This is a genomic window from candidate division WOR-3 bacterium, assembly GCA_039804025.1.
In the GTDB taxonomy this organism is placed as follows: Bacteria; Hydrothermota; Hydrothermia; order Hydrothermales; family JAJRUZ01; genus JBCNVI01.
In genome coordinates this window covers 1-45,223 of the sequence record JBDRZP010000018.1, presented here as the reverse complement: position 1 = coordinate 45,223, position 45,223 = coordinate 1, and the positions used below count along the sequence as shown (strand labels likewise).

Below are 45,223 nucleotides of genomic sequence, written 5' to 3'. Positions count from 1 at the left end.
AACAAGGTCAATATCAACATCGTGGGTTTTGAGCCTACCTATGAGGGATTGAAAATAACTAAAAGAAGGAATTTTTTCTAATGGGCTCCTTACAGCCTATAAAAGGCAAGACAATATGGAGACGATGAGATTGCAGGGGATCCCTTTAAATAGATAAATGTATGAATCTTTTATAGGCACAAGAAAACCCTTCAGAAATTCAATCAATTCTTTTTGATAGGAACATATGGACTTTAAAAGAGGCGAGGAGATGGTTTAAAGAGCATGATTTTCAATATAGAACTTATGAAAGGACAAAAAATTATTATAGATTTCCACAACTCCCGGCAGAAAATTTTGAAAGATTTAGAATAAAAGATTTTGGAAAAGGAATAAAAGCAGTTATAGGATTTGTAGAGGATTTGCAAGAAAATATTGAAGAGGATTATAATATAAGTATGGAAAATTTAAAAATAAATCCAGAAGAAATTGAGAAAATAAAAGAAGAGGCGATAAAGTTGTATAAAAATGCAGAAGAGACATTAAAAAAATCTCCTTTGGATGATGAAGGAGAATATTATGAAGAAATAAAATATGTTCAAGAAGCTTATGGGGCTTTATGGCTTTCTATTTTAAAGGCTCTTGATTATGCATTATTAAAGACAGGGAAAATAGACGAAGAAAAACTTCCTCAAAGTGCTGATGGATATAGAGATTGTATAAATAAGTATTTATTACATAAAGATGGGGATTTAAGAAGAAGATTTGAGAATTTATATAAAAAAATCCATATCGCGGGCTATTATAGAGGGTTAGAAGCATCAAAAGAAGGAATAAAAGTAGATTTTGAAAAAGCAAAAAAATTTCTTCAAAAATTAGGAATAGAAGTTGAAGATTAGACACTTAAACCCAGAAAGCAATTTTTTATTTAAATGAAGTTTACAATGTTCCTTATGATGTTCTTTCATATGCTTTCAAGGTTTCAAGGGCAACAATTAAAAGAATAAAAAAGAAAATTTAAAGAAGAGGACCAAAAATTAATATAAAAAAAATAAAATATATTATTTCAATTTTGAATTTTAATATCCTTTAAGGCAGTAAACATTAAAAATGAATAAATCCGAAGAAAATCTTTTGACAAATATAGAAAGAAAATTAAGTGAAAAATTAAAGAAAATTTTAGAAAAACAAAAGGAAGGTTTTGAAACTATCTATATAAGAAATGGGATGCGAGAAGAGGAATATAGATACGGTTTGGAAATATAAGAAAATAAAAAATCTCAGGAATAAAAAAGCATGAGTATTCACAGAGAGTTTTTACTGATTTTTATCAAAATTGAATTATATAATAGTAAAATAATATATGTAATTATAAAAAATGTGATTGATCTATACATGGTTTGTGTTTCACAAGAAAAAAGAAAGAATCCAGACTGGTAGAGAGGAATATAATAAAAGAATGTGGACTATGAAAAATTTTAAAGAGATATTATATAAAATTGTTTGAAAAATATGATGCTTATTCCCCTGATAAAGTATATCTGCATGCTGGCACAAAAGAAGGAGCCAAAAATTTAGGTCTTAATACAAAAGGGAAAAAAGCATTACAAATTAATGAATTACCAAAAGAACTTAAGGACCTTAGCCCAATAGAAATTGAAGATATTCTTTGTATTTATAGAGATAAATTTTAAAAATCTAAAAAAAGAAAAAAATGTGGAAAACAATTTAAAGAATGCTATGGCGATGTTACTTTAATAAAGAGACCAAAATCCTTTAAAATACAAAAAATGGGAAAAGGGAAGTGCGGGTTAAAAAAAGTATAAAGTTATATTAATTTCCTATTATCTCTCAAATAAGCAAAAACGATAAAAATGGCAAAAATTATTGATAATATAAGTTCTGTTATCCCTATTCTTTTTAAAGAAAGGGGCCTATCAAATTTTCTCAAAACAAAAAAATATGATTTAAAAAAAGTCGGTAGCACTGAAATAAAACTTAAATAAGGAAGAAAACCTCTATATGAAAAATAAAGGGAAAATAAAAGAAATAAAGTATGATATAAAAGAGAAACTTTCCCTACCCTTAATCTTACAGAAAATTTCTCTGATAATATGTTTTTATTCCTAACAAGATACCTGACATGAAAAACACTCCCGGAAAAAAATAGAAAGGTAAATATAAAAAGAAATATTCCATCTCTATCAATAACTCCCTTTGAAATGTAATAAAAAGAAGGTAAAAGAAGACTAAGCCCCAATATTCCAAAAATCTCAGAAGGCACTGACAATTCCTGACGATTAATTGAAAAATAAAAACTGATAAGGGTAATGAGTAGGGCAAGTAGAGCTATAAAAATTAATAAGTAATATTTATAGATAATTAAAAGAAACGAAAAGGTTAAAAGAATTATTATTAAATAGATAAAAGAAATCTCAAAAATTTCCTTTCTTCTTTCATCCCCTTTTCTTAATTTTAAAAATAAGCTTATGTTTTCCCGCATTAGAAAGGCAAAAAAACTTGAAAGAAAAAGTAAAAGAAAAGGTAAAAGTTTAAAATTCTTTGAACATAAGGTTCCTGTAAATATTGAGATAAAAAATATTGACCAGGCTCCGTGCTTTTTAGGAAAGGTCCTATTTATAATTTTTTTCCATTTCATGGATGAGTTCATGATATTTTTCATGAACCCCTTCTCCAATAACTTCCTTTTCAAATTTTTCAAATTTTTCTAAAAGTTCTTCCTGAGTTTTTTTATCAATATGAATATCTGCCATATTAAAGAGTATATTATCCTCTTTAAAAATATGATTCCTTAAAAGCCCTATATAAGAAATTGCATCTTCCTTAAATTTTTGAAAGTTATTTTCTTTTATTGCAGAATCCATTCCCTTTATGAAGTTTCTCCCCTCTATGTGTTCAAAAAGCATAACACCAATAGGACCTCCTTCCCTCGGAATACCAGCTCTTTCCATTTCAGGAAATAACATATCCTCTTCCTTACCATGATGACATTTATCAGCAAAGTTTTTAAAGAAATCAATCATTTTTTCAGCATCACCCTTATTAAATTCGTTTTCTTTTGCTTTCTCACAAAACTTTTCAAGAACATTAAGCATTCTTTCAATTAATCTGTGTTCATTTTTTAAAATATCTGTTGGTTTCATTTTTTACCTCCTTTAAGTTAGGATTCCTTATTATACTTTATGCTATTAAAAAATTCAAGTATATAATAAAAGAAATTATTCCTTTGAAATTCAATATTTTTTTGTATTAAATTTATACTTTTATATTTTTTAATGAATATAAAAAGAAATTTAAATATTTCCCTTTTTGAAGGAATTGTTTCAGGTATTCATGCAGGCATATCCAATGGAGTTTATATAACTGCCTTTGCTGTTAAGATAGGAGCTTATGCCCATGATGTTGCCTTTATGAGTTCCCTTTTTAATATCTCATTTGTTTTTTCCTTTATTTCTGTATTTTTTCTTTTTCTTTTGAGAAGACCGATGACAATAGCAGGATTAACAGGATTTATTTCAAGGGGAATATGGATTTTATTCTTTTTTGAGATTTTCTGGAAGGTTAAAATTCTTTTTTTAATAATTCTTTTATCAGGAATATTTTTAAACATATCTTCCACTGCCTGGAGTTTCTGGTTCTCAAATATTTTAAAGGGTCTTGATTCAGGAAGAGGGGAATACCTCGGGATGAGGCTGGGAGTTATAACCCTTGCCCAATCCTTTTCTTTTTTTGTAGTGGGTATACTCTTTGAAAGAATAGGTTTCAAAGTTCTTTTTGTTATTTTATTTTTCCTGTCTGTTGTTTCTCTTATTCTTTATTTCTTTCAGGAGGAGATAAAAATAGAAGAAAAATTCAGTGTAGGTGAATATTTAAATGAAATTATTAGGGATAGAGAATTTGTTAAATTTATTACTTATATTTTTATTTTTAATCTTCTCATAAACATAACAGCCCCAATGTTTGGATACTATGCTGTAAAGTATATGAAACTTACAAATTTAGAGATAGCACTATGGACTGTATCAATGGGTTTAGGTAGTGCTATCTTTCAACCATTTTGGGGAAAATTTGTTGATAAGATTTCACCGAGAACAACTTTAAAGATAAATCTTTTTTTTATAACAATAATTCCTATAATCTGGATTATAAGACCCCCTTGGATGTGGTATTTTATTTATTTAGATGGTTTTTTAAGCACCTTTGGATGGGCAGGAATAAACCTTGCCCATTCATATATAAATTTAATGTTAATAAAAAATCCCCTATACCAGGTAGTTTTTTTAACAATAGGAGGTATAGGAAGTTTTATAGGAAACAATCTCGGTGGAATTTTTGTTAAAAGCTTTAAAATTGAAGAAATAGGAATTAAGGTCTCCTTTTTTCTTTCTTCAATTTTCAGATTTTTTCTTGCCCTTTATCTTCCCAAATTTTTTATAGGAAAAATTATGCCAACAAAAAGAGCAATTTTTTACATAATAAAATATCTTTTAACAAAGTTTTTGACAAGGTAAATAAGAGTATTAAAATATGTCAATATTCGGAGGTGAAACTATGTGTATTATGATAGCGGATTTGTTTTTTGATCTGTTTTCAAAAAAATGAATTTTATCAGGATAAAAAAAATAACTTTCACCCCTTTCCACTTTAATTTTCTTTTTTCCAAACTGAAAATAAACAGCTCCCTTTAGAACAAAACCACCCTCTTCTCCTTGATGCGGTGATTCTACCCTTGTTGATGTAAAGGGAGGAATCTCAACTTTTAAAATGTCAAAGGATTTGTTACCCCCGAAAGGCGTTAAAAGGGTAAGATTTATATTTTCCTTCTCAATAAATTTATAATCAAACTTTCCAAATTTAAAAAATACTCCCTTTTCCTCTTTTTCAAAAAATTCAGAGAAGGAAAGACCAAGGGCATCAAGAATTGATTTAAAAGTTGAAATTGAGGGAGTTATTTTACCCCTCTCAATCTGGGAAAGGGCTGACTTTGTTACACCTGATCTCAGGGAAAGTTCCTTTAAAGTTAAACCCTCACTTTTTCTTATTTTTCTTATTTTTTCACCTATTTCCCTTTCAAAGGACATATTGAATTTTAATTTATTTTTGAAAAAGTTTTCCACAAACTCTTGACAAATTGTTTTTTTTAATTTATTATTATTAACTGAAAATTTTGTTAAGTAAAATAAAACTTTAAAGGGATAAAAAATGGAAATAATAAAAGAAGATAAAAACAAGGATACCTTAAGGGGGGATGAACCTCCCCCCTCGCCTGTCCTTCTCAAAAAGGAAGAAAAATACTTCTGGCAAAAATTGCCCCTCTATCAAGATGTTCCACCTGAAATTTTCTATGACTATAAATGGCAAATAAGAAATTTAATTAGGACTCCTGAACAATTATTTGAAGCTTTTCCTTTTTTAACTGAAAAAGAAAAGAGAGATATAAGACTTGTTGCGAGAAAATTTCCAATATTAATTTCTCCCTATTATCTTTCACTTATTGATCCTGAAAATCCTGATGACCCTATAAGGAAACAGGCAATTCCAAGTATTGATGAATTACATGATTATAAAGGGGTAAGAGACCCTCTTGAAGAGGAGGAGGATGAAGCTGCCCCTGGTTTAATTCACAGATATCCTGATAGAGCTTTACTTATTACAACAAATTTCTGCACAACTTACTGCAGGCACTGCACAAGAAAAAGATTGCTCGGTAAAGGCGGAACTGTTAAAGTTTATCAGGAATTTGATAAGGTTTTGAACTATTTAAGAGAACACCCTGAAATAAATGATATAATTCTTTCAGGTGGAGATCCTCTAACCCTGCCAATTCTGAAACTTAAATTTATACTTGACGGACTAAAAACTATTCCTTCTATCCAGGTAGTAAGACTTGGTTCAAGAGTTCCTGTGACTCTTCCTATGAGACTGTTTGATCAAGAGCTATTAAATCTTTTATCCCAGTATGATTTTCTATGGTTGAATACCCACTTTAACCATCCAAAGGAAATAACCGAACTTTCTAAAAAGGCAGTTTTAAATTTATTAAAGTGTGGAATACCTGTTAATAACCAGTCTGTTTTATTAAAGGGAATAAATGATAATGTGGAGACAATGAGAGAACTTTTAAAAGCTCTTTTAAGGATAAAGGTAAGACCCTATTATTTATTCCACTGTGACCCTACAAAAGGAGTTTCCCACTTCAGAACATCTGTTTATAAGGGAATAGAGATAATTGAAGGTTTAAGGGGGCATATTTCAGGACTTGCTATTCCCACTTATGTTGTTGATGCGCCCCATGGAGGTGGTAAAATTCCTGTTATGCCAAACTATGTTATCTCAATGTCAGAGGATAGGATTGTTCTCAGAAACTATGAAGGAATGATAATATCCTATACCTGGAATGGTTCTGAAAGAGAAGGAAGGCAAAAAGGTATAAATAAAGAAGGTATCTTTGGTCTTTTAAAGGGTGAAAAGGAATACTTAATTCCTGAAAAAACTTATCGAATGGAAAGAAGAAGAATCAGAAAATAGTTTAATTAAAAATTAATTTATTTAAAAATTAAATTAAAATTTTTCTATGAAAATTGGAATAACCTATGATTTAAAACCTAAAGAAGTGCCTCCTCATTTGCCCGAGGATATATTTGAGGAGTTTGATTCAGAAATAACTGTTAATTCTCTAAAAAAAACGATAGAAAGTTTTGGTTTTGAAACTATACTTTTGGGTAGTGGAAAAGATTTTATAGAGAAAATTTTAAAGGAAAAGGTTGATTTTATCTTTAATATTGCTGAGGGGTTTGGAACAAGATCAAGGGAAGGACATGTTCCATCAGTATGTGAAATGCTCAATATCCCTTATTCAGGTTCTGACCCCCTTGCTTTAAGTATTACCTTAGATAAAGAGTTATGTAAGAGATTTGCTAAATCCATTGGTGTGAGAACACCGAGTTTTAAGGTTATTAAAAGTTTAAAGGAACTTAAAAATTTTAAATTTAAAGATTTTCCCTGTGTTTTGAAATTAAAAAATGAGGGTTCAAGCATAGGATTAAGACTTTCCTCAAAGGTAAATAGTCTCGATGAATTAAAAGAAAAAGCAAAAGAACTTCTTGAAAAATACAGAGAGCCTGTGCTTGTTGAAAAATTTGTGCCCGGAAAAGAAGTAACCGTAGGTATAATTGGAAATGAAAAAATTAAATTCTTTGGATTGATGGAGATAAGACCAAAAAGATTAAAGGAAGAAGATTTTCTCTATTCCCTTGAAGTTAAGAGAAATTATAAGGAGGAGGTTGAATATATTGTTCCACCTGAAATACCTGAAGAAAAGAAAAGGGAAATAAAAAGGTATGTTTTAAAACTTTTTAAAGCCCTTGATTTAAAAGATTTTTCAAGATTTGATTTCAGGTTTGACGAAAATTTTAACCCTTATTTTCTTGAAATAAATCCACTTCCTGGTCTTAACCCTGAAACAAGTGATTTTCCGATTATGGCTTATAAAATGGGTTTAAGTTATAGAGAAATCATAGAAAAGATTTTAGAGAGTGCCTTTGAAAGATATGGAATTAAAAAATAAAAAAATCTGCATTCTTTACAACGAACCCAAGGAATCAGATTTACCTGATAGAGCTTCTGTTATGGATGAGGTTAATCTTGTTAAAGATACACTTTTAAACCTTTCCTGCGAAGTTTTTTTATTACCTGTTGATAGAAAACTTGAGTGGATAGATATTTTAAAAAAGAAAGGTTTTGATGTTGTTATTAATTTGTGTGAAGATTTTGAAGGAAAACCCGAAGGTGAAAGCTGGGTAGCAGGTATTCTTGAAACCCTTGAAATTCCTTATACCGGTTCCCCTCCTGAATCCTTTTCTTTATGTCTTGATAAGGTTAAAGCAAAAATTTTAGTAAGCCATTATGGAATTAAAACTCCTAAATTTTTTGTAATAGGTGAGGAGGATAAAATTTTTTTCCCTCTTATTTTAAAACCAAGAAAAAGTGATTCAAGCCTCTTTATTGAAAAGAAAAATGTAATTTTTAATGAAAAAGATTATAAAAGAAGGATTAGAGAACTCGAAAAATACAATGTTCCTTTTTTTGCTGAAGAATATATTGATGGAAGAGAATTTAATGTTTCAATTTTTGATGATAGGGTAATAGGAATAGGTGAAGTAATCTTTAAAACAGAACCAAGAATTTTAACCTATAGTTCAAAATGGGATAAAAATAGCGAAGATTATGTTTTAACACCTGTTATTTACCCAGCTGAACTTGATAAAAAAAAGGAAAAGGAGATTGAAAATATATCCTTAAAAATTTTTAATATACTTGAAATGAGGGATTACGGTAGGATAGACTTAAGAATGGATTTTAAAGGCGAAATTTTTTTTATTGAAGCAAATCCCAATCCTGATATTTCAAGGGATTCTGGCTTTTATAAAGCCCTTGAATTTAGAGGAATTTCATATTCTCATTTTATAGAGAGATTGATAGAAAGAGCTTGTGAGAGAAGAAAATTATGAAAACTCTTGAATTAAAAGTAACAAAACTCTCAAAGGAGGTAAGGTCTTCTTTTATTGATATATTAAATAGAACTCCTGATTTTAATGAAAAGGACAAAAAGACCTGTTTATATGTTTTTGATGGAATTGAAAGGGGAGAATACGAGGGGATAGGTATTTTTGAAAATGGTAATTTACTTGGATTTATTCTTTTTTCAGAGAATTTTCTTGCTGATTCTGTAATGGAGCTTTTATGGATTGTGGTTGACCCTAATTTTTACGGTCAGGGGATAGCAGAGATTTTATTTCAAGAATTTTTAAATGAAGTTAATAGAAGAAAAATAAGAATGATAGTTCTTGAAACACAGGAAAAGCATAAGAGGGCAAGAAGGTTTTATGAGAAAATGGGTTTTAAAAAAGAGGCAGAGATTAAGGATTTTTATAGAGTAGGTGAGTCAAAAGAAATCTGGGTTAAAAGACTTTAAGAATTTTTTTTAATAAAACAGTATAATCTGTAAATACCGTTATCCCATCTCCATACATTGATAAAAATTAATCCATAAAACATTATATAAGGATTTTTGAAAATTTCTGTTAAAATTGAAAAGATAAAGATAATAAAAACAATTAAATCCCTTGTGTCTCTTATAATATGCCTTCTAAAACCTTTTGTATTTTTTACAATAAACTGAGTTAAAAGTCTTGTCATTATTGTAAAGGATGTAATAAATAAAATTAAAAAATTATTAAAATTGTATTTTGAAAGAGAATACCCAAGTGAAAAAGCTGCAATTGAATCAACTATGTAGTCACTTACAGTATCAAGAAGTGCTCCACCTTCAGAAGTAAGATTTTTCTTTCTTGCAATTTCTCCATCAATTCCATCACAAATTGAAGCTAATTGATAGAAAAAACCTGTTAAAAGAATACTTCTTAAAATTCCTGATAAAATAAGAAAAAAAGAAAAGAGTATTAAAAATATAAGAGTTATCTTATTTGGATGTATATTTTTTTTAATAATTATTTTTGTAAAAAGTGAAGAGAAGTATCTGTTTATGTGTTTTGATACAATTCCATCCTTTGGTTTTGAATCGGGGTGAGCCTTAAATAAGATCATTTTTTTTAAGGTCTTCCATTAAAATATTTAAAGTTTCATCCTCTTTCAATTTCCCAGTATCTAAAACAAGGGAGTAGGGTTCAAAGTTTTTCATCAATCTATTATAAAATTTAAGTAGCTTTTCTTTCCCTTTTGGTTCTAAAAAATTTTTATCCCTTTCAAGTATAATTTCAAAGGGTGGGTTTAAAAGATAAATCCTGAAAATTATTTTTCTCCTTTTAAGAAATTTAATTACTTTTGATATTTCCTTTTTTGAGGTAAAAGAGTAGTCAAGAATTAAGGAATATCCTTCTTTTATAAGTTCCTTTGTAATGTTATAAAATATTGAAAATCTCATTTTTTTCTTTTCAAATACTTTTTTTATTTTAAAAATTTCGTCATATTGAAGTAATATAAATCCCTTTTCTTTTAAATTTTCAAAAAGTTTTTTTGCTAAACTTGTTTTTCCTGATCTTGGTATTCCTCTGAATATAATCACAGATTGTTTATTCATTAAAATTTAGACTTAAATATTAAAAGAATTTTAAGATTTTTCTCAAGTTCTGGTATAATTATTTTTTAAAAAGGAGAAAAAATGAAAGTGGTTATAATTATGGGTTCAAAGCAGGACCTTGAACATTCAAAAAAGATCGCTGAAAAATTAAAAGAGTTTGAAGTGGAATGTGTTTTAAGGATTGCCTCTGCCCATAAAACACCTTTAAAAGTCCTTGAAATTTTGAAAGAATATGAAAATGAGGATGCTGTATTTATAACCGTTGCTGGGAGAAGTAATGCTTTAAGTGGTTTCGTTGATGCAAATACAACAAAACCCTGTATAGCCTGTCCACCTTACAGTGATAAATTCAGCGGCTTTGACATTTTTTCCACTTTGAGAATGCCTTCAGGTGTTGCACCCCTTACAGTATTAGAGCCTGAAGGAGCTGCACTTTCTGCTTTAAAGATACTTGCTTTAAAGGATAAAAATCTTGAAAAAAAAATCAAAGAATACCAGGAAAAAATTAAAAATGAAATTGAGAATTCTGACAAGGAGTTAAAAATTGGGTAGTGTAAAAGACCTTTATGTTATAAAAACCCCATATGAAAGAGAACCAGGATTAGGTAGATTTATATTTTCAGATAGGTATTCTGTTTTTGACTGGGGGGAAATGCCTGACCATATAGAGGATAAAGGTAAGGCTTTATGTATTGTATCAAGTTATTTTTTTGAAAAACTTGAAAATCTTGGTATAAAGACCCATTATCTCGGGCTTTTAGAAGATGGGAAAGTAAAAAAACTGAAAGATTTAAAAAAACCCTCAAATGTAATGGAAATAAAACTTTTAAGGGTTTTAAAACCTGAAATAAAAGAAGGAAAATATGATTATTCTATTTATAAAAAGGAGAGATTTAACTTTTTGATTCCCCTTGAGGTTATTTACAGAAATTCACTTCCAGAGGGTTCATCAGTTTTTAAAAGATTAAAAGAGGGGAAATTAAAACCTTTAGATATTGGTTTAAATAGAATGCCAGAGCCAGGAGAAAGGTTAGAAAAGCCTTTTATTGATTTTTCAACAAAACTTGAGGAAACTGACAGATATATAGGTTTTGAGGAAGCAAAGGAAATAGCAGGTTTAAGTGACAGGGAAATGGAGGAAATAAAGGAGAAAACACTTTTTATAAACAACCTAATTTCAGAAGAAGTTAAAAAAATAAATCTTTTTAATGAAGATGGGAAATTCGAGTTTGGTTTTAATGAAGAAAGAAAAATTATAGTGGTAGATGCAATAGGAACACTTGATGAATGTAGATTTACTTATGAGGGAATTCATGTGAGTAAAGAGATTGCAAGGATCTATTATAGAAAAACGGAATGGTTTGAAGAAGTGGAGAAGGCGAAAAAAATTGATAGTATAAAATGGAAAAATTTTGTAAAAGTTTTTCCTCCAAGTTTACCTAAGGAATTAAAAAAAGTAATAGAAGATATTTATAGAGCTTTTGCAAATGAAATAACAGGAAGGGAATGGTTTAAAGCCCCGAGTTTAAATGAGATTTTGAGAAGTCTTAAAAATTTATTCCAAAATTAATGTTTGAGGTCATTAAATTTTTTGAAAAATAGGTAGCAAGGCAAAAAAGGATGCTTTTGGAGTTAAGAAGGGCTAAGGTATATTTATGGAAAAAAATCAGGAACTTTTTATAGTAGACACTCCTTGTAATCTTACAGATATTGAAAAATTTTAAAGAGATATTAGATAATGGGGAAAGGTAAAAATTCGCAGGCTAAAGCCTGCGCCTACCAATTTTATAAAATCTTCAGATGGAAAGCTACACCTTTTAAGGTATAAAGTAACAAGTTTTTTAGAATATTGTTTCTATTATCCCTCATATTATCTTCACCCTTAATTTTCAAAAAACAAAGGTTCTATAATTTTATGGTAATATCCCGCAGGCTAAAGCCTGCGCCTACCAATTTTTTAACATTTATTACCATAATTTTATTGTAGCCGCAACCTTTAGGTTTCGTTATATTCTTTTATAAAATCTTCATATGGGGAGCCGCACCTTTAAGGTATAAAGTAACAAGTTTTTTAGAATATTGTTTCTATTATCCTTCATATTATCTTCACCCTTAATTTTTCAAAAAAAACAAAGGTTCTATAATTTTATGGTAGCCGCACCCTTTAGGGTGCGCAAAAATTCACTTTAAGATTAAAATATGAAAAAGAAAAAAAGTTTAAAAAATAAATGATAGAGAAGAAAAATTAAGGGAGATTACTATCAAATTTTTTGAAAAATAGGCAGCAAAAGAAGCTTTTGAAGTTAAAAAGATTGCGGTATATTTACGGAAAAAGCAAAATCAAGAACATTTTGTAGCAGGCACGCTTTTAATCTTATTGAGCCAAAAAAATTTAATATAAACCTCATAAATCTTTAAATAACTTTTCTCCCCTTGATTATTTTTTAAAAACATATATTAATAATCCTTATCAGTCTAAAATGTTATGGTTTTCTACATCTACTTGAGTTTTTTTTTCCATTACCCTGTATAATTAAAAAACAATAGGAGCTAAAATTATGAAATTAATAATAATTTTAGTTTTTTGTGAAAGTAATATATTAGTGGGGCTGGAACATAATACAGAATCTGGATTTTTATTTGAATCCTCCAAAAGTTCATTTATTTTTCTGAAACAAAATTATGTTTCTTTATATTCAAAATATTCAAATATTTATTATTCAAATATTTATTCAAATTCTGAAAAAAGTGCCTCTTCCAGTTTTTTATTTAATGTAATTAATGTAATAGTTTATACAACAGAATTTTTATTTTCACTTGTTTGGCCTACTTTGTTTAATGGAGCTCTAGCTATGGCTTCTCTTTATAATCCAGGTCAATCTTTTGATATTTTTCCTGAAGGATTGTTACTTTATATTGGGGTGAATTCTATATTGGTTCCGCTTACAATTCATGGAATAGGAGTATTGTGTGAGAAAAAAGGAAATCTTAAAAATTCTATAATTGCTACAGCAATTTCATCCATACCTGGTGCAATAAGTTACTATTTGCTGTGGAAATATCCTGAATTAAGTTTAGCTGAGGGATTTTTTCTGGGATGTTTATCGGAATTTTCACCTTCCTTAGGTGGGGTTATTGGTTATAATGTGAAAATTAGCATAGGGGGTAAATAATGGCAATGATATTATTTATTTTTTTAAATTATACAGCAAAGATTTTTATGAAATATCCTTTTAAATATGAAAGGATTGTAGGTGGTGATACAACTTCTTGCTGGTATGGGGAGGATAGTGTGGTAACACAAGCAAGAATTATTGTGAGGATTTATAAAAAATTTGATAGAAAATTTTTGGAAAAAGAGGGGATACTGAATGATTCAGGATTCTGTGCAATCAATTTTGATTATTGGGATAATGGTGAAGAAGTTAAAACATTAAATATTGAAAAGATGGAAATATTTTTGCCTGATGCTAATATAGTAAAAAGCAAGGTAGACGCAAATTTCATCTGCAAAATTAACCCACAATAAATTTTCTTATATTGGCAAAAAATTCAATATTGCATGAAAAATTTTAAAGAGATATTAGATAATGGGAAAAGGTAAAAATTCGCAGGCTAAAGCCTGCGCCTACCATTTTTTTGAAAATCTTTTGCTGGGGAGTCACACCTTTTAAGGTATAAAGTAACAACATTTTTAGAATATTGTTTCTATTATGCCTCATATTATCTTCACCCTTAATTTTCCAAAAAAACAAAGGTTCTATAATTTTATGGTAGCCGCACCCTTTAGGGTGCGCAAAAATTCACTTTAAGATTAAAATATGAAAAAGAAAAAAGTTTAAAAAATAATAATAGAGAGGAAAAATTGAGGGAAATTAATTATCAAATTTTTTGAAAAATGTGGCGACAAGGCAACAAAGAATGCTTTTTAAAGTTGAAAGATTTAAAGAGGACTATACAAGAACATTTTGTATGAGGCACTCCTTTTAATCTTATTGAGCCAGAAAAATTCAATATTGTTATGGTATTCTACATCTTAAAAATTTATTCCATAATTAAGATTTTCTTAGTATATTTCTTTGTAGAGGTTGTAAATTTCAAAAAGTAAAAACCTCTCTTTAAAAGATTTTTATCTTTTGAGAGATTGAAATTAAGTATATATTCCCCTGGTTTAATTTCCTTTCTTGATAAAAGATCAATCATTTTTCTTCCAGTTATGTTATATAGACTCAATTCAATTTTATCCTTAGTATCTTCTTCTGAAACATAGAACCTAATTTTTAAATCTCCTCCCAAATTATTGTAAATTGCAAAGTAAGATTTTTCAGTATCAATTTTTTCTGATATCTCAGTTCCTATGGGGAAATATTCAAATTTATCAACCCAGGCGCAGTCCGAACCATTTGAGTTTGCACCATCTTTTGAGTAAACCCATTTAATACTGTGATTCCCTGATGCATTGATTATGAATCTTTTTAATACCCAGCCTCCAGTTGTTCCTGAAATAAAATCTTTTAAAGTATCATCTTTTAGAAAGTAAAGTCTGTCATAGTTTGCTTCTGAGGAAACTCTCCAGTAGAATTTTAAGCTACAGGGTCCTACTACATTTGTATATAAACGGGAGAAACCGTTATGGGGTATTCTTCCACTTATCGCAGCATCCTGACCGTCATAGCTGAAACATGTCTCTCCTATCCAGGGAGCACTACCATCACTGTAAAAGGTTAAGTTTGTGTTATCGAGTGCTTCCTGAAGTGTTACTAAGTTGTTGTTTATTGGAAAATATCTCACATAATCAACCCATCCAGCATCCTGTCCTGAAGAACCCGAACCATCTTTGGAATATGTCCATACCATTGTGTCTGTTCCAGGGCTTAATATCACTATTTTTTTCTGTATCCAGCCCCCGGTTGTTCCTGAAATTCTATCATATAGTTGGGAGGCTGCATATTTTCTAACAAAACTTAAAAAATCATAGTTTGCTTCTGAGGAAACTCTCCAGTAGAATTTTAAGCTACAGGGTGATTGGATGGTTGTTTTTAGAAAGGTTAACTGATTATGGGTAATGGTACCACTCTGTGCAGCATCATTATCGTAATAATAATAGTTTGTTTGATAGAACCAGTTTGCATTACCTCCTGTTATGAAATTGAGATCATAATTATCAAGAGCATCCTGTAAAGTCTGGGAATAAAGATAAGATGTTAACCCTATTGATATTAAAAATCTTAAAAATTTCATTTTTTACCTCTTTTTTTAAAAAGGAATTGAACCCGAATTTTTTATGTAATACTTACAAAATCAGAACAGTTTATCTTTAAATCTCTTATTTTTAGTTCCCTATTAAGAAATTTGCAGTAAAATCTATTATTTTTAATTTTAAAATAGATACATTTTGAACACATTTTCTGTAAACTTATAATACCCATATCAATGGAGTAATCTATAAAATCAAAAATAAACTTTAAAATAATTTCTTTTTCTTTTTCAGAGAAATTTTTTAATACTTTTTTGAATAGATTTATGCTTAATGAGAAATTCTTTATGCTCTCTTTTTTATTCTCTTTAATCTTAAGGATTTTTTCTCTTCTGTCTAATTCTGATTGAGTTTTTTCAATAAAGTTTTTTTTCTGTAAATTTTTTATTGACTTAGAAAGGGTGGTTTTATCAAGGGAAGTAATTTTCTCCAGGTTTTTTATTTTTAAATTCCCTTCAGAAAGGAGGGAAAGCAGGATTTGAACCTGAGTCGGACTTAATTTAAATTTAGAACTTTCCCTCCTTAAAAAAACTTTCATAATTTCAGATACTCTTTCAAGACCGGAAAGGATTTTAAAATCTAAATTTTCCAAAGAGAAATTATAGGAAAGGATTTTTTATTTTCTCCAATCACTGAAAATATAATCTTTTTCCTTCTGAGAGGCGTGACAACTGAAACATTCCCTTTTAGCATCCTTAACAATCTGTTTTGAAGGGTCTCCTTCTGCAAAGGCAGCAAATTCCCAGTTGCCGGTTTCTGTAAATAATTTTTTACCATGCTTTTTCATATAGGCAAGAACCTTCCTTTTTCCCTCTGCCACTGAATTATTTTCCTTGACCACTTCAAGAAGGTCAAAAACAAATACAGAACCCTCAGGGAAAACTTTTTCATTATTTAAGAGAGCTTTGTAAGCCTTTTCATTTGCATATACATGGTGAATACCTCCAAAGGCTTCAAATAGTGGATGACCTTCTTCAAGAATTAGAGTTTTAACATGGAACCAGTTTCTGTAATTTTCAGGATAGTAAGTTTTTGTTGAGGAGATGAGGATAAAACAGGATGCGCTCATCATAGCCTTTAAAATTAAATCCTTCATTATAACCTCCTCTTTTAATATTAGGGGATTGAACCCTAAAATAGTTGGTAATACCAACTAAATTATACAATATTAATTTGAAAATTTCAAGTTTTTAGTATAAAAATTTTTTATGTATTTTTCAGAAATTATTCATATTTATGAAAAAGTTAAGGAAAAAAGTTCTTTAAAGGATAAAATATTTATTTTATCTGATTTTTTTAAAAAATTAAGTTTAGAGGAAATTAAAATTTCTTTTTCCCTTCTCTCAGGAATCCCCCTTTATGGGAAATTGAATGTAGGTTACTCCCTCTTAAGGGAAGTTTTAGCTTCAATAAAGGATTTTTCTGTAAGGGAAATAGAACTAAAGGAAATAGAGGAATTTATCAAAAAATTGAGTTTTATTAAAGGGGAAGGTTCTTTAAGTCAAAGGTTTTATCTTTTGAAAGATTTTTTCAAAAACTTAAATGAAAAAGAAAGAGCATTTTTTGTTGATTATTTGATTGGAGAAGTAAGGCAGGGTGCAAAGGAAAAAATTATTTTTAAAGCTCTTTTAAAAGCAAAGGGAATTGATATTAAAGAAGGAGAAAAATTACTTAAAAGAGGAAATATCCTAGAACTTGTTTATGAAATTTTTGAAAAGGGTAATTTAATTTTTAAAGAATTTAAACCCAAAATTTTTGAGCCCCTTTCACCTATGCTCGCAGAAATTGAAGAAGATCCTTTAAGACTTTTCAAAAAGGGAAAAAATTTTTTACTTGAATTCAAACTTGATGGAGCAAGGCTCCAGATTCATAAGGAAAAGGATAAAATAAAGATATTTTCAAGAAATTTAAAGGATATAACATTTAAATTAAAAAATCTAACAGAATTTTTTAAGAACTTTAAAAGAGATTTTATTTTGGATGCTGAAGGAGTTATTTTAAATGAGGAAGGAATCCCTATCCCTTTTCAGGATTTTATGAAGGAGTTCGGTAAAAAATATGTTGAAAGTGAAAATATTTCTCCCTTTGTTTTTGATATTCTTTATGTGGATGGAGAGTTTTTACTTGATTACCCCCTTAAGGAAAGAAAGAAAATTCTTGAGGAGATAATTCCTGAAAAAATCAAAATGCCCTATATCATAACTGATAAAAAGGATGAAGCAGAAAATTTTTTCTTAAAGTCAATTGAAAAAGGGAATGAGGGTTTAATTATCAAGGATCCAGTGAGCCCCTATACCTATGGAAAAAGAGGAAAATACTGGTTTAAATGGAAAAAATTTTATACTCTTGACCTTGTTATAACAGGTGCCGAATGGGGTCATGGTAAAAGAAAGGGATTTTTATCAAATCTTCATCTTTCCTGTCTTGATGAGGAAAGAAAAAATTTTCTTGATCTTGGTAAAACTTTTAAAGGTCTAAAAGAAGAAGATTTGATTTTCCTTACTAAAAATCTTCCTCCTTTAACAGAAAAAAATTTTGGATGGATGATTAAGGTTAAACCCTTTTATGTAGTTGAAGTTGCCTTTGATGAGGTAATTGAAAGTAAGGTTTATAATTCAGGATTTTCCTTAAGGTTTGCAAGGGTTAAAAGGTTCAGATTTGATAAAAGTGCCCATGATATTGCAGATATAAAAGAGATAAGAAGAATTTTTTTAATGGAGAGAAATATCTAAAAAATCTATAATTTTTTTTAGTTTTTTTTCTGAAAAATATAAAGAAGGGACAAAAGTTAAAACATTGTGTTTTTCACCTTCAAGAAGGGTTAAAAATCCTTTTTTTATTAATTTTTTCCATAAATTTAAAGATAGTTTTTCGTCCTTAAATTCTATGCCCCATAAAATTCCTTTTCCCCTTATTTCCTTAATTTCCCTTTTATTTTCTAATTTTTTAAGTAGTTCTTTAAAAATTTTCTCCTTTTCCTTTACTATTTTTAAAGGATTTTCTTTTTTATAAAGTTCTAAAAAGGCAAGGGATGATATTATTGATAAAGGATGGGTTAAAAAGGTTGTTGCATAAAGGGGATCTCCTTTTATTTCCCAAACTTTCATAATTTCTTTTTTCCCCACACAGGCAGAAATTGGGAATCCGCCTCCGAGTGCTTTCCCGAGGCACAAAATATCAGGGAAATCTATTTCATATTGAAAGCAGAAATCTTTACCTGTTCTTGCAAAACCTGTAAAAACCTCATCAATTATTAATATAATATCATTATCTTTAGCATATTCATAGAGAATTTTAATAAAATTTTTGGGGGGAAGTTTTATTCCACCTCTTCCCTGTATCGGTTCTAAAATAATTCCAGCTATTTCTTTTGGGTTTAGACTTTTTAAATTCCTTTCAAGATCTTCAAGATCCTCTTCTCTTTCAGGATATTTAATTTCTATTGAGTAATTTTTTAAAAATTTTTCAAAGGGTTTTTTAAAATGATAAATATTTGTAATAGAGAGGTTGAACATTGAAAGACCGTGGTATGAATTTTTGAAGGAAATTATTTTTTCTCTTTTAGTATATAAAAAGGCAGTTTTAATTGCTATTTCAATAGCATCAGTTCCTGATATTCCAAAGGTGCAGAGCAAATCTTTGTTTTTAAAAAATTTAACAATTTCTTCTGATAATTTTTCTCTTTTTTCATAAGGAAAGAGATCCGCCATTGAGTGAGGTTTAATTTTAAAGTATTCTTTAACTTTTTTAATTATAAAGGGATTGAAGTGTCCGAAGAGGGAAACGCCAAAAAAGGATGTAAAGTCATAATATTTTTTATTATTTTTATCCCATACAAGGTCCCCTTTTGCTTTTTTGAGAATTAAATTTATTCCGCCAGTTTTAAGGGATAAAGAGGTAGCTGATTCGAATTTGAACAATTTTAAGGAAAAGTGGCGGCGGGCGGATTCGAACCGCCGACACAGGGCTTATGAAACCCCTGCTCTGCCACTGAGCTACGCCGCCTTAAATTTTTATTATAAAGAATATAAACCTTTCCCTTCAAACTTTTTATTTCACACCTAAACTTACACCTATTCCTCCCCCTTTTCTTAACATATTGGCTCTTAAATAAAGGGATAAAAAAATGTGTTCAAAATTAATTTGATAAACAAAATAGGGGTCAAATTCAAGATTGTAAGTAGGAATTAGAAATCCTATATGAAAATCATTCTTTGAAAATTTAATTGATATTCCTGTTTTTACTGCTCCCATTGTAGCACTCAGAGGCAATATCCCATCAGAAACTAAACTCAAATAAACAGAAATATTTTCTCCTCCCTTTCTAACCCATATAGAAGGAAGTGCAACAGGACCCTCCTTTTTATCAGGAATAAGCACTCCTTTTTCATTTTTTAAATCTTCATCCCTGAACCAGCCGAAAGTTCCACCTATTCCATAACATACTGATCTCCATGCCTTTGAAGTTTGAGCCATTGAAATATTTAAATGAAAACCTCTTACTCTGTTCCATATTACCTTATCTTCAGGATATCCATTTACACTTATTATTTCGTCTCTATATTCATGAAAACCAAGAGTTACTTTGTAATCAAAGGGTGAACCCTCAAAACTGTAACTTAATAATAAATCCTTAGCATTGAATCTGTAAGGATAGGAAATTCCTCCAATTACATAATCCTCAAAGTCTCCTCCTGAAGTTAGAAAATAAACAGTAAAACTTTTCCCCTTTGTATAAATTGTTTGAGATGAATTTAATGTTATAACTATCAAAAAATAAATTAAATATTTTTGCATTTTTATTATTTTAAATTTATAATAATAAGATGGTTCAAATCCTTAAAGCAAAGGAGGAATTATTTAAAAATATGAAGAAGTTAATTTATTTCTTGCTCTTTATTAGTCTATATTATTTCTGTGCACCTCAAGCTGCTCAGCCAGCAAAACCTGCAGAGACAGAAAGTGAGATTGTAATTATTGGAGAAGAGGAAGAAAAGAAACCTGCTCCAGAAGAAAAGAAAGGAGAAGAAACAGTGGTTATCACAGAAGAAGAAACACCTGCTCCATCCCCTGCACCTGAAACTGTTGAAGAAGGTGAGGTTGTGATTGCTCCTACACCAAAAAAGGAAACTCCTCTGCCTCAGCCTTCACCTTCAAAAGTTTTTGGTTACAGGGTTCAGATTCTTGCTGTTGATGCTTCAAAACCAGGAAATAAAGAAAAAGCTGAAAAATTCGCAAAAGAGGCAGAGGCAAGACTTAAAGGAGAATATAAGGTTTATGTTGAATATATTCCACCTTATTATAAAGTAAGAGTGGGTGATTTTATCTCAAGAGAAGAGGCTGAAAGAATGAAAATGAGGTTAAGAAGTCTTGGTTATTATGATGCCTGGATCGCAGAAACAGAGGTGGCGCCCAAGAGATAAATTTTTTGAAAATACTCCTTTCTACTTCAAATCAGGGTAAAAGAAGAGAATATTTAGAATTTTTAAAAGAATTAAATATAGAAATATTAACATTAAGGGATTTTGGGATAGAAAAGGGATTTAAGGAAAAGGGGAGAAGTTTTGATGAAAACGCCTTTATTAAAGCAAAATACGGAAATTTAATCTCAGGAATGCCAGCAATTGGTGAAGATTCAGGCCTCATTGTTTATTATCTTGATAACCTTCCAGGAATTTATTCAAAAAGATTTTCAGACTCAGGTACAGATGAAGAAAATAGAAAATTACTTTTAAAAATACTTGAAGGTGTTCCTTTTGAAAAAAGAAAAGCTAAATTTATATGTGTAATTTATTTTTTTCTTGATAAGGAAAAATTTTTCAAATTCAGAGGAGAAGTGGAAGGTTTTATTACCTATGAAGAAAGGGGTGCTTCGGGTTTTGGTTATGACCCTTTATTTCTTTATCCACCCCTTGGTAGAACTTTTGCTGAATTAAGTTTAGAAAAAAAGAATGAAATTTCTCACAGGGGAAAAGCTCTTAAAGAGTTAAAAGAATTTCTTTTAAAAATTTTGTGAAAAGAAACTTGCTTTTTCTTGATAGAGACGGGGTTTTAATAGAAGATAGGGACTATGGAACTCTTGGTGATCCCTTTAAGTTAAAATTAAATGATTATGTTATAGAAGGTCTTCATAAATTAAAAAAATTAAATTTTCACTTTTTTGTTTTTTCAAATCAGTCTGGAATAAATAAAGGTTACTATAAAGTAATAGATGTTAAAAGAAATAATGAAAGACTTGATCAGTTTTTATATTTAAAAAGGGTTAAAATTTTAAAATATTACTTCTGCCCCCATTTACCTATAGAAATGTGTTCTTGCAGGAAACCGGGTTTATATTTTTATAGATTATGGAAAAAGGAATTTCCTTTTGAGTATGAAAAAAAATTTATGATAGGTGATAAGGATAGTGATATTGAATTTGGATATAAACTGGGAATGATAACAATTTATATAAAAACAAGGTATCCATTGACTTTGAAACCGAGCTTTATAGCAAAAAATTTTAAGGATGCAGTAGAATATATATGTTCCTTTTTCTAATTTTATTTTCAATACTTGAACTCCAGATCGTAAGGCTTAAATATGAAGGGGGAGGAGACTGGTATAATGACCCAGAAATTATTCCTAATCTTTCAAAGGAAATTGAAAAAAGAACTGGAATAAATATGATAGAGCAAGAAGTAGTTCTTGATGTTGGTGATAGAAGAATAAGGAATTATCCTCTCCTTTTTATGACAGGTCATGGAAAAGTAGAACTTTCAGAAACTGATGCTAAAAATTTAAGGGAATACCTTGAATCAGGTGGATTTCTTTATATTGATGATGATTATGGAATGGATAAATATATAAGAGGAGAAATTAAAAAAATTTTCCCTGAAAAAGAACTTAAAGAGGTTCCCTTTGACCATCCTATTTATAACATTTTTTATAAATTTGAAAAAGGTCTTCCAAAAATTCACGAGCATTATGAAGGTCCACCAAAGGGTTATGGAATTTTTATAGGTGATAGATTATGTCTCTTTTATACTTATAACTCAAACATATCAGACGGATGGACAGATGTTTATGGAGATCCACCTGAAATAAGGGAAGAGGCAATCAAAATGGGTATTAACATTTTTCTTTATGCAATAACTTACTGATATGGATGAATCTCTCATTGAGCATCTTGAAGAATTAAGAATAAGAATCATAAGAGTTATAATTTATTTATTTATCTTTACCTTAATATCCTTTACTTTCTCTTTGAAAATTATAGATTTTATAAAAAAACCAATCGGAGAAATTTACTTTTTTTCTCCACAGGAAGCCTTTATTGTAAGATTGAAGGTTTCTCTTTTATCGGGAATATTCTTTACTATACCATTTTTGATTTATGAATTATGGGCATTTATTAAACCAGGTCTTTATGAAAATGAAATTAAAAACATTAAACCCTTTATAATTTTATCTCCCTTCCTTTTCTATGCGGGTTTCTTCTTTTCAATATTTGTTATTTATCCTCTTGGTATCAAAGTTCTTCTTTCCTTTGCAGGAAATGTAATGTTACCACTTATGCATATTTCAGATATTGTGAATTTCCTTTTATATGTTACAATTTTCACAGGTCTACTTTTTGAATTACCAATCCTAATTTTAATCCTTGTTAAACTTAATGTTCTCGATTATAAATTATTAAAATCGAAAAGAAGGGAAGTTATTGTTTTAATTTTTATTCTTGCAGCTCTTGTTACACCTTCAACTGATTTTATAACAATGAGTATTTTAGCAATACCTATTGTTTTACTTTTTGAACTTTCTATATTTTTTGCAAAAAAATTAAAAAAATGAGGTTTAAAATTAAATTGGAGTATGATGGAACAAATTTTTACGGTTGGCAAGTTCAAAAAGGTTTTAGAACAGTTCAGGGTGTTCTTGATGATGTGACAAAAAAACTTATCTGTGCAAAAGGTTTAATTCAGGGGGCTTCAAGAACAGATAGGGGAGTTCATGCTTTGGGTCAAGTAGCTCACTTTGATGCACCTAAAAAAATATTTTATGAAAGATTTGAGGGTGACAGGGAAAAATTAAGAAAAGCTATGAATGCAATTTTACCAAGAGATGTCTATGTAAAAGAAATTGAAATTGTGAGTAATAAATTTCATGCAAGAAGATCCGCAAAAGCAAAACTCTATAGATACACAATTCTCCTTGAAAGGTCCCCTCTTGAAAGGCTATATGCCTGGGAAATTAATTTTAAATTGAATTATAATTTATTCTATAAAATGACTAAACTAACAGAGATGGAAAGGGATTTTTCTCCCTTTTCTCCCTTACCTGAGGGAAACGGTTTTTTGAAAATTGAAAAGTGTTATGCAGAAAGAAAAGGTAAAAAAATTTTTTTATATTTTTATGCAAAGAGATTTTTAAATAAACTTGTTAGAAGTCTTGTTGGTCAGATGGTATATTTTGCTTCAAGGAATGATCTTGATGGTTATAAGAGAGTCCTTGAAAATGTTCCTGACACTTTAATTATAGCACCCCCACAAGGGTTATTTTTAATGGAGGTTTTTTATTGATAAAATTTTTATTTTTATTTTTAATCTTAACAGAGAATAAAAATCCAGTAAAAGCAGCATGGATGAGCGCTTTTTTACCTGGTCTCGGTCAGATTTATACAGGAAATTATATAAAGGGTTTGGTTTTCTTCGGAGGTGAAGTTTTCCTTATAAGAGAATTAATAAAAGACTACCCTTACGTTGAGAAAAACCAGGATGCTCTATATAGGTTTTCCTATAATTTCATTCTTTCCTTTTCCCTATGGGCTTTTAACATATTAGATGCATATGTTTCAGCACACCTTTATAAATTTGAAAGGGATACAAGTTTGATGGGAATTAATATAAAGGAAGAAAAATTCATTTTTTTAATAGAGAAAAAATTTTAAATTTTTTATAGATTCTTAACATCTTCAACATATTTGCAGAAGTGGCAACTTTTGGAAGGTCCGGGCAATTTCTCTTCTTTTAAGATTTTATCAATTTCAATTATAAATTTCTTTAACCTTTTTAAATTTACTGAATATTCATAAAGTTTTGTATCCCATCTTATCCTCTTTTCATTCCTTGAATAATAGGGGACAAAATAAAAAACGAAAGCCTTTTCATCAGTTTCAAAATTGTTTAATCTAATAAGCAAAGAATAACTATCAAGTTGAATTTGGACAGGAATTGGAAGTTTATCAGGAAATTTTGAAGAAGTTTTGTAATCAAGAGGTAAAATTTTTTTTTCTTCATTTTCAATGATCTCATCAGGTATTCCCCTTAAGATTAAATCCGTATTTTCTATTTTTTTATCTTCAAGTTTTATTTTTTTGAGTTTTCCCTTTAATCCAAATCTCTTAAAATAATAAGGGAGATCTTTTTCTTTAAATTCTTCAGCAATTTCTTTAAAAATTTTATCAAGAAGGGAAGGAATCCTCGGGAAAAATTCAACTGGTCTTTTTATTCCTTTTTTTACCTCCAAATAAAAGCACCTTGGACAACTAACATAAAGGTATATCCTTGATGGTGATATAAGGTGCATTTAAAAATAATAATTTAAAACTTCTTAAAAATCCAAATCCTATTTTTATTAAAAAAATCTTTTCTTTCATCTATTAAATATTTTTTAAAACCTGAAAGAATATCCTTGTCCCAGAATTCTGAAATTTCACTTATAAAAATGCCTCCCCTTTTTAAAACTTCAAAGGCTTCTTTTAACCATTTTAAAAAAACTTCATATCCCTTTTTCCCGCCTAATAGAGATTTTTTTGATTCACCTTTAAATGGTCCATATTTTTTATATTCCTCTTCTGAAAGATAAGGTGGGTTTGAAATTATTAAATCAATTTTTTCTTTCTTGAAAATTTTAAAACTTTTTGTTCTTATTACTTTTATTTTTGCCTTTTTCTTTCTACTATTTATTTTGGCACATCTACAAGCTTTTTTTAAAAAATCAACTGCTAAAACGCAGGAAAAAGGGAATATTCTTTTTGCCCATATTGCCAAAATTCCTGTTCCTGTTCCAAAATCAATAATGATTTCAGGTTTTAATTTTTTTTCTTTAAGCTCCTTTAAATAATTGACTAAAAGAGATGTTTCTTCTCTTGGAATTAAAACCTTTTTTTCTATATAAAATTCTTCATCTAAAAATAAGCATTTTTTGAAAATATACTCAGGTCTTTCGCCTTTTTTAATTAATTCAATGATTTTTAAAGCTTTTCTGATTTTTTTTTATCTATTTCCTTTAATGTAATTAATTTTTCAAATTTTTCTTCAAAAATATTTTCAATGACAAACCTCGGGTTTATTTCCTCTATTTTTTTTAAAATATTATAAATTTTAAAAATGTCCATCTTTTTAAGTTAAATTCTTGCTTCTTTTTCAGCAAGGTATTTTCCTTCCACCATATTCCTGAGTTTTTTAAAGGCTATATCCCACGATCTTGTTCTCAATCCGCAATCAGGTGCCACATATATTCTATCAGGGTCCTTTATAATATCAAGAGCATATAAAATTCTATCCCTTATGAGTTCAGGTGGTTCAACAAAATCAGTATGAACATCAATTGTTCCGAGTCCAACTATAAATTTTGTATTTTTAAATTCTTTAAGTATTTCATAACCCTTTCTTTTTTCAGGATTAATACCTATTTCCCTTGTATCTCTGTTTGCATATTCAAAATGAACTTCATTAAGTATTCCTTCAAGTTCTAAAATTTTTGGAAATAAAAGAGAGTAATCTGAAAAACATATGTGGGTTCCAAAAAATACTTTTCCTTTTAAATCACCTATGCTTTCCTTCATTGTTAATACAAAAAGATCTATCTCATCCCTTTTTGTAGTTGCTGCAGGTTCATCTATCTGTAAGTATTTTGCTCCTTTTTCGTAAAGGGATTTTAAAACAGGATAAATACAATTTTTTGCAATTGAGAGTAAAAAGTCCTTTCTTGCTTTTTTTCTTTTTTCTCTTATATCACCTTCACCTGGTTTTATATTTCTTAAAAAGTACTCATCATAAGACCAGTCCACTATTGTATATGCTCCTGTTACAGGTATTTTTACAGGTTTTTTTGCTAAATTTTTTATTCTTTCAAATTCTTCATCATGATAGGGAGATACTAAAGTAGGGATTGAGACACAGGAAGCTTTCCTGTAATATTTGTTATCAAAACTTCTAACATGACCTTTAAATTCAAATCCTCTTATGTGTTTTACGGGATACTCATACATTTCGACTCTATGTTGCTCTCCATCATAAACAAGGTCAAGCCCTGCCTTTTCAAGAAGTCTTATAGCATAAAGGGAAGAAAAGTGGAGTATTTTTTCTTTTTCCTCTTCTGTAAAGTTTTCTCTCTTTGAAAGAATATCGATTAACTCTTTCCTTTCATCAATTTCAAGAAAATGTCCCCATTTTTCTGCTTCTTCTATATCAGAATCTGTAAGTTTTATTTTTCTGAAGGCTTTAACTCTGAAAGAGGGTTTAGCAAGGGAACCAATCTCATGAGTTAAAATTTTCATTTAATTTTCTCCTTTAATTAAATTTTTTATTTTTTTATCCATAATCTCTCTTGGAAGAAATTCAGGGGACCAGTTTGTGGTTACATAAATATTTTCTTCTTTTACATAATTGATTGATTTTTCAATAAATTCTTCAATAAATTCTTCTTTTTCTATTAGTGTAGAATCTGTATTTATTATTCCTGCAAGAAGTAATTTATTTTCCGGAAAGTTTTTCAAAATAAAATCTCTTGAGTTATTATAAAAATCAAATCCGTATCCGTCAAAATCCAAGGAAAAAATAAAATCCAAATCATTACTTACATCAAAGAAAAAACTATGTAAAGCAAATTTTAAATTTTTAAATTTTTTTAATTCTTTTAAAAACCATAAAGAAATTTCTTTTTCTTCTTCATTTATATTTTTAAAGCCAAAGGTGGGTTCATAAAAAATTAAAAGTTTATTTCCCCATTCATTTAATTCTTTTATTACCTTTAAAAGTAATTCTCCTATTTCTTTTAATTTGATATTTTCAGAAAATTCTTGGAAAAAAAATAAAAAGGGAAAGGTAAATGTAAGATTTTCTTTTTTATTAAAAAGGCCATCACATAAAAGGTAGTGTTCAAAAAATTTTTTATTTTCTTTTATTTCAAATTTTTTAAAGATGAGTTTTCTCATAAAGAAATTTGTTTCATAAAATCTTTTGAGCCCATCAATTTCAACCTCATAAACAAGTTCAGAAAATGGTCTTAATAAGTCCTGAAAATAAAATTGACCTGTAAATATGTAATCCCAGTTCTTTTGAAGTTTAATTAAATTTAAAATATCTTCTTTAAAAAATTTTTTTAATTCTTCTTCCTTAATTCTTCCTCTTTCAAAGTCTCTTGTAGCTTCAACGAGTTTTTCACTTCTTGGGTAATTTCCATGTAATATTATTTTCATATTCTCTCTTTAATTTTTTTTATTATATTTTCGGAAAGTTCAAGATTTGAGTACATAACATGTTCCACATTAAAACCCAAGTTTAACCTCTCTTTTTTAGAAAAATCAAATATCTCATCAAGCATTCTCTCAATAACTTCAAAAGTCCTTGATTCAACTTTTCTTTCATTTTCAGTTATGTAAAAATTTATTGCAGTAGGAAATTCTACTCCCAGCCATTTCATAAATTCTATATCCTTTATTTTTTTTGCTGGGGCAAAGGAAATGTATATATCAGGGAATTTTATATTTTCAAGTTTAGTGAGTCTCCATAAATGTATTAAAACCTGTTTCATATTGCTTGTTTCAAAGATAATTTGAGATACAAAAAATTCTATACCTGCTTTCATTTTTTCAAGAATTCGGTAAGGTTCCCTGTTTCTTGTAAATATTGTTATTCCTCCAAGTTTTATATCAGGATAATTCTTTTTAATGAATTTAGCGGCTTCTATAACCGAATATCCAGGGTATTTTATTTTACTTGATTCTCCACCAACTAAAACAATGTATCTTATTCCTTTTTCATATACCTTTTTAACCCATTCTTCAAATTCCTTTTTGCTTATCCTGACACAAATTTTATTTATAATTGGTTCAAAATTAAAATTGTTTTTGAGATATTCTGAAAATTCTAAATTATCAATTTTTTCTTTATAGGGAACACTTCTTTCTTTTTCTCTTGTTTTTTCATCTACCACTTCAGGAATATTTAAAAACTTTATTCTGTTTTCTTTCATTATTTTTTTAATTCTTTCAGAAAAATTTAGAATTTTTTCTTCATTCCAATCAAAGGGAGGCGGGATAACCTCAAAAATTATTTTTTCTTTCATCCTTATTATTATAATACTTGACAAGTAAAAAAAATTATTTTATAATAAAAAAGGTTCAAATCCTTATTTTAAAAAAAGTAAAATGAAAAAGTTAACTTTATTTTTGGTCTGGGCTTTAATATACGGGGAGTTTCAGAATTCCTTTTCTCAGATTGATATTCCAACAGCTATTTTGCCTTCTACACCCTCTTATTCTGAGTTTTCTCTTTATGCGCATTTCGGATTAAGAAAGGAGATTAAGTCAGGTTATGAAATCAAGGATTATGATCCATCAAAGCCTTTTGATTTTGATATGTATGGAACGATGTCTTTAGGAAATTTCTTTTTTACTTTAAAAGTTTATACCTTAAGTGATTATGCTCTTGATTTAATTTACAGGATAATGCCTGAGATAGGGGTTACACCAGCTGTGGCAGTGGGTATTTATGATATTACATACAGAAAATATATAAGTTCAACTGGCTCAAATCCACCTGAAGGTGGATATAATGATGATAATTCCTATTACTGGGAGGATTGGAAGGAAGGAGATTACAGGAGAAATTTAGAAAACTTTTCTTTGTTTCTTGTTTTTTCAAAACATTTTACCTATAAAATAGTTGGTACAGTTGGTCTTGGTAGGGGGAGATTTGTTGGTTATGGTTCTCGTTCAAAGTATTTTAATTTTGATATTTTAACCGGTGGTAAGACAAAGCATGATATTACTTTTGGTGTTTTTTGGGGTGCATATTATATTATTAGTAAAAATTTCCACATATTAGTTGATTTTGATGGAAGGGATTTTAATGTTGGAGGAAGGTATGTAAGTCCTTTTCTTTCTGTAAATTTTGCTTTAACAAAACTTGAGCACTTTTTAGGTGGTTCTCCGAGATTTTCTCCAAGATTTGGGTTTGGTATAACCATAAATCCGAGAATTTTTAGAAGGTAAAAGATTTAAAGTGTTTTAAAATTTAAAAAAATAAAATCTTAAAAATTATGAAAATAAGGAGATTAGAAAAAGAATTAATTTATAAAATAAGAGCAGGTGAAGTAATAGAGGATCCATCCTCAGTTGTGAAAGAATTGATTGAAAATTCCCTTGATGCAGGTGCTAAAAAAATTGAGATTTTTGTTGAGGATGGGGGAAAAAGGTTGATAGAGGTAAAGGATGATGGAGAGGGAATGGATGAAGAGGATCTTTCTCTCTGTTTTTTACCTTTTACATCAAGTAAGATAGAAAAGCCAGAGGATTTAAAAAGAATAACAACTTATGGATTTAGAGGGGAGGCACTTTTTGCCATTTCAAAAGTTTCAAGGGTTATTATTAAAAGTTCCATTAATTCAAATTTTGAGGGGAATGAAATTTTTATAGATGGTGGAGAGAAGAAATATTTAAAACCCTGTGCTCATCCAAAGGGTACAACTGTCACGGTGAGGGAACTTTTTTATTCTGTTCCTGCAAGAAGAAAATTTTTAAAAACTGGGAGTCAGGAATTAAAAAAAATTATAGAGGTTGTAATGAAGTATGCTCTTTCAAATCCTGAAGTGGAATTTCTTTTAAAAGATGAAAGGGAAATAATATTTAATTTACCCTCTGTTAATAGTTTTAAAGAAAGAATCTCTTCAATTTTTGGTGAGGATTTTTTGAAGGAGTTGGTTGAGATTGAAGAAAGTAAAAAGAATTTTTCCTTTACTTTGTTTTTATCAAAACCAGAATTTTTAAAGGAATCTCCTCAAAGATTTTTTTTTGTTAACAGAAGACCTTTTTATGACAATTCTTTTATAAGAGCTTTTTCTAATATTTATACAGATAGGTTTAAATCACCTGATGTATTTCTTTTTCTTTTTATAAACCCTGAGGAAGTTGATTTTAATATTCATCCTCAGAAGTTACAGGTTAAGTTTTCACCCAAACTTGGTTTTCCTTTCAGGATTGTAAATATAGTAAGGGGCACTGTTAAGGAAAAAAGTACAGGTGATAAAAAAATAGAACTTCTTATAAAATTAGGTGGGGATAAATTTAAGGAAGATGTTAAACAGCTTGAATTTGGTGAAATGCAAAAAAGAGAAGATAAGAAAGAGCCTTTAATTTATGAGGATATATGGCAATTTGAAAACACTTATATAGTTGTAAAGTTTGAAAAAGGTTTACTAATAATAGATCAGCATACAGCCCATGAGAAAATTATTTATGAAAGGATATTAAGTTCAAGAAAATTTAAAACAAATTATATAGCCTTTCCAATTCTTTTGAAGCTTTCCCCTACTGAGTTTTCTACTTATAAGGAAATAAAGCCTATTTTAGAAAATATTGGTTTTGAAATAAGAGAAATTAGAGCTACGGAGATTCAGATTGAGGGTTTGCCCGATTTTATAAAAAAGTTTTCAAAGGAAAATTTTATAGAAATAATTAATTCAATAAAAAAGGAAAAAAAGCTTGACCCCTTGAATGTTTATAAAGAGATTAGCTGTAAGAGTGCAATAAAAAAGGGTGATGTTTTAAGAAAGGAAGAAATGACAAATATTTTAATAGAACTTTTTTCTCTTGATGATCCCTTTTTCTGTCCACATGGTAGACCTGTCATGATCCAAATTACTAAGGATGAACTTGATAGAAAATTTGGAAGATAAAATAAAGGTTTTTGCATTAATAGGACATACTGGTTCAGGAAAAAATAAATTGGCTTTTGAATTAGCAAAAGAACTTGGAGTAAAAATAATTCTTTGTGATTCAAAAAAAGTTTATAAATTAATGGATATAGGAACAGCAAAACCCATAGAGGATATGAGAAAGGAGGTGGAATACTTTATGATTGATATAAAGTATCCTGACGAATATTACAGTGCAGGGGATTATGCAAGGGATGCAGAAAAAATAATTGTTGAGCTTCATGAAAGAGGGGAAAGATTTTTTGTTGTGGGAGGTTCTACACTTTATTTAAAGGCTCTTTTTGAAAATTTTATTTCCTTACCACCTGTTCCTTCTGAATTGAGGGAAAAGTTAAAAAAGGAAGAAACATTAAAGCTTTATGAATTGTTAAAAAAAATTGATCCGGAAAGGGCTTTAAAAATACATCCAAATGATAGGGTGAGAATTGAAAGGGCAATAGAGATTTATGAACTTACAGGGGAAAAGCCATCGGAGTTATATAAAAGAAAAGGTGATAAGAAAATAGTTCCATATTATTTTGCCATATACTGGGAAAGGGAAAAAAGGAGGGAGCGGATTAATAAGAGGTTTGATGAAATGATGGAAAAGGGTTTTTTGGAAGAGGTTGAGAATTTATTAAATAGAGGGTATGATTTAAGGTATAAATCACTTGACGCACATGGATATAAGGAACTTATATTATATAAAATGGGAGAGATAAAGGATATTAAAGAGGCGGTGAATCTTGCAAAGAAGAGGACCTATGAATATACAAAGAGACAGTTGAATTTTTTTAAAAATTATCTTAATATTAAACCTTTTTTTTATAAAATGGAAGATGAAAAAATGGATGATGTTAAAGAGAAAATTAAAAAAATTTTAAAGGAGGAAATATGGAAGGACTCATAAAAGAGGCAAAAAAGGCTTACAAAAAGGGTCTTTTGAGGGAGACAAAAGATATACTGGAGAAAATTATTGAACTTACAAAAGGTGAATATATTGAGATTTATCCTGATTATATAAGTGTTCTTCTTGATTTGAAGGACTATAGTAAAGCAGAAAAAATTCTTAAAGAGTGTGAAAAAATAATAGAGAGGGATGGTAGTGTTTCAATTTTGAATTCTATTAAAAGGCTTAAGGCAAGGTTATACAGGGAAAAGGGTCAGTTTGAAAAGGCAAAGAAAATATTGAATGAAATATTAAACCAGAAAGGTTTAACAGATGAGGAAAAGGGGAAGATCAATTTTTCTCTTGGTAGAATATTGTTTATAGAAGGTGATTATGATAGGGCTGAGAGACATTTTACAGAAAGTGAGATCAGTTTCAGGGGGACGAGTTTAATTGAAGAGGAAGGATGGGCAACATTATGGAGAGCAAAGATTGCAAGGATAAGGGGTGAATGGACAAGAGCAAATGATATGCTTAAAATTTTATTTAGAGAATACACAGAAAGGTCAAAACTTCTTTATGCTTATGTTTTATTTGAAAAGGCACTTCTTTTGTTTGAAGAAGGAAAGAAAGATGAAACAATAGAACTTGAAAAAATTCTTGAGGAAACCCTTTTAAATTTAAGAGCCCCCAGACTTTCCATAGAAGTAAGATTAAAACTTTCAAATCCACTTTCAGTGGATGCGGAGGAATTTAAAAAAGTGGAAAGAAGGTCAAGGAGAATTTTAAATTACTTACCTTTTGAGGAGAAAACTTTAAGAGGTCTTGCTCTTTCATGGCTTGCTTACATAAAGGGATTTTACGGGGATAAAAATGAAGCAGAAAAACTTTATGATTTAGCCGAAAAAGAACTTGAAAATTCAAGTTATGAGGAAAAGGGTTTATATCTTCTTTTAAAGATTCTTACTCTGATAGAATTCAAAAATTTTAAAAAGGCGGAAAAATATATAGAAGTTATTAATGATAAAAAATATCCTTTTTACTTTCGTTCCTTAGCAGTTTTAGCAAAGAATTTTGAAAAGGTTTAAATCTTGAATAATTTTAAATTTAACTGTATATTTTACTTATACAAGGAGGAAACAAAATGGAAAATTTAAAAGATGTTTTAACTATAGATTTAAAAAAGTATGATTTTAGAGATGAAGTTAATTATCTTTATACTGCACCCAAGGGATTAACCAGGAAAGTTGTTGAGGAGATAAGTTCTATTAAAGGTGAGCCTGATTGGATGAGAGAATTCAGGTTAAGATCCCTTGAAATTTTTTTAAAAAAGCCAATGCCCTTATGGGGTGCAGATATAAAAGATATTAACTTTGATGAAATATCTTACTATGTGAGGCCCACTGATAAAAAGGGGACTTCCTGGGAGGATGTTCCTGAATACATAAAGAATACCTTTGAAAAACTTGGAATTCCTGAGGCAGAGAGAAAGTTTCTTGCAGGAGTTGGAGCACAGTATGATTCTGAAGTTGTTTATCATAACATAAGAAAAGATCTTGAAAAAAGAGGTGTTATTTTTCTTGATACAGATACTGCACTAAAGAAGTATCCTGAATTTTTTAAAGAGTATTTTGGTAAAGTTGTTCCTCCAACTGATAATAAGTTTGCTGCTTTAAATTCAGCAGTGTGGAGTGGTGGAAGTTTTATTTATGTTCCACCTGGTGTTCATGTTGAATTTCCTTTGCAGGCATATTTTAGGATTAATGCTGCGAGTATGGGCCAATTTGAAAGGACTCTCATTATTGCTGATGAAGGTTCCTTTGTTCATTATATTGAAGGCTGTACTGCACCTATGTATTCTTCCTATTCATTACATGCTGCAGTTGTTGAAATTATAGCAAAAAAGGGTTCAAGAGTTAGGTATACAACCATTCAAAACTGGGCTAACAATATTTACAATCTTGTTACGAAAAGAGCAGTTGCCTATCAGGATGCAGTTGTAGAATGGGTTGATGGTAATATGGGTTCAAGGGTTACAATGAAGTATCCCTGTGTTATAATGAAGGAAAAAGGAGCAAGGGCTGAAATAATTTCAGTAGCATATGCAGGGAAAGGTCAGCACCAGGATACAGGAGCAAAGGCAATTCATCTTGCACCTTATACTTCAAGCAGGATTATTTCAAAAAGTGTAAGCAAGGATGGTGGAAGGACAACCTATAGGGGGCTTGTAAGAATTATAAAAGGAGCAAAAGGAGTAAGGTCAAATGTAAATTGTGATGCTCTGATTCTTGATGAAAAATCAAGGTCTGATACTTATCCTTATATGGAGATTAAGGAGGAAGAGGTTGATTTAGGTCATGAGGCAAGTATTGGTAGAATATCTGAGGAAGAGATTTTTTATTTAACTTCAAGGGGTATTCCTGAGTCAGAAGCCCTTGCCCTAATTGTTCTTGGATTTATTGAACCCCTTACAAAAGAGTTACCCATGGAGTATGCAGTTGAATTAAATAGATTGATTCAACTTGAAATGGAAGGTTCAATTGGTTAAAAGGAGGCAGAAATGGAAGGTATTTTAATAAAAGATCTTCATGTATCTGTTGAAGATAAAGAAATTTTAAAAGGTTTAAATCTTTTTCTTGAAAAGGGAAAAATTCATGCGATAATGGGACCAAATGGTTCTGGTAAGACAACCCTTGGTTTTGTTCTTATGGGTCATCCAAAATATAAGGTTACAAAAGGAGAAATAATTTTTAAGGGTAAAAATATTTTAGAACTTAAAGCTGATGAAAGGGCTTCGCTTGGCCTTTTTCTTGGATTTCAGTATCCTTATGAAATAAAGGGAATAACTTTTCAGCATTTCGTATGGAGAAGTATTCTTGCTCTTAAAGAGAAAAAGAAAAATGGGGAGTCTTACCCAAGGAATTTTCTGGAATATAAAAAGGAATTAAAAAAGAAACTGGAACTTCTTGGTTTTGATGATAATTTTGCTGAAAGGGATTTGAATGTTGGTTTTTCAGGAGGTGAAAAAAAGAGGGCTGAGGTTTTACAGATGCTTCTTTTAAAACCTGAATTTGCAATACTTGATGAGGTAGATTCAGGTCTTGATATTGATTCAATTCGTATTGTAGCAAAGGCTATTGAGTTAATGAGGTCTCCTGATTTTGGTGCTTTGCTTATTACACATTATCAGAGGATTTTAAATTATGTAAAACCTGATAGGGTTTATGTAATGGTAAATGGGAAAATTGTAAAAGAAGGTGGATTTGAGCTTGTTCAGGAGGTTGAGAAAACTGGATACAAAGTTTTTGAGAATTCTAATATTTAAAATTTAAAATTCTAAAATAAGGTAAATTCTATGTTAACAGAAATAAAAATTAAAAACCAAGAATATTTAAAGAAAAGGGAAGAGGTCTTCAGTAGTTTAAAGGATCTTCCTCTTCCAAGTGAGAGGTATACAGATTTAAGGAATATCCCTTTTGAAGATTATTTAAAGGTAAAAGAAGATATTCTTATAAGAGACGAATTATCAGATTTAGATGGTATTCTTCTATTTCCCGATTTTCTTGATAATAAAATTGCTTATGATCTATTTTTAAAAGTTTTTGAAGTTAAAAAGGATAGACTTATTGCCACTCATTTTATTTTTCCCACAGGAGGTTTTTTTCTTGAATTAAATAATAGTGAAAAAAATTTCGATTTAAGTTCAGTTTCTCCTTTAGATTCTACTTACAGTTTTCAGACTTATATTTTTAAACTTAATTCCTCATATTTAGAACTCAAAATTAATCAGGAAAATGAAGGAAACTTTTTTTCACATAATCTTTTTATTTTTCTTCTTGATGATGCTTCAAAGATAAAATTATATAATTTTCATAATTCTAATATTTCCTACCTTTTCAATTCTTTATTCTTGTTTCTGGGAAGGGATTCTGAGGCAGAAATATTCTCTGCCTATTTCAGAAATCCTTATTCAAAGGTTGATAAGTATATTTTTATTGAAGGTGAAGGTGCGAAAGCCCTTGTTAAGGATGTTTTTGTAGGGGAAAAGAAAAATTTTTTAAGTTTAAGGAATGACCTTATATTTAAGAAAAGTTATACAAGTGGTGAAGAATATTCAAGAGGTATTTTATTTGACGAATCCACTGTTTGTTTTTATGGTCTTGCAAGGGTTGAGGAAAATTTAAAGAAAATAAATGCTTTTGTTGAGGGTGATGCCCTTTTGCTTTCGAGTAGTGCAAGTTTTCTTCCAGTTCCTTCTCTTGAAATACTTTCAAATGATTTAAGGTGCACTCATTCAGTAAATTCGGGTCCTCTTTCAGAGGAGAAACTTTTTTATATGATTTCCAGGGGATTAAGTAGGGAAGAAGCTGTAAGGATGTATGTTGAATCTTATTTACTTTCCAATTTAGATGGTGCAGAAGAAAGTTTTAAAGAAAGGGTAATTAAAGTATTGAAAAATGTTTATTTTTAAATATATAATTATTATCAACGGGGACGTAGTTCAGCTTGGCTAGAACGCCGGCCTGTCGAGCCGGAGGCCGCGGGTTCAAGTCCCGTCGTCCCCGTTGAATTTTTTCTATTAAATTTCCTTTAAAAGTGATAAATTCAATAATTTTTTAATATAATTTATCCAGAATGTCCTTGCTTTTACTTGTTGATGCAACATCTCTTGCTTACAGAGCCTTTTTTGCTTTTGAGAAAAATCCATTAAGAAATTCAAAGGGGGAGAATACTTCTGCTATTTTTGCCTTTACAAATTCTTTTTTAAGGCTTCTTGAAGAATATAAACCTACACATGCTGCTCTTGTTTTTGATGCAAAGGGAAAAACAAAAAGGCACGAAATTTATTCAGCATATAAAGCAACAAGACCAAAAGCACCGGATGAACTTACCTTCAGTTTAATATGGATAAAGGAGATTGGAAAAGCATTAAAAATAAAAATTTTTGAAATTGAAGGATATGAGGCAGATGATGTTATAGCTACTATTGCTAAAAAAGCAGAAAAAGAAGGTTTTAAAGTATTAATTCAGACCTCGGATAAGGATATTTTGCAGATAGTAAATGAAAACATTTGGGTTCTTGATACAAGACCAAAAGAAGAGATTCTTTATAACCCTCAGAGGGTTAAGGAGAAATATGGACTTCCCCCGGAAAAACTTTCAGATTATTTTACCTTAATAGGGGATTCAATAGATAATATTCCTGGTATTCCAGGAATAGGTGAAAAAAGGGCAAAAGAGATTCTTGAAAAATATTCTCTTGAAGAAATTTTAGAAGAACCTTCAAAAATATCAGATAAAAATGTTGTAGAAATTATAAAAAATAATAGGGATATAATAGAGGTAAATAAAAAACTTATAAAGCTTGAACTTGATGTGCCTATATACTTAGATATGGAAGAGCTTAGAATAAAGGAACCAGATTTAGAAAAATTGTTTGAAATTTTCCGAATGTTTGAGTTCAGAACTCTGATGAAAAAATTTTCTACATATTTACCTGATATAAAATTAAAGGAAGATTATGAAAAAGTTAATAAGTTCCCAATTGCAGTGCATTTGAGAGATGGTGATATAGTGGGATTTTATGAAGAGGCTTTTAAAATAAAAGATGAAGATTTTAAGGATATTGTAATTAATGAAAATAAAGAAATTTTTGTTCCTGATGCAAAAAAGTTTTATAAGAGAACTTTAAAAAAAGGAATTGATGTAAGGGCAAAGGTTTATGATCCAATAATAATCTATCAGCTTTTATATCCTGAAAAACCTGAGCCAGACGAAGAAACTATTACTCTTGAATTTCTCGGTAAAAGATTATCAGATTTATCTTCAAAGCGGGAAGTTGAAATTCTTTATGTAATAAAAAAAGTAATTCCAAAGTTAATGGAAGAGATTTTCAGGGAGGAACTTGATGGGGTTTATTTTAAAATTGAAAATCCTTTAACAAGAGTGCTTGCAGAGATGGAACTTTCTGGTGTTTTAATTGACAGAAAAATATTTACAGATCTTGAGTTTGATATTCTTAAAAAATTAAAGCTTATTCAGGAGGAAATATTCAGTATCTGTGGAACAAGATTCAATTTAAATTCGCCTCTTAAGCTTAGAAAAATTCTGTTTGAAAAACTTAAATTAAAGCCAAAAAAGAGAACAAAAACAGGGTATTCAACAGACCAAACTGTTTTACAAGAACTCGCAAAGGAACATATTGTTCCAAGAAAAATACTTGAATATCGAGAATTATTTAAGATTTTATCAACTTATATAACACCTTTGAAATCACTTATAGACCCTGAGACAGGTAGAATATACGCCTTTTTTAAACAGATAGGAACACAGACAGGTAGAATAACCTGCATAAATCCAAATCTTCAGACAATACCTATAAAATCAGAGATAGGAAGAAATATAAGGAGGGCATTTATTGCTCCTCAAGGTTTTAAAATTGTTGTAGCTGATTATTCCCAGATAGAACTCAGGATTCTTGCTCATCTTTCCGGTGATGAAAATATGATAGAGGCGTTTATAAAAGGAAGAGATATTCATGCTGAAACTGCCAAGAATATCTTGGGTAAGGTTTCAATTACAGAAGAAGACAGAAGAAAGGCAAAAACTATTAATTTTGGTATTTTTTATGGTTTATCTCCTTACGGTTTGTCAAAGGAACTATCTATTTCTTATGAGGAAGCAGAAGAAATTATAAGGGATTACTTTAGAGCCTATCCTAAAGTTAAGGAATGGATTGATTATACTATAAAAGAAGCAACAGAAAAAGGGGAGGTTAGGACAATATTTGGAAGAAAGAGGAAGATTTTTGAATTATTTCATTCAAAGAGGGAAGTAAGGGAGCAGGGTGAAAGAATGGCAGTAAATACTCCTGTTCAGGGTTCAGCTGCAGATATCATAAAACTTGCCATGATAAACATATATAAAGAAGTAATTAAAAATTCAAAAGATATAAAACTTGTTTTACAGCTACATGATGAGCTAATTTTTGAGGTTAAGGAGGAAAAAGTAGATGATTTTTTGATTGTGTTGAAAAATTGTATGGAAAAAGTTTATAATTTAAGAGTGCCACTTGAGGTAAAGGTGGGGGTAGGTAGAAACTGGTTTGATGCGAAGAGGGATTGATGCTTGACAAATAGAATAAAAAATTGTATAATTATAATACCCCATTTTTGGGGATGATATTTTACACGGTATTTGAAAATTAGGTTGGGAAGGGTTTTGAAGGTAGTAAGGGCGTCTGGTGGATGCCTCGGTGTCGGGCGGCGATGAAGGGCGTGGCAAGCTGCGAAAAGCCCGGGGGAGGCGCAAGCAGCCTTTGATCCCGGGATGCCCGAATGGGGAAACCTGATCCCGGTAAACCGGGATCATCCCCTGATTTTTCAGGGGAGGCGAACCCGGGGAAGTGAAACATCTCAGTACCCGGAGGAAAAGAAATCAAAATGAGATTCCCTTAGTAGCGGCGAGCGAACGGGGAGGAGCCTAAACCAATCCGGCTGTAAAAGCCCGTGGGTGTTGGTCGGATTGGGGTTGTGGGACATAGCCGGACCCAGCCACGGATGGGTCGGAGAGTTACAAATCTCTTCCTTAGCCGAATCCTCTGGAAAGGGGAGCCATAGAGGGTGACAGCCCCGTAGGCGAAAGGGGAGGGACTCTCTGGGCTATGTTCCCGAGTACCACGGGGCACGTGGAACCCTGTGGGAATCTGGGGGGACCACCCTCCAAGGCTAAATACGTCCCGGCAACCGATAGTGGACTAAGTACCGTGAGGGAAAGGTGAAAAGAACCCCGGTGAGGGGAGTGAAATAGAACCTGAAACCAGGCGCCTACAATCAGTCGGAGGGTTGGAAGGGGGTGCCTTTAGTCCTGGCTCTGCCAGGATTTGGGTCCCTTCCGGTCTGACGGCGTGCCTTTTGCCTAATGAGCCCGGGAGTTGCACTCACTGGCGAGGTTAACCCCGGTAAAACGGGGGAAGCCGGAGGGAAACCGAGTCCGAAAAGGGCGTTAAGTCAGTGGGTGCAGACGCGAAGCCGGGTGATCTACCCATGGGCAGGGTGAAGCTCTCTTAACAGAGAGTGGAGGCCCGAACCGGTGGACGTTGAAAAGTCCTCGGATGACCTGTGGGTAGGAGTGAAAAGCTAACCGAACCCGGTGATAGCTCGTTCTCCCCGAAATATATCCAGGTATAGCCTCGGGAATGAGTCTGGCAGGGGTAGAGCACTGGATGGGGTAGGGGGAAACCCCGAACCCAACCAAACTCCGAATACTGCCAGATGCTTCCCGGGAGTCAGCGGGTGGGGGATAAGCTCCATTCGCGAGAGGGGAACAACCCAGACCGCCGGCTAAGGTCCCTAAGAGCAGGCTAAGTGTGAAAGGAGGTGGAGGCGCTAAGACAGCTGGGATGTTGGCTTAGAAGCAGCCATCATTTAAAGAGTGCGTAACAGCTCACCAGCCGAGCGCCTCTGCGCCTAAAATGTATCGGGGCTTAAGCCTGCCACCGAAGCCGCGGGTTCCGGGAGTTAAATCCCGGAGCGGTAGGGGAGCTTTCCCAGCGGGTTGAAGCTCTGGTGTAAACCAGGGTGGACTGCTGGGAAGTGAGAATCCGGGCATCAGTAGCGATAATCCCCGTGGAAATCGGGGACGCCGTAAGCCTAAGGTTTCCTGGGGAAGGTTCGTCCGCCCAGGGTTAGCCGGTCCCTAACCTGAGGCCGAAAGGCGTAGGGGATGGGAAAGGGGTTAATATTCCCCTGCCACCCTGGTGGAGCCTGGGGGGTGACGCAGGAGGGATAGCCCAGCCCAGTAACGGATTACTGGGTCTAAGCCTTTAGGGCTATGAAGGGTCGAGGGAAATCCCGGCCTGGAGCCTGAGGGGTGATGGGGACCGGGGGTAACCCCGGGAACTGGGTGTTCCCACACTGCCAAGAAATAGCCTCGCAGGCGATGAAGCCAGGGTGACCGTACCGCAAACCGACACAGGTAGGCGGGCATAAATGTGCTAAGGCGCGCGGGTGAGCCCTCGCTAAGGAACTCGGCAAGTTGACCCCGTAACTTCGGGAGAAGGGGGGCCTCGAGTACGTGAAAGCTCCTCGCGGGCAAGTAGCGGAAAGAGGTCGCAGGTAATCGGCCCTGGCGACTGTTTAACAAAAACACAGGGCTCCGCTAACTCGTAAGAGGAAGTATGGGGCCTGAAGCCTGCCCAGTGCCGGAAGGTTAAGGGGAAGGGTGAGCCCCTGGGTAAAACCAGGGAGGTAGCCCTGAACCGAAGCCCCGGTAAACGGCGGCCGTAACTATAACGGTCCTAAGGTAGCGAAATTCCTTGTCGGGTAAGTTCCGACCCGCACGAATGGCGCAACGACTGGGGCGCTGTCTCAGCGAGGGGCCCGGCGAAGTTGTAGTGGTGGTGAAGATGCCACCTACCCGCGGAGGGACAGAAAGACCCCGTGGACCCTTACTGCAGCCTGGCCCTGAGTTTTGACATGAAATGTGTAGGATAGGTGGGAGGCTGTGAAGCCTGCTCGTCAGGGCAGGTGGAGCCACCGGTGAAATACCACCCTTTTCATGTCGAAACTCTAACCTCACCTGCTGGATCGCAGGGAGGGACAAGGTCAGGTGGGCAGTCTGTCTGGGGCGGATGCCTCCTGAAAGGTAACGGAGGCGCCCAAAGCTCCCCTCAGGCCGGACGGTACCGGCTGTTGAGTGTAAGGGCAGAAGGGGGGCTGACTGTGAGGCCGACAGGCCGAGCAGGCGCGAAAGCGGGGCCTAGTGATCCGGCGGCCCTGTGTGGAAAGGCCGTCGCTCAGCGGATAAAGGGTACCCCGGGGATAACAGGCTGGTCGGGCCCGAGAGTTCATATCGACGGCCCGGTTCGGCACCTCGATGTCGGCTCAGCCCATCCTGGGGGTGAAAAAGCTCCCAAGGGTTGGTCTGTTCGCCCATTAAAGGGCTACGTGAGCTGGGTTCAGACCGTCGTAAGACAGGTCGGTCCCTATCCACCGCGGGCGGAGGGCACTTGAGGGGTGCTGCCCCTAGTACGAGAGGACCGGGGTGGGGAGGCCTCTGGTGTATCAGCTGTCCCGCCCGGGGCATAGCTGGGTAGCCATGCCTCTAAGCGATAACCGCTGAAGGCATCTAAGCGGGAAGCGCGCCCCAAGATGAGGTGCCCCTGAAGGTCCCCGGAAGACTACCGGGTTGATAGGCCGCAGGTGTAAGTCCCGTAAGGGATTGAGCCGAGCGGTCCTAATCGACCGTTCGCCTTCAAAACCCTTCCCTTTATTACTAAAAAATTGATAACCTAAGAGAATTTAAAATGAAAAAATTAAAGTCTTTAATTTTGTCCCTTTTTATAGGTTCATTTTTTAAACTCTATGGGGTTGTTGTACATGGTGCTCATTATGATAATGATGGCCACTCATATTGTGGGGGTGGATGGTCAGGAGAATATATTGTAGACACCAGCAATATATGGGTTCCCCCTGGTGAAACACTTACTATACACCCTGGTACTATTGTGAAATTTAATAAATATAATAATTATTACCCGCTCGAATTTACTGTTTACGGCAATCTTTATGCAAATGGAGCTATTTTCACTTCAAATTATTCTCCCCCGCAACCAGGAGACTGGTTGGGGATTAACATTGTTGAAGAACCGGGACACTCAATGAAGGTAAAACTTTATAACTGTGTTATAGAGTATGGAGGAAAACCACCTGACTGGTATGGTGCAGCAGCAGTTTCTATAAGGGGTTATGGTCATTGTAATGTATATATTTCAAATACAACAATAAAATATAGTCCCAGTTCAGGTATTTATACAGAAGCTTGCTCACTCTTTGTTTCTGATGTCAATATTACAAATAATTCAGGTCATGGAATATCTAACTCGGAACTCCATTATGGTATAATTTTGCCATCACGTTCAGCAACTACAGTAACATGGACAATAGCAAATAACAGGGGATACCCAATTTATAGCATAACTCCCCAAAATGTTTTAGATCTTTACCCTAAACTTAATCTTATTGCTTATGGCAATGATACAAATGCTATTTATGTAAATAGATACGGAAATAATCCAATAAGAAGAAATGGAACATGGGGGAATTATGGAGTCCCATATGTAGTTTATAGTCTTTCTGTGCCTCCTGGGGTGCTCTTAAGAATTGAGCCTGGTGTTAAATTTGAATTTATGCAAAATGGAAGTTTTACTGTTTATGGCAAGCTTATTGCAAATGGAACCTCTTCCCAAAAAATTATTTTCACTTCACATAGGTCTAATCCCCAGCCAGGAGACTGGAAAGAGATTTATTTTTATGGAGCAGACTCAATAAGCCGACTTAATAACTGCGTTGTAGAATATGGTGGGAGAGGCGCTTCGGGAACAATTAATTTAGCTAATTCAAATATTTCTATCTTGAATACCGAAATAAGAAAAAATATGAAGGCAGGTATTTATATTAGCCAGTCCTGTCCAACTATTCGGTCCTGCAAGATTACAGAAAATTTGAGCGACGGGATTTATATTTACTCTGTTCTTCCCGTTACCCGGCCAGTGTGGATATTAAATACAGAAATAAAAAATAATAAAAATGGTATTTATATTGAGCGTCCACCCTCAATTATTCGTTCTTGTAGAATTATGAATAATTCAAATCACGGAATCTATATCAATCTTGCTTTTGGTGGCAGAGTTGACCTTGGTACATGTGATGATCCGGGAAATAACACAATAAAAGAGAATGGTTCTTATAATGTTTACAATAATTCCCCATTTGAAATATCTGCTCTTTACAATGACTGGGGAGCAACTGACTCCTCTGTTATTGATGCCAAAATTTACGACAATGAAGAAAATTCAGCTAAGGGAAGAGTGAATTTTATTCCCTTTCTTGGTCAGCCATTTTATGGCTCAACTGCCTTTAATAATGCAAAACGTTTACTTCGTGGATACTTCACACCCTCTTTTTATCCCAGAATTGGACTTGGATATACAGGGATGGATAAAAAAGTGTATTTCACATCCTCATACGATGCTGAGAATTGGAGAAAACCTATTTCTCTTAGTTCAGGAAAATACCCAGCAATGATATTCCGGGCACCGAGGATAGTTGTAGTGTGGGTTGATAAAGACTCAATGTATGAATACTTGAAAATGTCATATAGTGAATACGAAGCCTGGCAACCACCTGTAATTCTTTTTTCAACACAAAACACAAATTATCGCACTTTCGGACCCCCTTCTATCTCATTTGATGGAACAAATTGGTGGATTACTTGGTCTGCATACAGAGATATTAATATTTTACCTTATCCTCGCTTAGAAGCAGTGAAGGTCTTATTAGTTGGGAAATTCTCCCGGTTAGATGGATCTGACTTTACATTTTGGGAAGTGGACAATCATAGAGTTTCCTTTTTGATACCATTACCACCTCATCAATCTCCGCCAGTTCCTGTTGATACAGTTATAATTGAGGGGGAAAGGATTGCTATTCCTGTTCCTATGTCCCCTTCAATTGCTGCTAATTGGGGTGAAAATGATGTTCAGTTATTGTGGGATAGACCTGTTCCGGGTGAAACACATTCAGAGATCTTCTGGTATGAATATAAAAATGGAGAGTGGCTTAAGAGAGGATTTATTTCAAAGGATGATACTCTTTCTGCTACTGCACCACAAATTGAAATATTCAATGACTATGTCCATGCAATCTGGCAGGAAAAAGACCAGGACGGAATCCATAAAATATGGTGGAGACAGAGATATAAAAATTCGGAAATATGGGAACCTTTTCGTCCTATCAACCTCCGTACTTCTCGTGCTTCTTTTGACCCTATTATCTTGAGGGGGGAGTGGGCTGTATGGGTGGAGGAACATTCACAAGGTGTAAGTGAGTTATGGGGCTCAAGAAGAATTAATGATGAATGGACAGATCCAGTCCAATTAACATTTACTGGTAAAATCTCACTTTATCCACAGATAACATTTAAACCCTCCTTTTATATTCCAAATCCTACTTTAAAGGAG

The 45,223-nt window shown here is 32.0% G+C and carries 45 protein-coding genes, 2 tRNA genes and 1 rRNA gene; 31 read left to right on the top strand and 17 right to left on the bottom strand.

All coding sequences use genetic code 11. The features are described 5' to 3' along the window. The first annotated feature begins 437 nt into the window (after positions 1-437). The 3 genes from ABIN73_07515 (at position 438) to ABIN73_07505 (ending at position 1,673) form a co-directional block, all read left to right on the top strand. Entirely contained in the window at positions 438-878 is a 441-nt protein-coding gene (locus tag ABIN73_07515; GenBank protein MEO0269569.1) for a DUF5618 family protein, read from the top strand. A 211-nt stretch (positions 879-1,089) separates the two neighbouring features. Beyond that, positions 1,090-1,245, top strand: coding sequence for a hypothetical protein (locus ABIN73_07510; GenBank protein ID MEO0269568.1), 156 nt, complete (start codon positions 1,090-1,092; stop codon positions 1,243-1,245). Between the two features lie 233 nt (positions 1,246-1,478). Beyond that, a complete protein-coding gene (locus tag ABIN73_07505) occupies positions 1,479-1,673 on the top strand; it encodes a hypothetical protein (GenBank protein MEO0269567.1) in 195 nt (64 codons plus the stop codon). 134 nt (positions 1,674-1,807) lie between these two features. Here ABIN73_07505 and ABIN73_07500 read toward each other — a convergent pair whose 3' ends face one another. Together ABIN73_07500 and ABIN73_07495 are read right to left on the bottom strand one after the other, a co-directional pair. Next, complete coding sequence (locus tag ABIN73_07500) at positions 1,808-2,662, bottom strand: YwiC-like family protein (protein ID MEO0269566.1); 855 nt, start codon at positions 2,660-2,662, stop codon at positions 1,808-1,810. Further along, complete coding sequence (locus ABIN73_07495) at positions 2,613-3,143, bottom strand: hemerythrin domain-containing protein (protein ID MEO0269565.1); 531 nt, start codon at positions 3,141-3,143, stop codon at positions 2,613-2,615. The genes ABIN73_07500 and ABIN73_07495 overlap by 50 nt, the downstream gene beginning before the upstream one ends. Positions 3,144-3,275: 132 nt before the next feature. Between ABIN73_07495 and ABIN73_07490 the strand changes: the two genes are divergently transcribed. Next, entirely contained in the window at positions 3,276-4,511 is a 1,236-nt protein-coding gene (locus ABIN73_07490) for an MFS transporter (protein ID MEO0269564.1), read from the top strand. A gap of 9 nt (positions 4,512-4,520) precedes the next feature. On the opposite strand, the gene ABIN73_07485 is transcribed toward ABIN73_07490, so the two are convergent. Then, positions 4,521-5,081, bottom strand: coding sequence for a helix-turn-helix domain-containing protein (locus ABIN73_07485; GenBank protein MEO0269563.1), 561 nt, complete (start codon positions 5,079-5,081; stop codon positions 4,521-4,523). Between the two features lie 121 nt (positions 5,082-5,202). On the opposite strand from ABIN73_07485, the gene ABIN73_07480 reads away from it, so the two are divergent. The 4 genes from ABIN73_07480 to ABIN73_07465 are packed head-to-tail and all read left to right on the top strand — an operon-like array spanning position 5,203 to position 8,974. After that, positions 5,203-6,528 carry a KamA family radical SAM protein gene (locus ABIN73_07480; protein MEO0269562.1) on the top strand — a complete coding sequence of 442 codons (1,326 nt, stop codon included), beginning with the start codon at positions 5,203-5,205 and terminating at the stop codon, positions 6,526-6,528. Positions 6,529-6,574: 46 nt separating this feature from the next. Then, positions 6,575-7,567: an ATP-grasp domain-containing protein gene (locus ABIN73_07475; GenBank protein ID MEO0269561.1), complete on the top strand. Its 993-nt coding sequence runs from the start codon at positions 6,575-6,577 to the stop codon at positions 7,565-7,567. Next, positions 7,551-8,510: a hypothetical protein gene (locus tag ABIN73_07470; GenBank protein ID MEO0269560.1), complete on the top strand. Its 960-nt coding sequence runs from the start codon at positions 7,551-7,553 to the stop codon at positions 8,508-8,510. Before ABIN73_07475 ends, ABIN73_07470 begins: the two co-directional genes overlap by 17 nt. Then, positions 8,507-8,974 (top strand): GNAT family N-acetyltransferase, encoded by a 468-nt coding sequence (locus ABIN73_07465; GenBank protein ID MEO0269559.1) that lies wholly within the window; start codon positions 8,507-8,509, stop codon positions 8,972-8,974. The genes ABIN73_07470 and ABIN73_07465 overlap by 4 nt, the downstream gene beginning before the upstream one ends. Here the strand turns inward: ABIN73_07465 and ABIN73_07460 are convergent. Both ABIN73_07460 and ABIN73_07455 read right to left on the bottom strand, forming a co-directional pair. Further along, positions 8,971-9,606: a CDP-alcohol phosphatidyltransferase family protein gene (locus ABIN73_07460; GenBank protein ID MEO0269558.1), complete on the bottom strand. Its 636-nt coding sequence runs from the start codon at positions 9,604-9,606 to the stop codon at positions 8,971-8,973. The genes ABIN73_07465 and ABIN73_07460 overlap by 4 nt on opposite strands. Continuing rightward, positions 9,593-10,099, bottom strand: a complete 507-nt coding sequence (locus ABIN73_07455) for an AAA family ATPase (protein MEO0269557.1) — start codon at positions 10,097-10,099, stop codon at positions 9,593-9,595. Before ABIN73_07455 ends, ABIN73_07460 begins: the two co-directional genes overlap by 14 nt. A gap of 81 nt (positions 10,100-10,180) precedes the next feature. Here ABIN73_07455 and purE point away from each other — a divergent pair, with 81 nt between their 5' ends. The 4 genes from purE (at position 10,181) to ABIN73_07435 (ending at position 13,628) form a co-directional block, all read left to right on the top strand. Further along, positions 10,181-10,651 carry a 5-(carboxyamino)imidazole ribonucleotide mutase gene (gene purE, locus ABIN73_07450; protein MEO0269556.1) on the top strand — a complete coding sequence of 157 codons (471 nt, stop codon included), beginning with the start codon at positions 10,181-10,183 and terminating at the stop codon, positions 10,649-10,651. After that, positions 10,644-11,669, top strand: a complete 1,026-nt coding sequence (gene purC / locus ABIN73_07445; protein MEO0269555.1) for a phosphoribosylaminoimidazolesuccinocarboxamide synthase — start codon at positions 10,644-10,646, stop codon at positions 11,667-11,669. The genes purE and purC overlap by 8 nt, the downstream gene beginning before the upstream one ends. A 988-nt stretch (positions 11,670-12,657) precedes the next feature. After that, complete coding sequence (locus ABIN73_07440) at positions 12,658-13,272, top strand: hypothetical protein (GenBank protein MEO0269554.1); 615 nt, start codon at positions 12,658-12,660, stop codon at positions 13,270-13,272. Further along, positions 13,272-13,628: a hypothetical protein gene (locus ABIN73_07435; GenBank protein MEO0269553.1), complete on the top strand. Its 357-nt coding sequence runs from the start codon at positions 13,272-13,274 to the stop codon at positions 13,626-13,628. Before ABIN73_07440 ends, ABIN73_07435 begins: the two co-directional genes overlap by 1 nt. A gap of 515 nt (positions 13,629-14,143) precedes the next feature. Here ABIN73_07435 and ABIN73_07430 read toward each other — a convergent pair. Genes ABIN73_07430 through ABIN73_07420 form a run of 3 tightly spaced genes read right to left on the bottom strand, consistent with a single transcriptional unit; the run spans position 14,144 to position 16,452 of the window. After that, positions 14,144-15,340: a T9SS type A sorting domain-containing protein gene (locus ABIN73_07430; GenBank protein ID MEO0269552.1), complete on the bottom strand. Its 1,197-nt coding sequence runs from the start codon at positions 15,338-15,340 to the stop codon at positions 14,144-14,146. 41 nt (positions 15,341-15,381) lie between these two features. Next, on the bottom strand, positions 15,382-15,948 hold the full coding sequence (locus tag ABIN73_07425) for a helix-turn-helix domain-containing protein (GenBank protein ID MEO0269551.1): 567 nt from the start codon (positions 15,946-15,948) through the stop codon (positions 15,382-15,384). Positions 15,949-15,972: 24 nt separating this feature from the next. Then, positions 15,973-16,452 carry a cytochrome P460 family protein gene (locus ABIN73_07420; protein ID MEO0269550.1) on the bottom strand — a complete coding sequence of 160 codons (480 nt, stop codon included), beginning with the start codon at positions 16,450-16,452 and terminating at the stop codon, positions 15,973-15,975. Between the two features lie 112 nt (positions 16,453-16,564). Between ABIN73_07420 and ABIN73_07415 the strand changes: the two genes are divergently transcribed. Further along, complete coding sequence (locus ABIN73_07415; GenBank protein ID MEO0269549.1) at positions 16,565-18,088, top strand: ATP-dependent DNA ligase; 1,524 nt, start codon at positions 16,565-16,567, stop codon at positions 18,086-18,088. Here ABIN73_07415 and ABIN73_07410 read toward each other — a convergent pair. The 3 genes from ABIN73_07410 to ABIN73_07400 all read right to left on the bottom strand — a co-directional run bounded on the left by ABIN73_07410 (position 18,068) and on the right by ABIN73_07400 (position 20,153). Next, entirely contained in the window at positions 18,068-19,276 is a 1,209-nt protein-coding gene (locus ABIN73_07410) for an aspartate aminotransferase family protein (GenBank protein MEO0269548.1), read from the bottom strand. The two genes, ABIN73_07415 and ABIN73_07410, sit on opposite strands and share 21 nt — an antisense overlap. Positions 19,277-19,289: 13 nt before the next feature. Continuing rightward, a tRNA-Met gene (locus tag ABIN73_07405) sits at positions 19,290-19,361 on the bottom strand. A 45-nt stretch (positions 19,362-19,406) separates the two neighbouring features. After that, positions 19,407-20,153, bottom strand: a complete 747-nt coding sequence (locus ABIN73_07400) for a hypothetical protein (GenBank protein ID MEO0269547.1) — start codon at positions 20,151-20,153, stop codon at positions 19,407-19,409. A gap of 71 nt (positions 20,154-20,224) precedes the next feature. Here ABIN73_07400 and ABIN73_07395 point away from each other — a divergent pair, with 71 nt between their 5' ends. The 7 genes from ABIN73_07395 to ABIN73_07365 are packed head-to-tail and all read left to right on the top strand — an operon-like array spanning position 20,225 to position 24,282. Beyond that, a complete protein-coding gene (locus ABIN73_07395) occupies positions 20,225-20,779 on the top strand; it encodes an SPOR domain-containing protein (GenBank protein ID MEO0269546.1) in 555 nt (184 codons plus the stop codon). Positions 20,780-20,784: 5 nt separating this feature from the next. Then, complete coding sequence (rdgB, locus tag ABIN73_07390) at positions 20,785-21,372, top strand: RdgB/HAM1 family non-canonical purine NTP pyrophosphatase (protein ID MEO0269545.1); 588 nt, start codon at positions 20,785-20,787, stop codon at positions 21,370-21,372. Continuing rightward, positions 21,369-21,896 (top strand): HAD-IIIA family hydrolase, encoded by a 528-nt coding sequence (locus ABIN73_07385; protein ID MEO0269544.1) that lies wholly within the window; start codon positions 21,369-21,371, stop codon positions 21,894-21,896. Before rdgB ends, ABIN73_07385 begins: the two co-directional genes overlap by 4 nt. Next, entirely contained in the window at positions 21,881-22,498 is a 618-nt protein-coding gene (locus ABIN73_07380; GenBank protein MEO0269543.1) for a DUF4159 domain-containing protein, read from the top strand. The genes ABIN73_07385 and ABIN73_07380 overlap by 16 nt, the downstream gene beginning before the upstream one ends. A gap of 1 nt (position 22,499) precedes the next feature. After that, the gene (gene tatC / locus ABIN73_07375; GenBank protein ID MEO0269542.1) at positions 22,500-23,186 is read left to right on the top strand and encodes a twin-arginine translocase subunit TatC; all 687 of its coding nucleotides are present in this window, start codon (positions 22,500-22,502) and stop codon (positions 23,184-23,186) included. Continuing rightward, positions 23,183-23,914, top strand: a complete 732-nt coding sequence (locus ABIN73_07370) for a tRNA pseudouridine synthase A (GenBank protein MEO0269541.1) — start codon at positions 23,183-23,185, stop codon at positions 23,912-23,914. Before tatC ends, ABIN73_07370 begins: the two co-directional genes overlap by 4 nt. Then, positions 23,911-24,282 carry a DUF5683 domain-containing protein gene (locus ABIN73_07365; protein MEO0269540.1) on the top strand — a complete coding sequence of 124 codons (372 nt, stop codon included), beginning with the start codon at positions 23,911-23,913 and terminating at the stop codon, positions 24,280-24,282. Before ABIN73_07370 ends, ABIN73_07365 begins: the two co-directional genes overlap by 4 nt. A 5-nt stretch (positions 24,283-24,287) precedes the next feature. Here the strand turns inward: ABIN73_07365 and ABIN73_07360 are convergent, their stop codons facing one another. From ABIN73_07360 to ABIN73_07335, 6 genes are read right to left on the bottom strand one after another with little or no spacing between them, the layout of a single operon-like run. After that, positions 24,288-24,920: a PD-(D/E)XK nuclease family protein gene (locus ABIN73_07360; GenBank protein ID MEO0269539.1), complete on the bottom strand. Its 633-nt coding sequence runs from the start codon at positions 24,918-24,920 to the stop codon at positions 24,288-24,290. 14 nt (positions 24,921-24,934) lie between these two features. Then, positions 24,935-25,546 carry a class I SAM-dependent methyltransferase gene (locus tag ABIN73_07355; GenBank protein ID MEO0269538.1) on the bottom strand — a complete coding sequence of 204 codons (612 nt, stop codon included), beginning with the start codon at positions 25,544-25,546 and terminating at the stop codon, positions 24,935-24,937. A 41-nt stretch (positions 25,547-25,587) separates the two neighbouring features. Further along, positions 25,588-25,731 (bottom strand): hypothetical protein, encoded by a 144-nt coding sequence (locus ABIN73_07350; protein ID MEO0269537.1) that lies wholly within the window; start codon positions 25,729-25,731, stop codon positions 25,588-25,590. A gap of 9 nt (positions 25,732-25,740) precedes the next feature. Beyond that, the gene (locus ABIN73_07345; GenBank protein ID MEO0269536.1) at positions 25,741-26,895 is read right to left on the bottom strand and encodes a hypothetical protein; all 1,155 of its coding nucleotides are present in this window, start codon (positions 26,893-26,895) and stop codon (positions 25,741-25,743) included. After that, positions 26,896-27,816 carry a hypothetical protein gene (locus ABIN73_07340; GenBank protein ID MEO0269535.1) on the bottom strand — a complete coding sequence of 307 codons (921 nt, stop codon included), beginning with the start codon at positions 27,814-27,816 and terminating at the stop codon, positions 26,896-26,898. After that, positions 27,813-28,685, bottom strand: a complete 873-nt coding sequence (locus ABIN73_07335; protein MEO0269534.1) for a methylenetetrahydrofolate reductase — start codon at positions 28,683-28,685, stop codon at positions 27,813-27,815. Before ABIN73_07335 ends, ABIN73_07340 begins: the two co-directional genes overlap by 4 nt. A gap of 82 nt (positions 28,686-28,767) precedes the next feature. Here ABIN73_07335 and ABIN73_07330 point away from each other — a divergent pair, with 82 nt between their 5' ends. From ABIN73_07330 to ABIN73_07280, 11 genes are all read left to right on the top strand, one after another. Then, a complete protein-coding gene (locus tag ABIN73_07330) occupies positions 28,768-29,613 on the top strand; it encodes a hypothetical protein (GenBank protein ID MEO0269533.1) in 846 nt (281 codons plus the stop codon). A 47-nt stretch (positions 29,614-29,660) separates the two neighbouring features. After that, positions 29,661-31,295 carry a DNA mismatch repair endonuclease MutL gene (gene mutL, locus ABIN73_07325; protein MEO0269532.1) on the top strand — a complete coding sequence of 545 codons (1,635 nt, stop codon included), beginning with the start codon at positions 29,661-29,663 and terminating at the stop codon, positions 31,293-31,295. Then, positions 31,285-32,223, top strand: coding sequence for a tRNA (adenosine(37)-N6)-dimethylallyltransferase MiaA (gene miaA, locus ABIN73_07320; GenBank protein MEO0269531.1), 939 nt, complete (start codon positions 31,285-31,287; stop codon positions 32,221-32,223). The genes mutL and miaA overlap by 11 nt, the downstream gene beginning before the upstream one ends. Then, positions 32,208-33,290, top strand: coding sequence for a hypothetical protein (locus ABIN73_07315; protein ID MEO0269530.1), 1,083 nt, complete (start codon positions 32,208-32,210; stop codon positions 33,288-33,290). Before miaA ends, ABIN73_07315 begins: the two co-directional genes overlap by 16 nt. Before the next feature lie 56 nt (positions 33,291-33,346). Continuing rightward, a complete protein-coding gene (gene sufB, locus ABIN73_07310) occupies positions 33,347-34,750 on the top strand; it encodes a Fe-S cluster assembly protein SufB (GenBank protein ID MEO0269529.1) in 1,404 nt (467 codons plus the stop codon). Between the two features lie 12 nt (positions 34,751-34,762). Then, positions 34,763-35,527: a Fe-S cluster assembly ATPase SufC gene (gene sufC / locus ABIN73_07305; protein ID MEO0269528.1), complete on the top strand. Its 765-nt coding sequence runs from the start codon at positions 34,763-34,765 to the stop codon at positions 35,525-35,527. A gap of 30 nt (positions 35,528-35,557) precedes the next feature. Beyond that, the gene (locus ABIN73_07300; protein MEO0269527.1) at positions 35,558-36,673 is read left to right on the top strand and encodes a SufD family Fe-S cluster assembly protein; all 1,116 of its coding nucleotides are present in this window, start codon (positions 35,558-35,560) and stop codon (positions 36,671-36,673) included. Between the two features lie 19 nt (positions 36,674-36,692). Beyond that, positions 36,693-36,767, top strand: a tRNA-Asp gene (locus ABIN73_07295). A gap of 70 nt (positions 36,768-36,837) precedes the next feature. Continuing rightward, positions 36,838-39,327 carry a DNA polymerase I gene (locus tag ABIN73_07290; protein ID MEO0269526.1) on the top strand — a complete coding sequence of 830 codons (2,490 nt, stop codon included), beginning with the start codon at positions 36,838-36,840 and terminating at the stop codon, positions 39,325-39,327. Between the two features lie 95 nt (positions 39,328-39,422). Further along, positions 39,423-42,463 (top strand): 23S ribosomal RNA (locus ABIN73_07285). A 45-nt stretch (positions 42,464-42,508) separates the two neighbouring features. Next, on the top strand, positions 42,509-45,223 hold a 2,715-nt coding region (locus ABIN73_07280; GenBank protein MEO0269525.1), incomplete at its 3' end, for a right-handed parallel beta-helix repeat-containing protein.

Excerpts from the sequence above, each read along its gene's own strand:
- ABIN73_07515 (MEO0269569.1), top strand. The coding sequence starts at position 438 with ATGGAAAATTTAAAAATAAATCCAGAAGAAATTGAGAAAATAAAAGAA.
- ABIN73_07510 (MEO0269568.1), top strand. The coding sequence starts at position 1,090 with ATGAATAAATCCGAAGAAAATCTTTTGACAAATATAGAAAGAAAATTA.
- ABIN73_07500 (MEO0269566.1), bottom strand. The coding sequence starts at position 2,662 with ATGAAAAATATCATGAACTCATCCATGAAATGGAAAAAAATTATAAAT.
- ABIN73_07495 (MEO0269565.1), bottom strand. The coding sequence starts at position 3,143 with ATGAAACCAACAGATATTTTAAAAAATGAACACAGATTAATTGAAAGA.
- ABIN73_07490 (MEO0269564.1), top strand. The coding sequence starts at position 3,276 with ATGAATATAAAAAGAAATTTAAATATTTCCCTTTTTGAAGGAATTGTT.
- ABIN73_07485 (MEO0269563.1), bottom strand. The coding sequence starts at position 5,081 with ATGTCCTTTGAAAGGGAAATAGGTGAAAAAATAAGAAAAATAAGAAAA.
- ABIN73_07480 (MEO0269562.1), top strand. The coding sequence starts at position 5,203 with ATGGAAATAATAAAAGAAGATAAAAACAAGGATACCTTAAGGGGGGAT.
- ABIN73_07475 (MEO0269561.1), top strand. The coding sequence starts at position 6,575 with ATGAAAATTGGAATAACCTATGATTTAAAACCTAAAGAAGTGCCTCCT.
- ABIN73_07470 (MEO0269560.1), top strand. The coding sequence starts at position 7,551 with ATGGAATTAAAAAATAAAAAAATCTGCATTCTTTACAACGAACCCAAG.
- ABIN73_07465 (MEO0269559.1), top strand. The coding sequence starts at position 8,507 with ATGAAAACTCTTGAATTAAAAGTAACAAAACTCTCAAAGGAGGTAAGG.
- ABIN73_07460 (MEO0269558.1), bottom strand. The coding sequence starts at position 9,606 with ATGATCTTATTTAAGGCTCACCCCGATTCAAAACCAAAGGATGGAATT.
- ABIN73_07455 (MEO0269557.1), bottom strand. The coding sequence starts at position 10,099 with ATGAATAAACAATCTGTGATTATATTCAGAGGAATACCAAGATCAGGA.
- purE (MEO0269556.1), top strand. The coding sequence starts at position 10,181 with ATGAAAGTGGTTATAATTATGGGTTCAAAGCAGGACCTTGAACATTCA.
- ABIN73_07440 (MEO0269554.1), top strand. The coding sequence starts at position 12,658 with ATGAAATTAATAATAATTTTAGTTTTTTGTGAAAGTAATATATTAGTG.
- ABIN73_07435 (MEO0269553.1), top strand. The coding sequence starts at position 13,272 with ATGGCAATGATATTATTTATTTTTTTAAATTATACAGCAAAGATTTTT.
- ABIN73_07430 (MEO0269552.1), bottom strand. The coding sequence starts at position 15,340 with ATGAAATTTTTAAGATTTTTAATATCAATAGGGTTAACATCTTATCTT.
- ABIN73_07420 (MEO0269550.1), bottom strand. The coding sequence starts at position 16,452 with ATGAAGGATTTAATTTTAAAGGCTATGATGAGCGCATCCTGTTTTATC.
- ABIN73_07415 (MEO0269549.1), top strand. The coding sequence starts at position 16,565 with ATGTATTTTTCAGAAATTATTCATATTTATGAAAAAGTTAAGGAAAAA.
- ABIN73_07400 (MEO0269547.1), bottom strand. The coding sequence starts at position 20,153 with ATGCAAAAATATTTAATTTATTTTTTGATAGTTATAACATTAAATTCA.
- ABIN73_07395 (MEO0269546.1), top strand. The coding sequence starts at position 20,225 with ATGAAGAAGTTAATTTATTTCTTGCTCTTTATTAGTCTATATTATTTC.
- ABIN73_07380 (MEO0269543.1), top strand. The coding sequence starts at position 21,881 with ATGTTCCTTTTTCTAATTTTATTTTCAATACTTGAACTCCAGATCGTA.
- tatC (MEO0269542.1), top strand. The coding sequence starts at position 22,500 with ATGGATGAATCTCTCATTGAGCATCTTGAAGAATTAAGAATAAGAATC.
- ABIN73_07370 (MEO0269541.1), top strand. The coding sequence starts at position 23,183 with ATGAGGTTTAAAATTAAATTGGAGTATGATGGAACAAATTTTTACGGT.
- ABIN73_07360 (MEO0269539.1), bottom strand. The coding sequence starts at position 24,920 with ATGCACCTTATATCACCATCAAGGATATACCTTTATGTTAGTTGTCCA.
- ABIN73_07350 (MEO0269537.1), bottom strand. The coding sequence starts at position 25,731 with ATGGACATTTTTAAAATTTATAATATTTTAAAAAAAATAGAGGAAATA.
- ABIN73_07345 (MEO0269536.1), bottom strand. The coding sequence starts at position 26,895 with ATGAAAATTTTAACTCATGAGATTGGTTCCCTTGCTAAACCCTCTTTC.
- ABIN73_07340 (MEO0269535.1), bottom strand. The coding sequence starts at position 27,816 with ATGAAAATAATATTACATGGAAATTACCCAAGAAGTGAAAAACTCGTT.
- ABIN73_07335 (MEO0269534.1), bottom strand. The coding sequence starts at position 28,685 with ATGAAAGAAAAAATAATTTTTGAGGTTATCCCGCCTCCCTTTGATTGG.
- ABIN73_07330 (MEO0269533.1), top strand. The coding sequence starts at position 28,768 with ATGAAAAAGTTAACTTTATTTTTGGTCTGGGCTTTAATATACGGGGAG.
- mutL (MEO0269532.1), top strand. The coding sequence starts at position 29,661 with ATGAAAATAAGGAGATTAGAAAAAGAATTAATTTATAAAATAAGAGCA.
- ABIN73_07315 (MEO0269530.1), top strand. The coding sequence starts at position 32,208 with ATGGAAGGACTCATAAAAGAGGCAAAAAAGGCTTACAAAAAGGGTCTT.
- sufB (MEO0269529.1), top strand. The coding sequence starts at position 33,347 with ATGGAAAATTTAAAAGATGTTTTAACTATAGATTTAAAAAAGTATGAT.
- sufC (MEO0269528.1), top strand. The coding sequence starts at position 34,763 with ATGGAAGGTATTTTAATAAAAGATCTTCATGTATCTGTTGAAGATAAA.
- ABIN73_07300 (MEO0269527.1), top strand. The coding sequence starts at position 35,558 with ATGTTAACAGAAATAAAAATTAAAAACCAAGAATATTTAAAGAAAAGG.
- ABIN73_07290 (MEO0269526.1), top strand. The coding sequence starts at position 36,838 with ATGTCCTTGCTTTTACTTGTTGATGCAACATCTCTTGCTTACAGAGCC.